Source organism: Micromonospora sp. LOL_014 (genome assembly GCF_048060245.1).
GTDB lineage: Bacteria > Actinomycetota > Actinomycetes > Mycobacteriales > Micromonosporaceae > Micromonospora_E.
The window spans coordinates 1-57,671 of record NZ_JBHMIP010000031.1 but is presented as its reverse complement, the minus strand read 5'-3'; the positions used below and the strand labels follow the sequence as shown (position 1 = coordinate 57,671).

At 70.2% G+C, this 57,671-nt stretch carries 49 protein-coding genes and 1 pseudogene (1 of these 50 running past the window's edge); 30 read left to right on the top strand and 20 right to left on the bottom strand.

All coding sequences use genetic code 11. The features are described from left to right. The 8 genes in view from ACFHW1_RS24020 to ACFHW1_RS23985 are tightly spaced (at most 44 nt apart) and all read left to right on the top strand, a layout consistent with a single transcriptional unit that may run on beyond the window. On the top strand, positions 1-558 hold the end of the coding sequence (locus tag ACFHW1_RS24020) for an MFS transporter (protein WP_416552399.1). It extends 927 nt beyond the left edge of the window; only the last 558 of its 1,485 coding nucleotides appear in the window; the start codon falls outside the window, past its left edge; the stop codon is at positions 556-558. Then, on the top strand, positions 555-1,343 hold the full coding sequence (locus tag ACFHW1_RS24015; RefSeq protein WP_416552401.1) for a hypothetical protein: 789 nt from the start codon (positions 555-557) through the stop codon (positions 1,341-1,343). Before ACFHW1_RS24020 ends, ACFHW1_RS24015 begins: the two co-directional genes overlap by 4 nt. A 44-nt stretch (positions 1,344-1,387) precedes the next feature. Further along, complete coding sequence (locus ACFHW1_RS24010; protein WP_416552403.1) at positions 1,388-2,842, top strand: AMP-binding protein; 1,455 nt, start codon at positions 1,388-1,390, stop codon at positions 2,840-2,842. Between the two features lie 2 nt (positions 2,843-2,844). Further along, the gene (locus ACFHW1_RS24005; RefSeq protein ID WP_416552744.1) at positions 2,845-3,981 is read left to right on the top strand and encodes an acyl-CoA dehydrogenase family protein; all 1,137 of its coding nucleotides are present in this window, start codon (positions 2,845-2,847) and stop codon (positions 3,979-3,981) included. 11 nt (positions 3,982-3,992) lie between these two features. Beyond that, positions 3,993-4,691 carry a transglutaminase-like domain-containing protein gene (locus ACFHW1_RS24000; protein WP_416552405.1) on the top strand — a complete coding sequence of 233 codons (699 nt, stop codon included), beginning with the start codon at positions 3,993-3,995 and terminating at the stop codon, positions 4,689-4,691. Then, complete coding sequence (locus tag ACFHW1_RS23995; RefSeq protein ID WP_281551195.1) at positions 4,688-5,530, top strand: glycosyltransferase; 843 nt, start codon at positions 4,688-4,690, stop codon at positions 5,528-5,530. Before ACFHW1_RS24000 ends, ACFHW1_RS23995 begins: the two co-directional genes overlap by 4 nt. After that, on the top strand, positions 5,527-7,014 hold the full coding sequence (locus ACFHW1_RS23990) for a glycosyltransferase family 4 protein (protein WP_281551194.1): 1,488 nt from the start codon (positions 5,527-5,529) through the stop codon (positions 7,012-7,014). Before ACFHW1_RS23995 ends, ACFHW1_RS23990 begins: the two co-directional genes overlap by 4 nt. A 17-nt stretch (positions 7,015-7,031) precedes the next feature. Continuing rightward, positions 7,032-8,345, top strand: a complete 1,314-nt coding sequence (locus ACFHW1_RS23985) for a glycosyltransferase 87 family protein (RefSeq protein WP_416552407.1) — start codon at positions 7,032-7,034, stop codon at positions 8,343-8,345. A gap of 146 nt (positions 8,346-8,491) precedes the next feature. On the opposite strand, the gene ACFHW1_RS23980 is transcribed toward ACFHW1_RS23985, so the two are convergent. The 8 genes from ACFHW1_RS23980 to ACFHW1_RS23945 form a co-directional block, all read right to left on the bottom strand. Further along, positions 8,492-9,538, bottom strand: coding sequence for a LacI family DNA-binding transcriptional regulator (locus ACFHW1_RS23980; RefSeq protein ID WP_281551192.1), 1,047 nt, complete (start codon positions 9,536-9,538; stop codon positions 8,492-8,494). A gap of 54 nt (positions 9,539-9,592) precedes the next feature. Beyond that, the gene (locus ACFHW1_RS23975) at positions 9,593-9,784 is read right to left on the bottom strand and encodes a hypothetical protein (protein ID WP_281551191.1); all 192 of its coding nucleotides are present in this window, start codon (positions 9,782-9,784) and stop codon (positions 9,593-9,595) included. A 66-nt stretch (positions 9,785-9,850) separates the two neighbouring features. Beyond that, a complete protein-coding gene (locus tag ACFHW1_RS23970) occupies positions 9,851-10,744 on the bottom strand; it encodes a TIGR03619 family F420-dependent LLM class oxidoreductase (protein ID WP_416552410.1) in 894 nt (297 codons plus the stop codon). Further along, a complete protein-coding gene (locus ACFHW1_RS23965) occupies positions 10,744-11,658 on the bottom strand; it encodes a deaminase (RefSeq protein WP_416552412.1) in 915 nt (304 codons plus the stop codon). The genes ACFHW1_RS23970 and ACFHW1_RS23965 overlap by 1 nt, the downstream gene beginning before the upstream one ends. Before the next feature lie 167 nt (positions 11,659-11,825). After that, positions 11,826-13,007, bottom strand: a complete 1,182-nt coding sequence (gene mmsB / locus ACFHW1_RS23960; protein ID WP_282231965.1) for a multiple monosaccharide ABC transporter permease — start codon at positions 13,005-13,007, stop codon at positions 11,826-11,828. Next, a complete protein-coding gene (mmsA, locus tag ACFHW1_RS23955; protein ID WP_416552416.1) occupies positions 13,004-14,554 on the bottom strand; it encodes a multiple monosaccharide ABC transporter ATP-binding protein in 1,551 nt (516 codons plus the stop codon). Before mmsA ends, mmsB begins: the two co-directional genes overlap by 4 nt. 10 nt (positions 14,555-14,564) lie before the next feature. Then, a complete protein-coding gene (gene chvE / locus ACFHW1_RS23950; RefSeq protein ID WP_416616133.1) occupies positions 14,565-15,686 on the bottom strand; it encodes a multiple monosaccharide ABC transporter substrate-binding protein in 1,122 nt (373 codons plus the stop codon). A 385-nt stretch (positions 15,687-16,071) separates the two neighbouring features. Then, a complete protein-coding gene (locus tag ACFHW1_RS23945) occupies positions 16,072-17,055 on the bottom strand; it encodes a LacI family DNA-binding transcriptional regulator (RefSeq protein WP_416552748.1) in 984 nt (327 codons plus the stop codon). A gap of 642 nt (positions 17,056-17,697) precedes the next feature. On the opposite strand from ACFHW1_RS23945, the gene ACFHW1_RS23940 reads away from it, so the two are divergent. The 7 genes from ACFHW1_RS23940 (at position 17,698) to araA (ending at position 26,538) form a co-directional block, all read left to right on the top strand. Continuing rightward, on the top strand, positions 17,698-18,675 hold the full coding sequence (locus tag ACFHW1_RS23940) for an ABC transporter substrate-binding protein (RefSeq protein ID WP_416552418.1): 978 nt from the start codon (positions 17,698-17,700) through the stop codon (positions 18,673-18,675). 136 nt (positions 18,676-18,811) lie between these two features. Then, positions 18,812-20,338 carry a sugar ABC transporter ATP-binding protein gene (locus ACFHW1_RS23935; protein ID WP_416552420.1) on the top strand — a complete coding sequence of 509 codons (1,527 nt, stop codon included), beginning with the start codon at positions 18,812-18,814 and terminating at the stop codon, positions 20,336-20,338. Beyond that, positions 20,335-21,483 (top strand): ABC transporter permease, encoded by a 1,149-nt coding sequence (locus ACFHW1_RS23930; protein WP_416552422.1) that lies wholly within the window; start codon positions 20,335-20,337, stop codon positions 21,481-21,483. Before ACFHW1_RS23935 ends, ACFHW1_RS23930 begins: the two co-directional genes overlap by 4 nt. Beyond that, positions 21,480-22,502 (top strand): galactofuranose ABC transporter, permease protein YjfF, encoded by a 1,023-nt coding sequence (gene yjfF / locus ACFHW1_RS23925; protein WP_416552424.1) that lies wholly within the window; start codon positions 21,480-21,482, stop codon positions 22,500-22,502. Before ACFHW1_RS23930 ends, yjfF begins: the two co-directional genes overlap by 4 nt. A 43-nt stretch (positions 22,503-22,545) precedes the next feature. Further along, the gene (gene araB, locus ACFHW1_RS23920; RefSeq protein ID WP_416552426.1) at positions 22,546-24,228 is read left to right on the top strand and encodes a ribulokinase; all 1,683 of its coding nucleotides are present in this window, start codon (positions 22,546-22,548) and stop codon (positions 24,226-24,228) included. Further along, positions 24,228-24,965: an L-ribulose-5-phosphate 4-epimerase gene (locus ACFHW1_RS23915; protein ID WP_416569304.1), complete on the top strand. Its 738-nt coding sequence runs from the start codon at positions 24,228-24,230 to the stop codon at positions 24,963-24,965. The genes araB and ACFHW1_RS23915 overlap by 1 nt, the downstream gene beginning before the upstream one ends. A 76-nt stretch (positions 24,966-25,041) precedes the next feature. Further along, positions 25,042-26,538, top strand: a complete 1,497-nt coding sequence (gene araA / locus ACFHW1_RS23910; RefSeq protein WP_416552430.1) for an L-arabinose isomerase — start codon at positions 25,042-25,044, stop codon at positions 26,536-26,538. 573 nt (positions 26,539-27,111) lie between these two features. Here araA and ACFHW1_RS23905 read toward each other — a convergent pair. Beyond that, positions 27,112-27,540: a DivIVA domain-containing protein gene (locus ACFHW1_RS23905; protein WP_416569302.1), complete on the bottom strand. Its 429-nt coding sequence runs from the start codon at positions 27,538-27,540 to the stop codon at positions 27,112-27,114. A 341-nt stretch (positions 27,541-27,881) separates the two neighbouring features. Between ACFHW1_RS23905 and ACFHW1_RS23900 the strand changes: the two genes are divergently transcribed. Beyond that, the gene (locus tag ACFHW1_RS23900) at positions 27,882-28,154 is read left to right on the top strand and encodes a winged helix-turn-helix domain-containing protein (RefSeq protein WP_281551180.1); all 273 of its coding nucleotides are present in this window, start codon (positions 27,882-27,884) and stop codon (positions 28,152-28,154) included. 1,083 nt (positions 28,155-29,237) lie between these two features. Beyond that, the gene (locus ACFHW1_RS23895) at positions 29,238-29,540 is read left to right on the top strand and encodes a hypothetical protein (RefSeq protein ID WP_281551179.1); all 303 of its coding nucleotides are present in this window, start codon (positions 29,238-29,240) and stop codon (positions 29,538-29,540) included. Positions 29,541-29,626: 86 nt separating this feature from the next. On the opposite strand, the gene ACFHW1_RS23890 is transcribed toward ACFHW1_RS23895, so the two are convergent. Both ACFHW1_RS23890 and ACFHW1_RS23885 read right to left on the bottom strand, forming a co-directional pair. Continuing rightward, entirely contained in the window at positions 29,627-30,889 is a 1,263-nt protein-coding gene (locus tag ACFHW1_RS23890; RefSeq protein WP_416616126.1) for an APC family permease, read from the bottom strand. Next, a complete protein-coding gene (locus tag ACFHW1_RS23885) occupies positions 30,886-31,725 on the bottom strand; it encodes an SURF1 family protein (RefSeq protein ID WP_416567865.1) in 840 nt (279 codons plus the stop codon). Before ACFHW1_RS23885 ends, ACFHW1_RS23890 begins: the two co-directional genes overlap by 4 nt. Positions 31,726-31,852: 127 nt before the next feature. Here ACFHW1_RS23885 and ACFHW1_RS23880 point away from each other — a divergent pair, with 127 nt between their 5' ends. Continuing rightward, positions 31,853-33,415, top strand: a complete 1,563-nt coding sequence (locus ACFHW1_RS23880) for a cobyrinate a,c-diamide synthase (RefSeq protein ID WP_416567866.1) — start codon at positions 31,853-31,855, stop codon at positions 33,413-33,415. Here the strand turns inward: ACFHW1_RS23880 and ACFHW1_RS23875 are convergent. Further along, a complete protein-coding gene (locus ACFHW1_RS23875; RefSeq protein ID WP_416552750.1) occupies positions 33,395-35,458 on the bottom strand; it encodes a transglycosylase domain-containing protein in 2,064 nt (687 codons plus the stop codon). The two genes, ACFHW1_RS23880 and ACFHW1_RS23875, sit on opposite strands and share 21 nt — an antisense overlap. Before the next feature lie 182 nt (positions 35,459-35,640). Here ACFHW1_RS23875 and cobC point away from each other — a divergent pair. The 3 genes and pseudogenes from cobC to cobA all read left to right on the top strand — a co-directional run. Further along, positions 35,641-36,732, top strand: a pseudogene (gene cobC / locus ACFHW1_RS23870) (Rv2231c family pyridoxal phosphate-dependent protein CobC); the annotation flags it as partial. A 71-nt stretch (positions 36,733-36,803) separates the two neighbouring features. After that, entirely contained in the window at positions 36,804-37,853 is a 1,050-nt protein-coding gene (gene cobT / locus ACFHW1_RS23865) for a nicotinate-nucleotide--dimethylbenzimidazole phosphoribosyltransferase (RefSeq protein WP_416552752.1), read from the top strand. After that, positions 37,850-39,109 carry a uroporphyrinogen-III C-methyltransferase gene (cobA, locus tag ACFHW1_RS23860; RefSeq protein ID WP_416552440.1) on the top strand — a complete coding sequence of 420 codons (1,260 nt, stop codon included), beginning with the start codon at positions 37,850-37,852 and terminating at the stop codon, positions 39,107-39,109. The genes cobT and cobA overlap by 4 nt, the downstream gene beginning before the upstream one ends. 44 nt (positions 39,110-39,153) lie before the next feature. On the opposite strand, the gene otsB is transcribed toward cobA, so the two are convergent. Continuing rightward, the gene (gene otsB, locus ACFHW1_RS23855; protein WP_416616124.1) at positions 39,154-41,763 is read right to left on the bottom strand and encodes a trehalose-phosphatase; all 2,610 of its coding nucleotides are present in this window, start codon (positions 41,761-41,763) and stop codon (positions 39,154-39,156) included. Then, the gene (locus tag ACFHW1_RS23850) at positions 41,764-43,161 is read right to left on the bottom strand and encodes an alpha,alpha-trehalose-phosphate synthase (UDP-forming) (RefSeq protein WP_416552444.1); all 1,398 of its coding nucleotides are present in this window, start codon (positions 43,159-43,161) and stop codon (positions 41,764-41,766) included. Between the two features lie 360 nt (positions 43,162-43,521). Here ACFHW1_RS23850 and ettA point away from each other — a divergent pair, with 360 nt between their 5' ends. The 4 genes from ettA to ACFHW1_RS23830 all read left to right on the top strand — a co-directional run bounded on the left by ettA (position 43,522) and on the right by ACFHW1_RS23830 (position 47,232). Next, positions 43,522-45,198 carry an energy-dependent translational throttle protein EttA gene (gene ettA / locus ACFHW1_RS23845; RefSeq protein WP_416552446.1) on the top strand — a complete coding sequence of 559 codons (1,677 nt, stop codon included), beginning with the start codon at positions 43,522-43,524 and terminating at the stop codon, positions 45,196-45,198. Positions 45,199-45,280: 82 nt separating this feature from the next. Then, positions 45,281-45,700 (top strand): acyl-CoA thioesterase, encoded by a 420-nt coding sequence (locus tag ACFHW1_RS23840; RefSeq protein WP_416591792.1) that lies wholly within the window; start codon positions 45,281-45,283, stop codon positions 45,698-45,700. Further along, positions 45,700-46,470 (top strand): hypothetical protein, encoded by a 771-nt coding sequence (locus tag ACFHW1_RS23835; protein ID WP_416552448.1) that lies wholly within the window; start codon positions 45,700-45,702, stop codon positions 46,468-46,470. Before ACFHW1_RS23840 ends, ACFHW1_RS23835 begins: the two co-directional genes overlap by 1 nt. A gap of 129 nt (positions 46,471-46,599) precedes the next feature. After that, positions 46,600-47,232: a YbjN domain-containing protein gene (locus ACFHW1_RS23830; RefSeq protein WP_416552450.1), complete on the top strand. Its 633-nt coding sequence runs from the start codon at positions 46,600-46,602 to the stop codon at positions 47,230-47,232. Positions 47,233-47,239: 7 nt separating this feature from the next. Here the strand turns inward: ACFHW1_RS23830 and ACFHW1_RS23825 are convergent, their stop codons facing one another. From ACFHW1_RS23825 to ACFHW1_RS23815, 3 genes are all read right to left on the bottom strand, one after another. Beyond that, positions 47,240-47,770, bottom strand: a complete 531-nt coding sequence (locus ACFHW1_RS23825) for a globin (protein WP_416552452.1) — start codon at positions 47,768-47,770, stop codon at positions 47,240-47,242. 19 nt (positions 47,771-47,789) lie between these two features. Further along, entirely contained in the window at positions 47,790-49,238 is a 1,449-nt protein-coding gene (locus ACFHW1_RS23820) for an MFS transporter (RefSeq protein ID WP_416552453.1), read from the bottom strand. A gap of 266 nt (positions 49,239-49,504) precedes the next feature. After that, positions 49,505-50,605 carry a mechanosensitive ion channel family protein gene (locus ACFHW1_RS23815; protein ID WP_416552455.1) on the bottom strand — a complete coding sequence of 367 codons (1,101 nt, stop codon included), beginning with the start codon at positions 50,603-50,605 and terminating at the stop codon, positions 49,505-49,507. Between the two features lie 267 nt (positions 50,606-50,872). On the opposite strand from ACFHW1_RS23815, the gene ACFHW1_RS23810 reads away from it, so the two are divergent. Next, positions 50,873-51,409 carry an HNH endonuclease gene (locus tag ACFHW1_RS23810; protein ID WP_416552457.1) on the top strand — a complete coding sequence of 179 codons (537 nt, stop codon included), beginning with the start codon at positions 50,873-50,875 and terminating at the stop codon, positions 51,407-51,409. 56 nt (positions 51,410-51,465) lie between these two features. Here ACFHW1_RS23810 and ACFHW1_RS23805 read toward each other — a convergent pair whose 3' ends face one another. Together ACFHW1_RS23805 and ACFHW1_RS23800 are read right to left on the bottom strand one after the other, a co-directional pair. Beyond that, positions 51,466-52,368, bottom strand: a complete 903-nt coding sequence (locus ACFHW1_RS23805; RefSeq protein WP_416552459.1) for a class F sortase — start codon at positions 52,366-52,368, stop codon at positions 51,466-51,468. Between the two features lie 174 nt (positions 52,369-52,542). Beyond that, entirely contained in the window at positions 52,543-53,061 is a 519-nt protein-coding gene (locus ACFHW1_RS23800; RefSeq protein ID WP_416552461.1) for a hypothetical protein, read from the bottom strand. A gap of 214 nt (positions 53,062-53,275) precedes the next feature. Here ACFHW1_RS23800 and ACFHW1_RS23795 point away from each other — a divergent pair, with 214 nt between their 5' ends. The 3 genes from ACFHW1_RS23795 to ACFHW1_RS23785 are packed head-to-tail and all read left to right on the top strand — an operon-like array spanning position 53,276 to position 55,513. After that, a complete protein-coding gene (locus ACFHW1_RS23795; protein ID WP_416552463.1) occupies positions 53,276-54,784 on the top strand; it encodes an amidase in 1,509 nt (502 codons plus the stop codon). Positions 54,785-54,834: 50 nt separating this feature from the next. Then, positions 54,835-55,107 (top strand): hypothetical protein, encoded by a 273-nt coding sequence (locus ACFHW1_RS23790; protein ID WP_416552756.1) that lies wholly within the window; start codon positions 54,835-54,837, stop codon positions 55,105-55,107. Further along, positions 55,094-55,513: a DUF5130 family protein gene (locus tag ACFHW1_RS23785; RefSeq protein ID WP_416552465.1), complete on the top strand. Its 420-nt coding sequence runs from the start codon at positions 55,094-55,096 to the stop codon at positions 55,511-55,513. Before ACFHW1_RS23790 ends, ACFHW1_RS23785 begins: the two co-directional genes overlap by 14 nt. A 40-nt stretch (positions 55,514-55,553) precedes the next feature. Here the strand turns inward: ACFHW1_RS23785 and ACFHW1_RS23780 are convergent, their stop codons facing one another. Continuing rightward, the gene (locus tag ACFHW1_RS23780; protein ID WP_416552467.1) at positions 55,554-56,588 is read right to left on the bottom strand and encodes an NAD(P)-dependent alcohol dehydrogenase; all 1,035 of its coding nucleotides are present in this window, start codon (positions 56,586-56,588) and stop codon (positions 55,554-55,556) included. Positions 56,589-57,374: 786 nt separating this feature from the next. Between ACFHW1_RS23780 and ACFHW1_RS23775 the strand changes: the two genes are divergently transcribed. Further along, on the top strand, positions 57,375-57,653 hold the full coding sequence (locus tag ACFHW1_RS23775; protein ID WP_416616122.1) for a hypothetical protein: 279 nt from the start codon (positions 57,375-57,377) through the stop codon (positions 57,651-57,653). Positions 57,654-57,671: the final 18 nt, after the last annotated feature.

Below are 57,671 nucleotides of genomic sequence, written 5' to 3'. Positions count from 1 at the left end.
GGAGCGACCGCCCTGTACATGGCCAGCGTCGGCAACCAGTTCTTCGTCGTCACGCTGCTGCTGCAGCAGCTACGTGGTTACGGGCCGATCGCCGCCGGGCTGGCGTTCCTGCCGATGGCTGTGGCGATCGCCGTTGCCAACTCGGTGGCACCCCGTCTGGTCAACGCGATCGGTGCCCGGCGCACTCTCGCTCTGGCATTCGCAACCAACACGGTCGGGCTGCTCCTGATGGCCGCCCAAGTGCACGGCGACAGCTACCTGGTGCACCTGCTGCCTGGCCTGCTGATCACCGGGTTCGGACACGGCATCACCTACGTTTCGATGTTCATCGCGGGCACCGCCGACGTCGAAGACCGTAACCAGGGCGTCGGTAGCGCCCTGATGACGACGTCCCAGTACATGAGCGGCGCGCTCGGGGTGGCTGTGCTGGTCCTGGTACTCGGGGCCGATCCCGGCCCGGACGGTTTCGGCTGGGCGCTGGTCACCACGGCGATAGCAGCCGCCGGGGGCGCGGTGCTGGCCTGGTTCGGCCTGGCCCGACGAAGGACCCGGCGATGAAGGGCATTAGCTGGCTGGCGCAGCTTGGGGTGCTGGTGGTGCACAACGATCCGGTGGTGGAGGCGGAGCTGTGGACGATGGCTCCCGCCGGAGTAACCATCCACGCCGCTCGGTTCGAGAGCCCGACGAGCACCGGAGCCGAGTACACGACCGAATCGTGGCAGCGGATGATCCGGCAACCGGACGTCCAGCGGGGCCTGCACCAACTTGGACAGATGGACCTGTCCGCCATCTGCCTCTGCTTCGGGTCAGCGAGCTTCTTCGGCGGCCTCGCGTTCGACACCGGATTCACCGAGGCCGCTGCCGGGCTCACCAACGGTACCCCGGTGTACACGGCCGGCCAGGCAATGCGGGCCGCGCTGGCCGCCGCGGGCATCCGGCGGCCCGCCGTCATGGCGCCGCCCTGGTTCACGGCACCGACCTTCAGCGCCACCCGGGCGTACCTCGATGCCGCCGGATTCGAAGTGGCGAGCCTTGTCCAGTACCAACTACCACCAGGTTGGGAGCAGGTGGACCGGCACCGGACGTTCGACCATGGCGCCCGGTGGCAGATCGACCCCGACGAGGTGTGCCGCCAGGTGGCGGCGAACTTTCCGCCGCGAGCGGACGGGGTGCTCATCCCGGGCAGCGGCTTCCGCTGCTGGGAAGCCGTCGAGCAGCTCGAACGCGAACTTGGGGTGCCTGTCGTGACCGCCAACCAGGCCTGTCTCTGGCAGCTGATCGAGCGCACCGGGCTCGGCCTGCCTGTCTCCGGAGGCGGCCGACTCCTCGCTGCCCAGCCGTGACCAGCATCTGCTGGGACCAACCGAATACCCCTCAGGAGGACCCGATGCCGACCCGAGCGTTCCTCGACGCGTTCGCCGAACAGGTGCGCGTCAGACCCCATGCGACGGCGCTGCGATGGGGCGAGCAGACCATCGACTACGCCACGCTCAACCGGTCCACGACCGCCGCGATGTCCACCCTCGCCCAGCTCGACCTGACACCGGACGTGCCGGTGTGTGTGCCTGCGGAGAAGTCACCCGGCACCATCGCATTGCTCATCGCCTGTGTGGCGGCCGGCCGCCGGGTGCTCCTGCCGTCCGCCACACTCGGTGCCGACACCCTGGCCCGGCTCTGCGCCGAGGTGGGCTGCGGGTATCTGCTCACCGTCGGCGAGCAACTCTCGGTGCGGCCCACCGGCACGGCCGGACGACCAATGCCCGGTCCGGGCCTGCTACTGACGACATCGGGTTCGACGGGTACCCCCAAAGTGGTCGTCCTGTCCGAGGCCGGCGTGGACAGCTTTCTCACCTGGGCCGCCCAGACCTTTCACATCGAGCCGGGCAACCGGGTGCTCAACTACGCGCCGCTCAATTTCGATCTGTGTCTGCTCGACGTATGGGCGGCACTGGCCGCCGGCGCGAGCGTGGAGCTGGTGACGGCGGACCGGGCTGCTGACTCCGGGTATCTGTCCGCCTTGTGCGCCGAAGGTCAACCGACCCACATCCAGGCGGTGCCGTTCTTCTTTCGCCTCGTCACCGAGAGCGGCCAACAGTTTCCCAGCGTGCGTCAGGTCCTGCTGACCGGTGATGTGACCCCGCTTGACCTGCTGGACCGTACCGCCGTCGCCTTTCCCAACGCTCGGTTGTGGAACGTCTACGGTTGCACCGAGACCAACGACAGCTTCGTCTACGAGGTCGATCCGGTCGAGGCCCGGGCCAGTGGTGCGCTTCCGATCGGCCGACCCGCAGCCGGTGTGGAAGTGGCAGTAGTCGATGCGGCCGGTGAGCCGCTGACCGGAGCCGCAACCGGCGAGCTGGTAGTGCGTACGCCGTTTCGGGCGGCCGGATACCTGGACGAGGGGCTGACCGGCGAGCGCTGGCACGACGGTTGGTTCCGCACCGGTGACCTGGTACGTCGGGAACAGAATGGGCTGACCTTTCTCGCCGGGCGCAACGATCACCAGGTCAAGGTCCGGGGCGTGCGTACCAACCTGCAGGAGGTCGAGCAGGTGGTACTCGCCCATCCGGATGTGCTCGAGGCCGCCGTAGTGGCGGTTCCTGACGACCAGGCTGGCAGCGTTCTGCACGCCGTCGTCCGGCGAGTCCCCGGGGCGCAGGTGACCGGCCTGCAACTACGGCTCCACTGCGCGGCGGCGTTGCCGCGGACCGCGATCCCCGGCGGGTTTCAGGTCGGCGACGACGCGCTTCCCCGTACCTCCACCGGAAAGGTCGACCGGAGCGTACTACGCCCGCTGCGCAGACCTGTCCCGGTGGGAACCCCGCTCGGATCGGAGTCGTGACGATGGACTGGTCGATGGATCAACATTCGCTACGGGCCGTCGCCGAGGAGATCGGCGCCGTCGCGGGGGCGGACCACCTGGCACGTGATGCCAGTGGCGAGTTCTGCGAGGACGGCTGGAAGCGGCTGCGGGCAACCGGACTGCTCGGCCTACCGTTCGACAAACGGTGGGGCGGGCTGGGCCACGACCTGCTCACCACCATGTACGTCCTGGAAGGCCTCGGCTACGCCTGCCGCGACGGCGGGTTCAGCTTCTCGGTCTCTACACACATCGTCAGCACCGGTGTCCCACTTCAACGGTTCGGCAGCGACGTGCTCAAGGACCGTTACCTGCCGGGGATCTGTGACGGCAGCATCGTCGGTGCACATGCGCTGACCGAACCTGAAGGGGGCTCGGACGTCATGGCGATGCGAACTTCCGCGGTCCGTGACGGGGACGAGTACGTGCTCAACGGCAACAAGGCGTTCGTGACCAATGGCCCTGTCGCCGACGTGGTGGTCGTCTACGTACGTACCGGTAAACCCGGCAGTCCTGCGGCCTTGACCGCGCTGCTTGTCGAACGTGGCACACCGGGCTTCACCGTCGGTGAACCGATCGCCAAGATGGGCCTGCGCACCTCGCCGTTTTCCGAGCTCACCTTCCACGACTGCCGGGTGCCGGTGACGAACGTCCTGGGGACACCGGGCGCGGGTTTCCTGGTCATGGACCACGTCATGAAGTGGGAAATCCTCTGCTCCTTCAGCGTCAGCGTGGGAGAGATGCGGCACCGGTTCGAGCGCTGCGTGGATCGCGCGCGGACCAGGACCCAGTTCGGCCAGAGCATCGGCTCCTACCAGGCTGTCTCAAACAAGATCGTAGAGATGAAGATCGGACTTGAGAATTCGCGGAGGTGGCTTTACGAAACTGGCACGAAGGTGGCCCGGGGAGAGAGTGTCACGGTCGATCTCGCTATCAGCAAGTTGATCGCGAGTGAGAGCAATCTGAACTCGGCGCTCGCCGCCGTCCAGTTGTTCGGCGGCTATGGCTACACGGCCGACTATGGACTGGAGCAGGATCTCCGGAACGCCGTCGCCGGGACCATCTACTCCGGTACCTCTGACATTCAGCGACAGCGCATCGCCAGAATACTCGGATTGTGAAGGACTTAACCATGACTGCTCAGCTGACCTATCCGTCCCTGTTGGATGCTACCGAGTTCCTCGACTACGAGGATGATCTGGTGCGGCAGTTCGTGCGTCGTGCGTTGCTCGACGGCGGTGACGCGATGCCCGAGATGGAACGGGCGCGGGCCCTCTACTACGCGGTGCGCGACGGCATCCACTACGAGGTCTACGGTGCGGACCTCTCCCGTAACGGTCTTCGGGCCAGTTCGACCATCCGACGGGGCATGGGGTTCTGTGTCCATAAGTCGATCGTGTATGCGGCGGTGATGCGATCCGTCGGCGTTCCGAGTCGGATCTACTACGGAGACGTCCGAAACCATCTTGCGTCGCCCAGGCTCGAAGAGCTGATGGGTGGCAAGGTTTTCACGTTCCACAGCCTGACCACCGTGTTCCTGGAAGGTAAATGGGTCCGCGTGACGCCGGTTTTCAACAAAATGCTCTGCCGGCTCTACGGAATCCGTCCCCTCGAATTCGACGGCCGCGCCGACAGCATGTACCACCCGTACGACAACGAGGGGCGGCTACATATGGAATTCCTCAAGTCGCATGGCGAATTCGACGATGTTCCCTACGACATGGTCGTGGGTGGTATCCGCGAAGCGCACCCCCGGCTGTTCGCCAGCCAGCACACCACCGCGCGTGGCTCGCTGGTGTCCGACGCGACATCACCGGGAGGTGCGGGATGACGCCGCGGGCCTCGGGCGGTCCCGGCACCGCCACCCTTGTCGCTACCGGCACCGCCGGCCGGGACAGCGACTGGCTGGCGCAACCGTCCGTGCCGTACGCGCGCAGCGCGGTCGACCTGGAGCTGGTCGTACCGGCGTTCAACGAGGCCGCCCGGCTACCCGCCACCCTGGCGGTGGTCTCCGGCTTCCTGGCGGACTGTCCGTGGCGGAGCCGGATCGTGGTGGTCGACAACGGCAGTACCGACGACACGGCCGCGGTGGCGGTCGGAAGTGCCGAACCGGTAGCCACCGCGACGGTGGCACGTGACCCCGTGGAGGTCGTCGTGGCCGGGTGCTCCCGGCCGGGTAAGGGCTCCGCAGTGCGCCGGGGTATCGAGAGCAGTCGTTCTCGCTACGTCGGCTTCATCGACGCGGACCTGTCGACGCCGATCGAGACGTTGCATCGGGCGATGGCGGAGCTGGACGCGGGAGCTACGGCTGCGATCGCTTCCCGACACGCACCTGGTGCTCAGCTCGTCCGGCCGCAGCCGCTCGGCCGCCGGCTCGGGGGAGCGGCGTTCCGAGCCCTGGCCCGACGGCTCGTGCCGGGCGTCCACGACACTCAGTGTGGGTTCAAGATCTTCGACCGGATTGCGGTGCAGCACGCGTTGCGGCGCTGTCGGGTCAACGGCTTCGCCTTCGACGTGGAGCTCCTACGTCAGATTCGGCGGGGCGGGGGTCGGATCGCTGAGATCGCGGTGGCATGGACCGACGACCAGCGCTCCACCTTCCGCCCGCTGCACGACGGTCCGGCTGCCTTCGCCGACCTGCTGCGGCTGTACCGGCTGGAGCTGCGATGAACAAGGGGAGCTTCACCCTGGCGGATCGGCAGCTGTTGGTGGTGAGCGACCGTGACGTGCGCCATCCCGATGCCGGTGGACAGGAACGGTACCTGCACCAGGTCGCCCGGCGTTGGGCTGGCTGGGGAGCCTCCGTCAGCTGGGCCGTGGAGCGTGCGCCAGGTCTGCCCGACGTAGAACCGATCGACGGCGTGATGGTGGTCCGGAGCGGGATCAGGTCATGGCGGCAGCCGTCCGTGTTGACGCAGTTGGTTCGCCGGGCACATGCGGTGGTCGACGCCACCGGATACCCACGGGGGAGCGTGCTGGCCGGCGGCCGAGCACCCGTAGTGGCCGTGGTGACGGACCCGCCGCCAGGCCCGGACGACACCCGACCGAGCTCTCTGTCGGCGCTACGCCGCCTCTCGTGGTATCCGGCCACGCGTGCGCCGCGCGGTGCCGACGCGATCGTCACGCTGTCTCCTGCGGCCCGGCACGCGGTGCGCCGGCACGCCCGGGCCCGTGGACCGATCTTCGTGGTGCCGCCCGGTACCGACCCTGGCGCCACCTCCGGTGCACGGTCGGCCGATCCGCTGATCGTGATCGACACGCGCCTGGCCTCGGACCGACGGATCGATGTGTTTCTGCGGGCGCTGGCGGCGGTTGCCGGCCAACTGACCGGCTTGACGGTGGAGGTCCTCGGGACCGGACCGGAGCTACCCCGACTACGGCGGATGATCGCCGACGGAGCTCTGAAGCGGGTGGTCTCGCTCCCCGGCCGGCTACCGCAGTCGGAACGAGACCGCAGGCTCGCCCGCGCCTGGCTCACCGTGTCGACGGCGACCGCCGAGCTTGCTGGATTCGAGCCGCTGCGCGCCGCCGCACTCGGGGTGCCGTGCCTCGTCCTGGACACACCTGGGGCGGACAACTTCGTGCTCGGCGGCCGGACCGGGTACGTCGTGGCTGATCAGGAGCAGCTGGGCGCGGAGATCGTGCGCGGCGTGCGGCTCCTTTCCGACCAGCGGTACGCCGATCTGACGGCGCGGTGCTGTCGGGTGTGGGCGGGCCTGTTCGGCTGGGACCGTACTGCTCAACTCCTCGCGCGGGTGGTCGAACACCAGATCGTTATGGCCGACGCCGGGCGGTACGGGCCGGCCCAACGTCGATCCGCCCGCTCGGACATCACCACCCGGGTACGCCTGCCGGCCGGTGTGCCGGCACCGACCGCCGGACTTCGGGTCACCGACGAGGTGGTGGTCTGCGATGGCGTGGTGGAGCTGCTGCTCAACGGTTGCGACGAGGTCGACGCCGTCGCGGTGCTGAGGCGCCTCGGCGTCACCGGGGCCAGTGTTCGCCTCGCCGGTCGCCACGACCTGCTGATCGGTCCGCGTCCACTGCCGCCTGCGCTGGCGGGCCACCAGAGCGACCGAGGCGACATGTGGCGACGGCTCGACCTGGTGCCGTTCTACGACGAGTTCGATGTCTACCGCCGCCAGCCGGCGTAGGAATGGAGATGATCATGATGAGTGCAACTGTGGATCCCCACCCGGGTCCGGCCATTCGTCCGACCGACTCGCGGTCGACGGCGCGCCCGGCCGTCATCACTGCGGCGGCGGTGCTGGTGACTGCGTTCGGGCTGGCCCTGCTGGCCTCGTACGTCTTCACCCGGGACCCGTACTGGGCACTGCGCTGGACGGTCGACCTCAAGGTCTACCTTGCCAGCGGTCTCGCGGTGCGTGAAGGCACCTCGCTGTACGACGTGGTCATCATGTCGCCGCTGTACGGTCCCATGCCGTACCTGTATCCACCGTTGACCGCGGTGCTGTTCTTCGTGCCCTTGTCCTACCTGCCGATCGGGGCGGCGAGCCTGGTGTGGAACACCGCGTCGTTGGTTGCCCTCGGCGCGGTCGTCTGGATGACGCTGAAGGTGACCGGGGTCCGGGACGCACGGGTGCGCGGGGTGCTCACCGTGGTCGTGCTGATCCTCGCCGCGTGGTTGCTGCCGGTCCGGATTCAGCTGATCGCCGGTCAGATCAACATGTTCCTGCTGCTCCTGGTGCTGCTGGACTTCCGGGGCGGTGGCGGTCGCTGGCGTGGTGTGGGCATCGGCATCGCCGCCGGCCTGAAGGTGACCCCGCTGATCTTCATCGGCTACCTCGTCGTCACCCGGCAGTGGCGGGCCGCCGGCACCGCCTTGGGGGCCTTCCTCGGCACGGTGGTGGCCGGTTTCGCTGTGCTGCCAAGGGACTCGCTGACCTACTGGAGCGGGTTGGTGCTGCACTCGTCGCGTGCCGGTGGTGTCTTCGACACTCCGAACCAGTCGTTGTCCGGGGCGTTGGCCCGGGTACTCGAGGGAGAGCAGTTCGCTCGGTGGTGGCTGGTGATCCTGGCCGGCGTGGCGGTCTTCGGGCTCGCGGTGGCCAGGTACGTCTACCTGCGTGGTTCGGACTTCCTGGGATTCTCGGCTGCGGCGGTCACCGGCCTGCTGGTGTCGCCGGTGAGCTGGGAACACCACTGGGTGTACGTGATCCCGTTGCTCATCTGGCTGGCCTGCCGCGCTTACCAGACCCGTTCGGCATGGCTCGCCGTCGCGACCGGGGTGTTGGTGCTGGTGTTCACCATCCGGGTGTTCAGCCTGTTGGGCATTCCGGAATCGCCTCCGTCACCGATGGAGCTGGCCGTCTGGCAGAAGGTGGTTGCCGCGATGTTCCCACTGACCGGACTTGCCCTGCTGATACTCGGTCCCATGTGGGTACGTCGCGACTTCCCATCGGAGCCGGCGGCGCGACCCGTCGAGCCGCCGCTTCGTGAACTGGTATCGGCATCGGCCAGATGACGGACGGACCAAGGCGGTCGTACCGGGACGGCGAGGTTGCCGTCCCGGTACGGCGTTCGGCAATGCATGGCCCGGCACGATGTTCGCGCGCCTGCCGGCCCGGCGTCATGGGTGCCCGCGGCTTGTGGCCCTGGCGGGTGCCGGACTCACCGGACGGGCGCGGTACTGCCTCTGACTACCAGTTCGGTGGGGAGCAGGATGTGTCGCGGGTCGGCTGCCGCGCCGGTCCGGGCCTGCTCGACGGCTACCCGCAGCGCCTCCGCCGCCGCCCGCCCCTTCAGCACGACGTCCTGGCGCACCGTGGTGAGGGTCGGCCGGATCTGGGTGGCCAGGGGATTGTCGTCGAAGCCGACTACCGAGACGTCACCGGGAACACGCATGCCCAGCGCGGTCGCTTCCTGGATGACCCCGTAGGCGATGGCGTCGGAGAAGCACAGGACGGCGGTGGGCGGGTCGTCGCGGTCCAACAACAGCCGTGCGGCTGCGCGGACGGCGTCGATCCCGCCGCTGGGCTCACGAGCCACGACCGGGCGGATCGCGGCGGCGTCCAGGGCGTCGAACCATCCCAGCATCCGTTGTCGGGAGGGGTAACCATCTGCCAGCGAAAGGGGATCCTCGATGAGTCCGTGCTCGCCGTGCGCCCCGGACAGCAGAAAGCCGACCCGGCGATGGCCCAGGTCGACGATGTGTTGCGCGGCGGCGCGGGCACCTGCCCGGTCGTCCACGTTGACGCAGGTCACGGTCGCGACAGGCTTCTGGTCCACGAAAACCAGGGGAAGTCGCCGGCGGGACAGCCAGTCGACCGCGGGTGAGGTCGGATCACACGCGTAGACCAACGCGCCGTCGATGGCGACGTCACGGGCCGGGATGATCCCGCCGCTGCTGGCTGAACTCAGCAGGGTGAGCGCGAGGCCGGTGGGGGCCAGCTCCTCGGCGATCGCGCCGAGGAAGCTGGTCGCCACCAGATCGGTGAATGCGAATCGGAGGGATTCGGTGAGAACAATACCCACCGCGCCGGTTGTGCCTTTGGCCAGTGCGCGTGCGGCAGGATCGGGGCCGACATAGCCAAGTTCCTGAGCGGCGGCAAGAATGCGCTCTCGCAGGGTACTGGAGAGTTGGTCCGGGCGGGAGAAAGCGTTTGAGACGGTCATGCGGCTGACGCCTACCCGGTCCGCGATGGTCTGCAACGTCACTCGTGGGGCCATGCCCACCGCCTCTCGTCCACCTACTGAGGTGAGGCGAGGTTATCAGGCAGGGCTGCGCTCGGCCGGGGCGATCGCCTGGGCCGCCCGCTGCAGGCCCTTGGCCAGTGCAAGCCGGACGAGCCGGGTGCGCTGGGGGCGTTCGACGTGCGGCACGACGGGCGCGTCCGGGCGGGCGCTGTTGACGTTGCGGGAAACCTCGTTGATTGCTCCGACGAAGCCAGATGCCATTTCCATGATGATCACCCCTCGGCTGACCGGTTAACCTCTATACCGGTACAGTACGCGAGTCTTCTATACCGGTCAAGGGACTTCTTGTCGATACGCCTGAACGATCTCGACCAGCTGTCGTTGCTCGGCCGCGAAGTCCCGTCTCGTCGGGACGTCCGGGTTCGGGTCGAGGATGATCTCGGCCGCTCCGCACTCGGTGAGCGCCCTGACGTCCCCGACGATCTGGGCGAGGGTGCCCACGCCGAGCGGACGATCCGGGCCCGCGGACCGGGCCTGCAGCCGGGCCTTGATCCGGGGGACCAGAGCCGGAACCGGTCGACCCGCCTCGGCGGCCGCCGCCGTCAGCGCCGGCAAACCTCTGTTCCTGAGCCAGTCCAGAGTCGGATTGATCGGGTGCCAGGCCGTGCCGAACCGGGCGGCCCGGCGGATCGCGGCCCGGCCGGCGCCACCGACCCAGACCGGCATCCCGCCTCCAAGTGGGGCCGGCCCCGTCGCGACATCGGAAAATCCGTGTTCGCTGGAGCTGACCGTGTCGGCCGCCCAGGCTCTCGTGATCACCCCGAGGTGGGAGTCGGCGGTGCGGCCCCGTTGCCGCACGTCGAGCCCGAGCGCCGCGAACTCGGTGGCCGCCCATCCCGAGCCTACGCCGAGGACGAACCGGCCCTGGCTGAGCAACTGCAACATGGCACTCATCCGGGCGGTCAGCAACGGATGACGGTACGGCAGCACCGCCACCGAGGTACCAAGTCGGATCCTCTCGGTCTGCGGGAACAACCAGGACAGCAGCACGAAGGGGTCGTAGAACGGCGCAGGATACACCGAGGTCACCTCGGCGGTGGGCGCCACATGGTCCGACACGACCAGGGTGGACAGGCCGTTGTGCTCGGCGAACCGGGCCCAGTCGAGGAACGCCTCCGGGACCGCCTCGGGCCCGAAGTTCGGCACGTTGATTCCCAGCCTGGCCATCACGCCGCCTGGGCGAGATAGGCGTGGAAGGGCGCGGAGAGCTGCTCGGCCGACAACCCGGTGTCCGCGCGCCGGGCGATGCCCGGCAGTACCGCCGACACGGCGTCGATCAACCGACCGGTCGTCTGGGGGTCGGGGTTCATCGCCGGCGGAACGGACTCCTTGCCCGCGGCGAAGACGATCTCACCGACCCCGGCTGCGGCCGCCACCGTCCGGCAGATCGCGCACGGTTCACAGCTTGAGTAGACGACGGCGCCGCGCAGATCGGCCGACCCGGTGCGCCGTGCCGCGTCTCGGATGGCGGTCACCTCCGCGTGCGCCGCCGGATCCAGGTCGGTCAGCGCTGTGTTGACGCCAGCACCGATCACCTTCCCGTCCAGCGCCACCACGGCGGCGAACGGCAACTGGCCGGCCGAGCCGTGCATCCGGGCCGCCTCGACGGTCCTTGCCAGGAGTCCGGGCTCGCCACCGATCGACGGCAGCGCCGTACCGATCAGCTGCCCGAGCGGCAGGGCCGAGTCTTGAAACAAGGTCACCTGCACGCCCGCCGGCCCGTCGAGCCGGGCGTTCAGGGAACCCCACGGCGTGCGTCGGGGCGCGGCGATCAGCCGTGCGCCCGGTGTGTCGCCGAGGACGTCGACCGCCGCAACCGCGTCGTCGACCTGGAACGCGAGTCGTACCGGAGTGCTCGGAGTACCGTCGGTCTCGACCTCGGCGATGAATGCGGCCTGAGCCTCGTTGGCTAGCTCCAGGGTGGCCTGGCCGGCGGCCAGGATGGCCACCCGCGCGCCTTTCGGGCCGGCCATTGCGGCCAGCTCGGTGAGCCCCAGCGAGTCCCGGTAGTAGCGGAGCGCGTCGTCCACATCCGGTACGACCAGGACGACCCGTAGCTGCGAAACGTTCAGTTCTGCCATATCGGCACCCTAGAAGCTGACTCGCCACTGTAGGGGTGCCAACACGCGGAGCGACGTTTGTGTCCGCGGCGGACCGGACATCAGGATGCCCGGTCCGGCCGGGGCGCTGCACGATGCCAGACGGACGCGTCGGGTGCCGACCGGTCGGAGTCGCCCGAGCGGCGGGGTCAGCGGGAGGCGACGCCGGCGCGGCGCTTGCTCCACACATCGAAGGCGACCGCGGCCAGCAGCACCGCACCCTTGACCAGCATGACGTTCTCACTGGGGGCGCCGATCAGCGACATCCCGTTGTTGATCACGCCCATGATCAGACCGCCGGTGACCGCGCCGACCACCTTGCCGACCCCGCCCTGCACGGCCGCCCCGCCGATGAAGGCGGCGGCGATCGCGTCCAGCTCGAAGGTGTTGCCGGCGGTCGGTCCGGCCAGGTTGAGCCGGCCGGCGAAGATGATCCCGGCCAGCGCGGAGAGCACCCCCATGTTCACGAAGATCCAGAACACGACCGACTTGACCTTGACCCCGGACAGCACTGCGGCCTGCAGATTGCCGCCGACCGCGTAGATCTGCCGACCGAACACCGACCGCTTGGTCAGCAGCGAGTAGCCGAGCACCAGCGCCGCCAGCAGCACCAGCACCCACGGCAGATTCTTGAACCGGGCCAGCTGCACGATCACGAACAGCACCGCCGCCGAGGCGCCCACGATCTTGAACAGGAAGACCGGCATCGGGTCCACCGCCTGGTCGTAGCCGAGCCGGGCCACCCGGGCCCGCCACTGGCTGACCGCGATACCGCCGACCGCGACCAGACCGACCAGCAGGCTGACCAGATCGGCGCCGCCGAGCGGGCCCAACCCGATGTTGCCCAGATAGCCCTCGGTGAAGCCGTTGGCGAGGGTACGCACCGGATCCGGGAACGGCCCGATGCCCTGGTTGCCGAGCACACTCAGGGTGAGTGCCCGGAACAGCAGCATCCCGGCCAGGGTGACAATGAACGCCGGGATGCCGAAGTACGCGATCCAGAAGCCCTGCCAGGCGCCGATCGCGGCGCCGGCGATCAGGGTGATCAGCAGGGCCACCGGCCAGGGCAGGTCGTGCTCGACCATCAGTACGGCGGCGATCGCCCCGGTCGCGCCGACCACCGAGCCGACCGACAGGTCGATGTGCCCGGCGATGATGACCAGGATCATGCCGATCGCCAGGATCAGCACGTACGAATTCTGCACGATGATGTTGGACAGGTTCTGCGGCTGCAGCAGCGCCCCGTCGGTCAGCACCGCGAACAGCACGACGATCAGCCCGAACGCGATGTAGATGCCGCTCTCGCGGACGTTGATCCGGGCGACGCTCACCGGTCGGCCCCCGATCCCTGCTCCTGTCCCTGCACCATGTGCTGCATGAGTCGCTCCTGGGTGGCGTCGGCCCGCCGCACCTCGCCGGTGATCCGGCCGGCCGACAACGTGTAGATCCGGTCGCACAGCCCGATCAGTTCGGGCAGTTCAGAGGAGATGACCAGGACCGCCGTACCGTTGTCGGCGATCTGGTTGATGATCGAGTAGATCTCGTACTTGGCGCCGACGTCGATGCCCCGGGTCGGCTCGTCCAGGATCAGCACGTCCGGCTCAGTGAAGATCCATTTGGACAGCACGACCTTCTGCTGGTTGCCGCCGCTGAGCTTGCCGACGATGCTCGCCACGCTCGGCGCCTTGATGTTCATGCTGCGGCGGAACTCCTGCGCCGTACGGTGCTCGGCGCCCTCGTCGACCCAGCCGCGGCGGGCCAGCCGGGTCAGCCCGGCCGCCGACACGTTGCGCTGGATGTCCTCAATCAGGTTCAGCCCGTACCGCTTGCGGTCCTCCGTGGCGTACGCGATGCCGTGGTCGATCGCCTCGCGGACCGAGCGCAGCTGGATCTGCCGGCCGTCCTTGTAGACCCGGCCGCTGATGTCCCGGCCGTACGCCTGGCCGAAGACGCTCATCGCGAGCTCGGTGCGGCCGGCTCCCATCAGCCCGGCCAGCCCGACGACCTCCCCACGGTTCAGGGTGAGGTTGGCGTCGGCGACGACCACCCGGTCGCCGTCCGGGGAGCGCACCGTCCACTCCTCGATCCGCAGCGCCTCGGCGCCGATCCTTGGGGTGCGCGGCGGGAACCGGTGCTCCATCGACCGGCCCACCATGCCGGAGATCAGCCGGTCCTCGGTGACCTCGTCGTTCGCCAGGTCGAGCGTCTCAATCAGTTCGCCGTCGCGCAGGATGCTGATCGTGTCGGCGATGGCGAGGATCTCGTTCAGCTTATGCGAGATGATCACACAGGTGATGCCGGTGTCCCGCAGCCCGCGGAGCAGGTCGAGCAGGTGTGCGGAGTCCTCGTCGTTGAGCGCGGCGGTGGGCTCGTCCAGGATCAGCAGCTTCACCTGCTTGGACAGCGCCTTGGCGATCTCGACCAGCTGCTGCTTGCCCACCCCGATCTCGGTGACCAGGGTGGTCGGATTCTCCGTCAACCCGACCCGGCGCAGCAGCTCGGCTGCCTGGTGGTTGGTGTGGTTCCAGTCGATGAGGCCACGGCGGGTCTGTTCGTTGCCGAGGAAGATGTTCTCGGCGATCGTCAGTTGCGGGCAGAGCGCTAGCTCCTGGTGGATGATCACGATGCCCCGGTGCTCGCTGTCCCGGATCCCGGCGAACCGGGCCGGCTGGCCGTCGAAGGTGGTCTCTCCGGCGTACGACCCGTGCGGGTAGACGCCGGAGAGCACCTTCATCAGGGTCGACTTGCCGGCGCCGTTTTCGCCGCAGATGGCGTGGATCTCGCCCCGGCGTACGGTCAGATTGACGTCGTGCAGGGCACGCACGCCGGGGAACGTCTTGGTGATACCCCGCATCTGCAGGATGGCGTCGGTCGGCATGATCGTTGACTCAGCCCAGCTGCTCGGCCGAGTAGTAGCCGCTGTCGATCAGCACTTCGTAGTTGCTCTTGTCGATGATCACCGGCTCGAGCAGGTAGGACGGGACGACCTTCTCCCCGTTGTCGTAGTCGGTGGTGTTGTTGACCTCCGGTGAGTCGCCGCTGAGGACGGCGTGCGCCATCTCGACGGTCTTCGTCGCCAGCTCGCGGGTGTCCTTGAAGATCGTCGAGTACTGCTCGTCGGCCAGGATCGACTTGACCGAGACCTGCTCGGCGTCCTGTCCGGTCACCACCGGGTAGGGCTGCCCGGCGGTGCCGTACCCGCTGCTCTTGAGCGCGGACAGGATGCCGATGGAGAGCCCGTCGTACGGCGAGAGCACCCCGTCGACGGTGACGCCGCCCTGGTAGGTGCGGGTGAGCAGATCCTCCATCCGCCGCTGCGCGGTCTCCGGGTCCCAGCGCAGGATCGCGACCGTGTCGAAGTCGGTCTGGCCGCTGCGGACCACCAGCCTGCCCGAGTCGATGTGCGGCTGCAGCACAGACATCGCGCCCTCGAAGAAGAAGGTGGCGTTGTTGTCGTCCGGCGATCCGGCGAACAGTTCGATGTTGAACGGTCCGTCGGCGTCACCGGCGGAGCCGTCCGCGTTGAGCATGCCGAGTCCGACCAGCAAGGACGTGGCCTGCTGGACGCCGACCTCGAAGTTGTCGAAGGTGGCGTAGTAGTCGACGTTGGGGCTGTTGCGGATCAGCCGGTCGTATGCGATGACCGGAATGCCCTGGTCGGCGGCCTGCTGCAGCTGAGTGGTCAGCGCCGTGCCGTCGATCGAGGCGACGATCAGCAGCCGGGCACCCCGGGTAATCTGGTTCTCGATCTGGTTGACCTGGGTGGGAATGTCGTTCTCCGCGTACTGCAGGTCGACCTCGTAGCCGAGCTCCTCCAGCGCGGCCTGGACGTTGTCGCCGTCGCTGATCCAGCGTTCGGAGGACCTGGTGGGCATGGTGACGCCGACCAGGGCACCTGCGTTGTCGCCGTCGGCGGTCTCCTGGTCGATGGTCTTCTCGCTGGAGCCGCAGGCGGCCAGGCTGGTCGCCAGGGTGGCGGCTGCGCCGATCGTGGCCAGCCGTCGGATCATGGTGCTGGTGCGCAATTGCACGGACGTCTCCATCTTCTAGGATGGGCTGCGGTTGTGGCACCGCAGGCGGGAGGTTGTGGTGCCGCGGGCGATGGGGTGCCGGGACGCTGGGCGGTGCACCGGGCACGGCGGGCGGCCGCTGGCCATGCGACCCCGTCACGCTGTCGGGTTGCTGCAGCTATCGGTGGCACTGTGAGTCGCAGTGTTATCGCTCACAAGATCGCTGTCAAGAGCCCTTACGCGATCCTGAGGAAACCGACGCGAAACCATCGACCGACTTCGCCGGCGGCTCCACCGGGGCCACCCCGACTCTGCTGTCGGATGATGTTTCCGCAGCTCACGGACTTGACGTGAGTGTGCCGCGAGCTCGGCTCGGCGGGCCGGTTCAGCCGGGTGCGGCGACGCTGCGCCGGTGCACCAGGGCCGGCTCGATGGTGTGCCGCTCGTCGCTGCGTGCGCCCGACTCAATTTGCCGCAGCAGTAGCGCCAGGCTCGCCTTGGCCACCGCGTCGAAATCCGGCCGGACAGTGGTCAGCGGTGGGGTGAAGTAGGCGGCCTCCGGCACGTCGTCGAAGCCAACGATGCTGACCTCGTCCGGCACCCGCCGACCCCGCTCGCTCAGCGCCCGCAGGATGCCCAGCGCGAGATGGTCGTTGGCGGCGAAGATGGCGGTGACGTCGCGCATCCGGGCAAGCATCTGTCCGGCCCGGTAGCCGGACGCTGCACTCCAGTCGGCCGGCACCAGCGGCGGCACCTCGGCGCCGGCATCCCGAAGGGTCTGCTCCCAGCCGTGGATCCGTCCGGCGCTGTCGAACCAGTCGCCTGGGCCGGAGACATGCCAGACGGTGGGGTGACCCGCGTCCAGCAGACACTGGGTGGCGGCCCGGGCTCCGGCCGCCTGGTCGACGGTGATCAGCGCGGTGTTGCGCTGCGGATCACCGTCGATGGTGACCAGCGGCACCCCGGCCGGCACTTGTTCCACGGCTTCGCCAGCAGAGACCACTGGTGCGATCACTACCAGGCCGGCGACCCGCTGGTCGAGGTGGCGGTCGACGACGCCGGCGATGGACTGCCGGTCCAGGCTGCGGACGCTGCCAACGTTGACCGCGAACCCGGCGGCCCCGGCGGCCTGCTCGAATGCGGCAAGTAGGGACGCTGGACCGTAGAGCGTCGAGTTCTGCGCCACCACTCCGATCACCTGTGACTTGCCGGTGACCAAGGCACGAGCCGCCCGGTTCGGCCGGTAGCCCAGCTCGGCGATGGCGGCCCGGACTCGCAGCCGGGTCTGCTCACGCACGTTGGGGTGGCCGTTGAGCACCCGGGACACCGTTTGGTGGCTTACCCCGGCCAGCCTGGCCACATCCGTCATCGCCGGTTCCCGGACGCTTCTGCTACTCACCGCTGCCCACCTCAAGTCCGGCCGGGACGTGCCGGCACTGCCGATGATCTTCAGACCCGGCATGGTGCCAGGGCCGCGGAGCTGGACCGGCCGGGTGGGCCGGGCTTGTCCTTCGGTGCCCCTGCCAGTTCCGTCAACAGCGAGGTTAGCGGTCACCTACCGCGACCCGCCATGGGCTGGCAGTGAGCCGAGGGGACAACCTGGTCCCATCGATCCGGCAGCGGTGCCCCACTGCGGCGGGCACCCGACCGGATACTGTCGCTGCGACTGTTGTCGATGTTATCGCTCATCCGACCGCCCAACTCAACTCGGTGCTGCCGAGGGCGGTTGTCGCAACGGAGCGGTAACGGCCGCGATCCACCCCCTTGACGTGCTTGATGAGAACGGTAACACTCCTGAAACGCGGCGGTTGGGCTCCAGTCGTCGATGGCATCCCCACCAGTCTGGCCACCTGGGAAGGGTGTCGATGGGTCGGAAGCTCGGCGCATGCCGGGGGTTTGGCCAGGACGTAAAGTTAACGCTAACAATCGGTCCATCGCATACGTGGGCCGTTCTTGACCGCGGGTCGTCCGGCCAACCGGCGGACGACATCAGCCTCAGCGGGAGGTAGGCATGTTCAGACGTTTATCCGCCGTCATGATCGCGGCGATGATGGTGGCGACCACCGCCGCCTGTGGTGACTCGGGTACGGAGGGAGGCGGCAGCAGTGACGACCAGATCGTCCTCGGCTTCTCCCAGGTCGGCGCCGAGAGTGGCTGGCGTACCGCGAACACCAAGTCGGTCCAGGAGTCCGCGGCCGAGGCCGGGGTCGAGCTGAAGTTCGCCGACGCCCAGCAGAAGCAGGAGAACCAGATCAAGGCGATTCGCAACTTCATCGCCCAGCGGGTCGATGTGATCGCCTTCTCTCCGGTCGTGGAGTCCGGGTGGGACACCGTGCTCAAGGAGGCCAAGGACGCCGGGATCCCGGTGATCCTGACCGACCGCGCGGTGGACTCGCAGGACGAGACGCTCTACGAGACCTTCATCGGCTCCGACTTCGTCCTCGAGGGCCGGCTCTCCGGCGAGTGGCTGGTCGAGGAGTTCGCCGACGAGTCGGGCCCGGTCCGGATCGTCGAGCTGCAGGGCACCACCGGCTCGGCCCCGGCCAATGACCGCAAGCAGGGCTTCGGCGAGGCGATCGCCGCCGACCCGAAGTTCGAGATCATCGCGTCGCAGACCGGTGAGTTCACCCGGGCCAAGGGCAAGGAGGTCATGGAGGCCTTCCTCCAGGCCCACGACGACATCGACGTGCTCTTCGCGCACAACGACGACATGGGGCTCGGCGCGATCGAGGCGATCGAGGCCGCCGGTCTGGTGCCCGGCCAGGACATCACGATCATCACGATCGACGCGGTCCGCGACGGCATGCAGGCGCTCGCCGACGGCAAGATCAACTTTATCGCGGAGTGCAGCCCGCTGCTCGGGCCACAGCTGATGGAGCTGGTCGAGCAGGTGCACGCCGGTGAGTCGGTGCCCAGGCGGGTGGTCACCGAGGAGACCACCTTCACCCAGGAAGAGGCCAAGGAAGCACTGCCCACCCGGCAGTACTGAGCCGGACCGTCGTCCCGCCCGGCCACCGCGCCGGGCGGGACGACGAGGCAGGTGCCGGCCGCCGGCCCGGTCGGCCCCGCAAAGCGCCGACCGGGCCGGCGGTGGCCGGCCGCAGCGACAGCAGTGAGAGGTACGGATGACCGACGCGGCGCCGATCCTGGAGATGACCGGGATCGGCAAGACCTTCCCCGGCGTCGTCGCGCTCGACGACGTCGACTTCCGGATGTTCCCCGGCGAGGTGCACGCCCTGATGGGCGAGAACGGCGCTGGCAAGTCCACCCTGATCAAGGTTCTCACCGGGGTCTACGGAATCGACCGCGGTGAGATCCGTCTCGGCGGCCGGCAGGCCCGGTTCGCCGGCCCGCTACAGGCCCAGCAGTCCGGTGTCAGCACCGTCTACCAGGAGGTGAACCTCTGCCCCAACCTGTCGGTGGCAGAAAACATCTTCATCGGCCGGGAACCGCGCCGGTTCGGCGCGATCAGGTGGGCCACGATGCGGCGACGCTCGGCCGAGCTGCTGCACCGGCTGCACCTCGACATCGACGTGACGGCGCCGCTGTCCAGCCACTCGCTCGCCGTACAGCAGATGGTCGCCATCGCCCGTGCGGTGGACATCTCGGCCAAGGTGCTCATCCTCGACGAGCCGACCTCCAGCCTGGACGCCTCCGAGGTGGAACAGTTGTTCGCGGTGATTCGCCAGCTCAAGGAGTCCGGCGTGGCGATCCTGTTCGTCTCGCACTTCCTCGACCAGGTCTACGAGATCGCCGACCGGATGACCGTGCTGCGCAACGGCCGGTTGATTGGTGAGTGGCCGGTCGAACAGCTGAGCCAGCTGGAGCTGGTGGCCAGAATGATCGGCAAGGACCTCAGCGTCCTGGAGCAGCTCGACGGCGAGTCCAAGCCGGACCTGGCCACCCTGGAGGGTGGCCAGCCGGTGCTGGAGGCCACCGGACTCGGCCGGTCCGGGGCGATCGCCCCGTTCGACCTGACCATCCACGCCGGCGAGGTGGTCGGCTTCGCCGGGCTGCTCGGCTCGGGCCGCACCGAGGCGGCCCGACTGCTGTTCGGCGCCGACCGCGCGGAGCGGGGCCGGGTGAGCATCGCCGGCAAGCCGACCGCGCTGCGCGGCCCGCGCGCCGGGATGGCCAACGGCATCGCCTTCTGCTCCGAGAACCGGCGGGCCGAGGGCGTCGTCGAGGACCTGACCGTACGGGAGAATCTGGTCCTCGCCATGCAGGCCGCCCGGGGGTGGGCCCGACCGATCCCGCGTCGCCGCCAGGACGAGCTGGTCGCCAAGTACATCGCCGCGCTGCAGATCCGCCCGGCCGACCCGGAGCTGCCGATCCGCAACCTGTCCGGCGGCAACCAGCAGAAGGTGCTGCTGGCCCGCTGGCTGATCACCGAGCCCAAGCTGCTCATCGTCGACGAACCGACCCGGGGGATCGACGTCGGTGCCAAGGCGGAGATCCAGCGCCTGGTGGTCGAGCTGGCCGGCGGCGGCATGGCGGTGCTGTTCATCAGCGCCGAGCTGGAGGAGGTCCTCCGGCTCAGCCACAAGATCGCGGTACTGCGGGACCGGCAGATGATCGACCAGCTCGCCAACGGCGCGGGCGTCGACGTGGACCGGATCATGCGGACCATCGCCGGGGAGGCGGCAGCATGAGCGACACGCATCGACGACTGACCGGCCTGGTCCGGCAGCGGCTGTTCTGGCCGGTGCTGATCCTGGTGGTGCTGCTGGTCAGCAACCTGTTCTTCACTCCGAGCTTCTTCTCCATCACGGTTCGCGACGGGCACCTGTACGGGTCGTTGATCGACATCCTGCGGGCCAGCACCCCGCTGGTCCTGGTCGCCGTCGGGATGACCGTGGTCATCGCCACCGGCGGCATCGACCTGTCCGTCGGCTCGGTGATGGCCATCTCCGGCGCGCTCGCCTGCCTGCACATCAGCGGTCTGGCCGACCAGAACAGCGTCACCGGCGTGCTGTTCGCCGTCCTCCTCGCGCTCGGGCTGTCGGTGCTGCTCGGCCTCTGGAACGGCACCCTGGTCGCCGCGATCGGCATCCAGCCGATCATCGCCACCCTGATCCTCATGGTGGCCGGCCGAGGGCTGGCCCAGCTGATCACCGACGGGCAGATCATCAACGTCAACTCGTCGCCGTACAAGGTGATCGGTGCCGGCTACGCGCTCACCCTGCCGGTATCGGTGCTCATCGTCGTCGCGGTGGTCACCGCCGCGGCGCTGCTGATCCGGCGCAGCGCGCTCGGCATGCTGGTCGAGTCGGTCGGCGGCAACCCGACCGCCAGCCGACTGGCCGGCATCCGCGCCCGGCAACTCGTCATCCTGGCGTACGTCTTCGCCGGACTCTGCGCCGGCATTGCCGGGATCATCTTCAGCTCGAACGTCTCCAGCGCCGACGGCAACAACGCCGGCAACCTGATCGAGCTCGACGCGATCCTCGCCGTCGTCATCGGCGGTACCGCGCTCACCGGCGGCCGGTTCTCCCTCGCCGGCAGCGTCCTCGGCGCGGTGATCATCAAGGCGCTGGACATCACCATCTACACCATCGGCATCCCCAGCGAGGCGACGCTGCTGTTCAAGGCGGTCGTGGTCATCGTGCTGTGCCTGGCCCAGTCGTCGGCGTTCCGCGCCCGGATCTCCGGCCTCGGTCGCGGCGGCGCAGGACGGGGCGGGCCGCCCCGGCCACCCGGATCCCCACCCGGGCAGCGGCGTGGCGAATCCACCGGCGACGGACAGCCACGGCAGGTCGAACCGGCGGGACAGACAGCGGCGGAGGCAACGGCATGATCGACGTCAGCGACCCCCGGCAGGCGACGGCCACCGCGCCGACGCCGACCGCTCGCACCCGGCGCTACTGGCCGCAGCAACGGCACCTGCCGGTCGCGGCCACCCTCACCCTACTGGCCACCATGTACGGGCTCGGCGCGCTCAACTACACCGGGTTCGCCCAGCCGCAGATCCTGCTGAACGTCTTCGTCGACAACGCCTTCCTGCTGGTCGTCGCGGTCGGGATGACCTTCGTGATCCTCACCGGCGGCATCGACCTGTCGGTCGGCGCGGTGGTCGCCCTGACCACCGTCTGCGCCGCCGTGCTGCTGCGCGAGGGCTGGCCGGCCGGTGTGGTGCTGCCGTTGGTCCTGCTCATCGGCACCACGCTCGGGCTGCTGATGGGCCTGATCATCCACTTCTTCGAAATCCAGCCGTTCATCGTGACCCTCGCCGGGATGTTCTTCGCCCGTGGGCTCTGCCACCTGATCACCAGCGACTCGATCCCGATCACCGACGCGTTCTGGACCGCGGCGGCGCAACAGCGGATCCGTTTCGGCGACGGCTACTTCATCTCGATCAGCGTGGTCATCGCGCTCCTCGTGGCGCTGACTGCGGCGTACGTCCTGGCGTACACGCCCTTCGGGCGCAAGGTGTACGCCATCGGCGGTAACCCCCAGTCGGCGTTGCTGATGGGCCTGCCGGTCGGGCGTACCCGGATCGCCGTCTACACCATCAGCGGGTTCTGCGCGGCGCTCGGCGGGGTGCTGCTCAGCTTCTACATGCTCTCCGGCTACAGCCTGCACGCCCAGGGAATGGAACTCGACGCGATCGCCGCGGTGGTGATCGGCGGCACGCTGCTGACCGGCGGATCGGGGTACCTGCTCGGCACCGTCCTCGGCGTCGGGGTGCTCGGTCTCATCCAGACGATCATCGCCTTCCAGGCGAATCTGAGTTCCTGGTGGACGAAGATCGTCATCGGGGTGCTGCTGTTCGCCTTCATCATCCTGCAACGCCTGGTCACCCGGCGGGGCAGATGACTCACCATAGTGGCCAGGCCAGAATCCACCACAGGGAGAACGGGTGAACACCGACCAGTACACCATCGGCATCGACTTCGGCACCCTGTCCGGGCGGGCCGTCGTGGTCCGGGTCGCCGACGGCGCCGAGACAGGCTCGGCGGTGCACGAGTACCGCAACGCCGTCATCGACCGGGCCCTGCCCACCAGCGGCAAACCGCTGCCGCCTGACTGGGCGTTGCAGGATCCGGAGGACTACCGGGACGTGCTGCGCCACGCCGTGCCGGCGGCACTCGCCGACGCCGGCGTGGCCTCGGCGCAGGTGATCGGCATCGCCACCGACTTCACCGCGTGCACCGTGCTGCCGACCCTGGCCGACGGCACCCCGCTGTGCCAGCTGCCCGAGCTGGCCGACCGGCCGCACGCCTGGCCGAAGCTGTGGAAGCACCACTCGGCGCAGCCGCAGGCCGACCGGATCAACGCCCTCGCCCACCAGCGCGGCGAGCCGTGGATCGGCCGGTACGGCGGCAAGATCTCCGCCGAGTGGCAGTTCGCCAAGGCGCTGCAGGTGCTGGAGGAGGACCCGGAGGTCTACTCCCGTACCGAGCGATGGATCGAAGCCGCCGACTGGATCATCTGGCAGCTGTGCGGCGCCGAGACCCGTAACGCCTGCACCGCCGGCTACAAGGGCATCCACCAGGACGGCCGGTACCCGGACCCGGCGTACCTGGCCGCGCTGCACCCCGACTTCGCCGACTTCGCGGCCACCCGGCTGGAGCATCCGATCCTGCCGCTGGGCGCCCGGGCCGGCGGGCTGACCGCCGAGGCCGCCGGCTGGACCGGGCTGCCGGCCGGCATCGCGGTCGCCGTCGGCAACGTCGACGCGCACGTCACCCCGCCGGCGGCCGGCGCGGTCGCCCCCGGGCAGCTGCTCGCCGTGATGGGCACCTCCACCTGCCACGTGATGAACGGCACCGACCTGGTCGAGGTCCCGGGCATCTGCGGCGTCGTCGACGGCGGCATCACCGCGGGGGCGTACGGCTACGAGGCCGGCCAGTCCGGCGTCGGCGACATCTTCGCCTGGTTCGTCGACAACGGCGTACCACCAACGGTGCACGACGAGGCGGCGCGTCTCGGGCTCAGCGTGCACGACCTGCTCACCCGGCAGGCCGCCGAGCAGCCGGTCGGCGGGCACGGGCTGGTCGCCCTGGACTGGCACAGCGGCAACCGGTCGGTCCTGGTCGACCACCACCTGTCCGGGCTGATCGTCGGGCTGACCCTGGCCACCCGCCCGGACGAGATTTACCGGGCGCTGATCGAGTCGACCGCGTTCGGCACCCGGACGATCGTGGAGACGTTCGAGCGCGCCGGGCTGCCGGTGACCGAGTTCGTCGTCGCCGGCGGGTTGAAACGAAACAAGCTGATCATGCAGATCTACGCCGACGTGCTGCGCCGGCCGGTCAGCGTGGCCACCTCCGACCAGGCGCCGGCGCTCGGCTCGGCGATCCACGCGGCGGTCGCCGCCGGGGCGTACCCGGACGTGGTCACCGCCGCCGGGGCGATGGGCGCGGTGGAGACCGCCGTCTACCGCCCCGACCCCGACCGGGCCGCCGGCTACGACCGGCTGTACGCCGAGTACCAGCTGCTGCACGACCACTTCGGCACCGGTGCCGACAAGGCGATGCACCGGCTGCGGGACATCCGCAACGCCGCGCTCGCCCGCTCCGACCGGGAGGTTTCCGCCTGATGAGCACCACCGCCCGCGCAACGACCGCCGGTTCCGCAACGACCGCCGGCTCCGCAACCGACGTCGCGGCCGCCGACGTCGCGGCCGAGGTCACCCGGCTGCGTGCCGAGGTGTGCCGGCTGCACGAGCACCTGACCCGCTGGGGGCTGGTCACCTGGACCAGCGGCAACGTCTCGGCCCGGGTACCCGGCGCCGACCTGCTGGTGATCAAGCCGTCCGGGGTCAGCTACGACGAACTCACCCCGGCGCACATGGTCGTCACCGATCTCGACGGCACGCTGGTCGAGGGCGACTACGCGCCGTCGAGCGACACCGAGGCACACGCGTACGTCTACCGGCACATGCCGTCCGTCGGCGGGGTGGTGCACACGCACAGCCCGTACGCCACCGCCTGGTCGGCACGCGGCGAACCGATCCCGTGCGCGGTGACCGCGATGGCCGACGAGTTCGGCGGCGAGATCCCGGTCGGGCCGTTCGCGTTGATCGGCTCCGACGCGATCGGCCGGGGCATCGTTGCGACGCTCACCGACCACCGGTCACCGGCGGTGCTGATGCGCCAGCACGGCCCGTTCACCATCGGCGCGACCGCGAAGGCAGCGGTGAAGGCGGCGGTGATGTGTGAGGACGTGGCCCGCACCATCCACCTGGCCCGCCAGCTCGGTCCGGTCGAGCCGCTGCCGCAGGCAGCGGTCGACGCGCTGTACGAGCGTTACCAGAACGTGTACGGCCAGCGGTGAACCGCAGCCGGCAGAGATTGTCCAGATGGGACCGAGAAGTGTGGCATAGGGGGGATCCGTGGTGATGGAGGCATCGATGCGGTCGGCGCAGGTGTGGTTCCTGACCGGCAGCCAAGGGCTGTACGGTCCGGAGACGTTGCAGCAGGTGGCTGAGCAGTCCCAGGAGATCGCCCGGCGGTTGGACGCCGCCGACGGGCTGCCGGTCAAGATCGTCTGGCGGCCGGTGCTGACCAGCCCGGAGGATATCCTGCGGGTCTGCCTCGCCGCCAACGCCGAACCCGGCGTGGTCGGGGTGGTCGCCTGGATGCACACGTTCTCCCCGGCAAAGATGTGGATCTCCGGCCTGGACGCGCTGCGCAAGCCGCTGCTGCACCTGCACACCCAGGCGAACGTGACGCTGCCGTGGGCCGAGATCGACATGGATTTCATGAACCTGAACCAGGCCGCGCACGGCGACCGCGAGTTCGGCTACGTGCAGACCCGGCTCGGGGTGGCCCGCAAGACCGTCGCCGGCCACGTCAGCGACCCCCGGGTCGTCGGCCGGATCGCCGGCTGGGCGCGGGCCGCGATCGGCCACACCGAGCTGCGGTCGCTGAAACTCGCCCGGTTCGGCGACAACATGCGCAACGTCGCGGTCACCGAAGGTGACAAGGTGGAGGCGCAGGTCCGGTTCGGCGTCTCGGTCAACACGTACGGGGTGAACGAACTCGTCGAGGCGGTCGACGCGGTACCGGACCCCGACGTCAAGGTGCTGGTCGACGAGTACGAGCAGCGGTACCGGGTGGACCCGGCGCTGCGGGCCGGCGGCGACCGGCACGACTCGCTGCGCTACGCCGCACGCATCGAACTGGGTCTGCGCGGCTTCCTGACCGAGGGCGGCTTCCGGGCCTTCACCACCAACTTCGAGGACCTGGGCGGGCTGCGGCAGCTGCCCGGTCTTGCGGTGCAGCGGCTGATGGCCGACGGCTACGGCTTCGGCGGTGAAGGCGACTGGAAGACCGCCGTACTGGTACGCACCCTCAAGGCGATGTCCGTCGGCACCTCCGGTGGTACGTCGTTCATGGAGGACTACACCTACGACCTGACCCTTGGCCAGGAGCTCATCCTCGGCGCGCACATGCTGGAGGTCTGCCCGAGCATCGCCGCCGACACCCCGTCGTGTGAGATCCACCCGCTGAGCATCGGCGGCCGGGAGGACCCGGTCCGGTTGGTCTTCGACGCCGCACCCGGCCGGGCCGTCGTGCTCGGCATGGTCGACCTGGGCGAACGGTTCCGCCTGGTGGCCAACGAGATAGAGGTCGTGCCGCCGGCACAGCCGTTGCCGAAGTTGCCGGTGGCCCGGGCGGTGTGGCGCCCCGAGCCGGACCTGCCGACGTCGGCCGAGGCGTGGCTGACCGCCGGCGGCCCGCACCACACCGTCCTCTCCCAGGCCGTCGGGGTGGACGAGTTGCACGATCTGGCCGAGATGACCGGCACTGAACTGGCGGTCATCGACGCCGACACGACGGTCCGGCGGTTCGCCGCCGAGCTGCGCTGGAGCCAGGCGTACCACCGGCTCGCCCGCGGCTTCTGACCTGCTGGTCCCGCTGCCCGGGTGCTGGCGCCCCGGGCAGCGGGGCGGGTGGCTGCCCGGATCAGTGGCGATCGGCGTCGGGCACGTCGTGCGGCTCCAGGGCAGGTCGTCGAGGGGCTCCAAGCTGTCCAGGGCTGGAAGCTGGACCGCCGGGCTTTAGACGACCCGTAGCGTTAGTGGACCCTCGGGACACAACGATAGAGACCTCAGCACCGAGTGCTTCGGACGTACAGACACAGTGCGTCCGGGGTGTCAACCTGTCCGTGTTCGATCTGAGAGATCCGCGCCTGGCTTACCCGAGGGCTGCGTCAACCCCAGCCTGGGCAAGCCCAGCCGGACTTGCGCATCTCGGCCAGCTCATGCCTACGGATGTGGCCGAGGTTCTCAGCGCGAATCGTGGCTCGCCCCTCCTCTTCCGTGCGGTCGACCAGGTACTGCTCGTAGCGACCTTCGGCAATCGGGATCTTCGCCTGGTGACAGCGGTTCCGAAACGGGATCCGTGACAGGGGCAGTCCCCGGTCTGCTTGGCATCGTCGAACGCCGCCAGGTGACGGGGTGCGGGGGGCGGGTCGGTCACGACTGCCTCGCGTACCGGGCGGGGGTACCGCCGCCGGTCCAGGCGTGCAGGTTCATGGTGGTCTGCGCGGCGCGGGCCTGGCTGGTCTGCCAGCGGCGGAGCGCGTCCTTGATGCGGTCGTTCTGCTCGTAGGTGCGGTCGAGTTCGGCGTAGACGATGCCGAGGTCGTGGGCGATCCGTTCGAGGAAGGCGGCGACTTCGCCGGGGTCCAGGCCCCGGCCGCCGCCGCGCCGCGGGATTGTCGGGAAGCGGTGGGCGCGGATCTGCCAAGGGCGGATCGGCCGGTACGCGGTGGGTCGCTGGTTGCGGCTGCGACCATCGGGTACGTGGTAGACGCCGCTGCCCGCCGGCCAGTCACGCGGTGGGGTGGTGGCCATCTTGCGGCGTTGCCAGCGCAGTCGCCAGCGTCGCCAAAGCTCTCGCATCACGTGTTCCTCCCCATTGTTCACTCCTGGTGCCGATCAGGCGGTGTCGTGGATGGGTCTGGACGGGGGGCGGCCCTGCCGCTTGCCGATCCCGGCGGGGCCACCCGCACCCTAATCGCCGCAGCCCTCCTTGGCAGTACGGCGACCAGGGCAAACCTTCGGGGCCGGGACGCCCAACGGCGTGACTCGCTACACGCCCCGACCGGAGGTGAGCGCCCCAAGCTGCCGTGCAAGGAGTGCTCGCGGGAAAACATAGGCGTCTAAGCCGCCTATGTCAATGAATCCTTGTCGCGGTCACGTGTCTCGTGATCGAATCGGGTTGCCGTGCAAGGAGACTCCAAATGCCTACGCAGCCCGACTATGTCCGCATTTCGGACGCCTACGCCGCAGCGATCGTCAGCGGCCGGCTCAAGCCAGGGGAGAAGCTGCCCTCGATCGCCGAGATGAGCAAGCGCTACACGGTCGGTGCCACGACCATCAAGATGGTCCTCGTGCGGCTGGAAGCGCGCCGGCTGGTCCGCCGCCACCAGGGCAAAGGCACCTTCGTCGAGCCCAGCGACCGATGGCTACTGCCCGACGGTGACGATGATGACGAGCCAGATTTCGAGATCTGAGGGTTGCGGCGTAGTGGCAGGTCACCTGGCTTCCTGGCATCCAATCGTCACTAACCAGCCCACCCCAGCGGCTGGTAGTCGGGCAAGTGACAAGGAGTGTCGGGAGGGCGGACTTTCGTGGCGGGTCAGCCTCGTGGCTGTCGCTGGCGGCCGCACCGACTGGGGTCTGCCGCTGCGGCTCATGGCTACTTCGTGGATCGGCCAACTAGGACCGCCTAGTCGCGAACCACAGGAGACTGTCGGATACTTGACAGATCGCGATTTTCAACCTATTATGTGACTAATATTCGCCTATGCCCAGGGCTAACGCTAATCGATCTTGAACTGGGAATTGATGATCAGAAGAGGGTTAGCTTCGTTACTGTGTGCAGTTGTCGCCGCACTTGTCGTGTTGTTGAGTTCCGGTGCGGCAACCGCAGTGGAGCGAGTGGATCCAGTCGCCGTAGTAGACAAGGTCTACGCGTCAGTCGATCCAGAGGTCGAATATGAAGAGTTGTCTGTCAGGGGAGCGGGCAGCATTCGATAGCCGCATGCTTGTGAAAACGGTCCAGTTTAGGACCACTGCTTTGGCTCCGGTCGACCGGGAAATTCTTCAACAAATGAGGCATGAGAATCCCGCGATCTCCGCATGTTGGCTTGGCCAAGCTACCGGAAGTTCTACGTCGTTGGCAGGAAATACCCTCTACACCTTCTGGGTGGTTGGTACCTGGTGTAACTCGGGCAGTACTGTTACCAGCGCGACCTACGACTATGCCGATGGGGAGACTAAGTCGATAGGCTGGCGTCATGCTGGCGTTCAATCTCACGGTAGCGGCATCGTTAGCAACACTGCTCGAATTTGGGCTAAGCAACGGTTTATTTGGGAGTCGGCGGCTGGGACGTGCAGACGGTCGACGAGTGCCTTCGCCTGAACGGTATGGCGAATGGTGGTAGCTCGGGCAATTTCACCTGCTCAATCTTCTGATCGAGCTATGCCGGTGCGAGGGCCACCGCAATTGCGATGGGTTCTCGCGCCGGCCCCTCGCCGACGTGTGGACGTGAGGGGGATCTTGTACGATCTGTCAACAGTGCAGGAGGAATGCCATGTCAACCCAGCAAGAGTCACTCAGTCCGGAGCAAACGAACTCCAAAATTGGTCTTGTGGCGGTCCTGTCCGTCCTTGGCCTGGCGACGTTGATCGTGAACTTCCTGCTGGCCGGTGCAGTAGGGGCTGCCGGTGCGGTTGCTTCAATCTGGGGACTGCGTACCGATCGGCGGCACCGAACCGCGTATCAGGTTCTGCTCGGCATCTCTCTGCTCACCGTGGCATTTTCGCTACTGATGAGCGCTTTCTTGCTCTCGGTGGACCGTCCGGAACCAAGCGTCACGGTCGTCCCGAAACCATGACCATGGCCTCAATCTCTCGACTGGATAGAGCCTGATCCGGGTAAGCCAGGTCGCCTAACCCGCGACGTCCACGCGCAGGTTGTCGGTCAGCCTCGGGCGCGGACGCCGCAGCCGGCCCACCAGACGCCGACGCCGACAGCGAACACCATCAGCCCGGTGAGCACTGCCGTGCCGGGCAGGGTGGCGGCCAGCAGCAGGCAGCCGGCGATCCCGACGACCGGTACGGCCTTCGGCAGCGCGCCCTCGTCGCGGCGCAGGGTCAACGCGGCGGCGTTGGCCACCGCGTAGTAGACCAGTACCCCGAACGACGAGAAGCCGATCGCCTCGCGCAGGTCGGCGACGCAGACCAGGGCGACCACCGCGACCCCGACCGCGATCTCCGCCCGGTGCGGCACCTGACGGCGCGGATGTACGGCGTCCAGCCCGGCCGGCAGATGCCGGCCCCGGGACATCGCGAACACGGTCCGGGACACCCCGAGGATCAATGCCAGCAGCGCCCCGAGCGCCGCCGTGGCCGCGCCGACGCGTACCACCGGGGTCAACCAGCCGGCACCGGCCTGCGACACGGCGGCGGCCAGCGGTGCCGGCGCGTCGGCCAGCCCGGCCGGGCCCAGGGCCCGCAGCGCCGCGACCGCAGCCAGCGCGTAGACCGCCAGGGTGATGCCCAGTGCGATCGGGATCGCCCGCGGGATGGTGCGCCGCGGGTCGCGGACCTCCTCGCCGAGGGTGGCGATCCGGGCGTAGCCGGCGAAGGCGAAGAAGAGCAGCCCGGCGCCCTGCAGCACCCCCCAGCCGTCGACGGGTACGCCGCCTGCCCCGCCGACGACCGGCCCGGTGCCGCCGATCAGCCCGGCCACGACCACCGCCGCCAGCACCACCAGCACGACACCGACGATGATCCGGGTGGCCAGCGCCGACCGGTGCACGCCGAACAGGTTCAGCGCGGTGAGCGCGACCACCGCCGCGACCGCGACCGGCCGGGCGTATCCCGGGGCCAGGTAGCTGCCGACGGTGAGCGCCATCGCCGCACACGAGGCGGTCTTGCCGACCACGAACCCCCAGCCGGCGAGGTGGCCCCAGAAGTCGCCGAGCCGGCGTCGGCCGTACACGTAGGTGCCGCCGGACTCCGGGTAGCGGGCGGCCAGCCGCGCCGACGACATCGCGTTGCAGTAGGCCACCACGGCGGCGACGCCGAGCGCGGCGAGCAGCCAGCCGCCGGCGGCGGCCGCCGCCGGGGCGAACGCGGCGAACACCCCGGCGCCGATCATCGCACCGAGACCGACGACCACCGCGTCGCCGGTGCCCAGCCGGCGGGCCAGACCGCCGGGCGACGGGTCGGTCGGGCTCACCGTACGGCAGGCGAACGCCGGTCGACCGGGTCGGCATCGCCTCCGGTGGCATCGGCCCGGTCACCGTCACCGGCCGGCCGCCGCCGGTTGTGTGCCTCGCGCCGGGCCAGCCAGCCGAAGCCGACCAGGGTCATCGCCGCGAAGATCCACCACTGGGCCACGTAGCCGCCGTTCTGCCAGCTGTTCTCGTGCCGGATCGGTACGGCGACGAAGACCGGGTCGGCCGGCGGGTCCTGCTCCTGCAGCAGCACGTAGCCGCCGTAGATCGGATAGGGCAACTCTGTGGCGAGCACCGGGGTGGCGATCCGCCGGGTCTGCAGCGTGCCGTCCTGGCGGGTCACCGAGCCGGACATCGGCTCCGGCTGGCGCAGCAGCCCGGTCACGGTCACCTCGCCGGTCGGTGCCGGCGGCACCGGCGGCGCGACGGCGAGCCCGCTGTCGTCCGGCGGGATCCACCCCCGGTCGACCAGCACCGCGGAACCGTCCGCCAGCACCAGCGGGGTGAGCACCTCGTAGCCGACCCGGCTGTTCACCGTACGGCTGCGGACCAGCACGTCGTTGCCGCTGTCGTAGCGTCCGACGGCGGTCACCCTGGTCCAGGTCGCCGACTCCGGTGGCGCGTCGCCGGCCTGGCCGGGTGCCGGGCCGGGGCGGCCGGCGGCCCGGGTCAGCTCGACCGGGGTCTGCTGCCCGGCGGTGTCGATCCGGTCGTTGACCGCACTGCGTTGGTGGTAGCGGTCGAGCTGCCAGTTTCCCAGCTGAACCATCACCGCCGCGGCGGCCAGGGCCACCACGAGGTAGCCCAGCCACCGGGGCGTCAGCAGGAACCGGTACACATGGCGGAGACTACCGGGTATCGTCTTGCGGCTGTTCCACCGATGCCGCCGGTGGCGGTCCGGCCGACCCCACCTGGCGTCCGTCGCCCGGAACCGCCCGCCACCCGTACGTACAGAGGAGTCGCAGATGCCGTCCCTGCCCCGCCTGGTGGTGAGCGCCCCCGCGTCCGGCCACGGCAAGTCGTCGGTGGCGATCGGCCTGCTGGCCGCGCTGCGGCACCGAGGGCTGAGCACTGCCGGGCTGAAGGTCGGGCCGGAACACACCGACGCCGCGTATCTGGGTGCCGCCGCCGGGCGGCCGGGCCGCAACCTGGACCCGATGCTGGTGGGCTCCGGGCGGATCGGTCCGCTGCTGGTGCACGGTGCGGCCGGAGCCGACATCGCCGTGGTCACCGGGACGATGGGGCTGTTCGACGGTCTCGGCAGCCGGCCGGACAGCCCGTCCACGGCGACCGTCGCCACCGCCGTGCGCGCCCCGGTGCTGCTGGCGGTGGACGCGGCGACGATGGGCCAGTCGGTGGGTGCGCTGGTGCACGGCTTCCGGGCGTACGACGAACTGCTCTGGCTTGGCGGGGTGATCCTCAACCGGGTCAGCTCGGCGCGGCACGAACAGGTGCTCCGTACCGCCTTGGACGAGATCGGCGTGCCGGTGCTCGGCGCGCTGCACCGGGGCGAACTGCCGGCGGGGGTCCCGCGCCCGGCCGGGGTGGTGCCGGTCGCGCATCACAACATCGACACGGTACGGCTGATCCGCCGGCTGGGTGAGGCGGTGGACGCGGCCGTCGACCTGGACCTGGTGCTGGCGATGGCCCGGTCAGCGCCGCCGCTGCCGGTGCCGGAGTGGACCGCCGGCGACGCGTTGGCCGCCGAGGCCGAGGCGGCCGGGGTGCCGCCGGCGCCGCCGCCGGCCCGGCGTCCGGTGATCGCGGTCGCCGGCACGGCTGAGCTGATCTACGGCTACGCGGAGACGGTCGAACTGCTCACCGCCGCCGGTGCCGCGGTGGTGCCGGTGGATCCGCTGCGGGACGAGTCGTTGCCGGAGGCGACGGCGGCGCTGGTGCTGCCCGGCGGGCTGCCGGAGACCTACCTGCCGGAGTTGTCGGCGAACCGTGCGTTGACCCTCGCGGTGGCCGACCTGGCCCGGTCCGGTCGGCCGGTGCTGGCCGAGGGGACCGGGCTGCTCTGGCTGGTCCGGGAGTGTGACGGGCGGCCGATGGGTGAGGTGTTCGACGCGGCGGCGTCGACCACCGACCGGATGATCGTCGGCTACCGGGAGGCGACGTCGCGGGCGGCCACCCCGGTCGCGCCGCTCGGTGGTCGACTGATCGGCTACAAGCAGCACCAGACGGTGGTTTCCCCGCGTGCCGGCCACACCCCCGCGTGGACGTGGGGCAACGGAGTGCCGGAGGGCTTCGTCTGGCGTCGGGTGCACGCCTCCCAGTTGACGCTGCACTGGGCGGGGGCACCGGAGATCGCCCGGCGACTGGTGGTCGCCGCCGCCGACGGCCGGCCGGGGGCGGGCGACGGCCGGGTCGGCCCGCCGCCCGGTGAGCCCGGCCCGCCGGTGCCGCCGCACCCGGCCGCACCGCACCCGGCCGCACCGCACCCGCCCGGGCCGCGGCCGCCGTCGGTCGGCGACGACGAGGACACCGAGCCGGTGCTGGTGGCCTCAGCCGACGATCTCGGCTGACGGCGGGGTGAACTGGCGTGGCGGCTTGCCCTTGAGGGCATTCTTCAACGTACCGGCGGCCGAGTCCACCGGCTTCTGCGACTGCCAGTCGCCGACCGCGTTGAACGGGTTGTCCGGGTCGGCGATGAAGCTGGCCACCGCGAGTTCCGGGGTGTATCCGGTGAACCAGGCGGACCGGGTGCTGTCGGTGGTACCGGTCTTGCCGGCAACCGGTCGCCCGACCGCCTTGGCGACCCCTTCGGCGGTGGCCCAGCCGCCACAGCCGCCAGCGGCCGGGCGGTCACCGACCGGGCAGCGGGCGGCGTCGGTGGCGGCTCGGGCCACGTCCGGCGAGAAGGCCGCCCGGCAGCGCGGGGCTGCCACCTCGACGTCGACCCCGGTCAACGCCCGGTAGGTGACCGGGGTGCCGTCCGGGTTCTCCACCGCCAACACCGGGGAGTCCTCGCAGTGGCTGCCGTCGGCGGCGATGGTGGCGTACGCGTTCGCCATTTCCAGCGGGGTCACGTCGGATACGCCGAGGGTGAAGGCACCCCACTTGCTGGCGTACTCGGGTGAGGCGTTGCGCCGGTCGACGTCGGTGCGCCAACGCAGCCCGAGCCGCTCGGCCATCTGCACCGCCTTCTCCGCGCCGACCTGCTGCAGCAGCCAGACGAAGTAGGTGTTGACCGACTTACCGAACCCGGACCACATGTAGTGGAAGCCGGCCATTGACCCGTCGGCGTTGCTCGGGCACCACCGTCCGCCGCAGCTGCTGCTGCCCTGGCCGCCGTCGTAGATGGAGTTGATCCGGTGCGGCGCGTTGAATCCGGAGCGCAACGGCATGCCGGCGTCCAGCGCGGCCAGCATGGTGAACATCTTGAAGGTCGAGCCGGCCTGGTACCCGGGCAGGTCGCCGCCGCCGAGCAGCGGTGTCACCGTGTTCGGGTAGTTGCCTTTGACCTTCTCCCGCAGGTTGGGGTTGGAGTGCTGGCCGTTGTCGGTCTGGTCGAGCGAGTAGACCCGGTTGACCGCCATCGCCTTGACCTGTCCGGTGCCGGGTTCGACCGCCACCAGGCCGTGCGCGAACGGACTGCCGATCGACTCCCGGGAAGTGACCTGTTCCTGGGCGACCTTCTGAATGCCGGGGTCGAGGCTGGTGACGATCCGGTACCCGCCGGTACGCAGGTTTGCCAGCCGCTCGGACGGGCTGTCGCCGAACGCCTTCTGACTCATCCACCAGGACTTGAGGTAGTCGCAGAAGAAGCCCCAGTCGTTGTGCTCCTGCGGCACCGACACGCACTCGTTCGGCGGGGTGCTCAGGTTGAGCCGGATCGGTTCGGCCTTGGCCTGCTCGGCCGCGACCGGGGAGAGGTAGCCCAGGTCGGCCATTCGGTCGATGACGTAGTTGCGCCGCTCGGTGGCTGCGGCCTGGTCCGATGTCGCCGGGTCGTACTCCGACGGTGCTTTGACCAGTCCGGCGATCAGCGCGGCCTCGCTGGCGGTCAGCGCCTTCGGGTGCTTGGAGAAGAAGATCTCTGCGGCGGCGTAGATGCCGTACGCCCGGTGACCAAAGTAGGCGGCGTTGAGGTACCGCTCCAGGATCTCCGGTTTGGACATCTGCTTCTCGAGCTCCATGGCGATCCGGATCTCCCGGATCTTGCGGCCGGGGGTCTGCGCCGTGGCCGCCTGCAGCTCCAGCGGGTTCTGGGCGGTCTGCTGCAGGGCGAGCCGGACGTACTGCATGGTCAGTGTGGAGCCGCCCTGGGACACCCCGCCGGCCTGCTGGTTGGCGACGAACGCCCGGGCGACGCCCTTCGGGTCGACGCCGGAGTGCTGGTAGAACCGGTTGTCCTCGGAGGCGACGATGGCCTGCTGGATGAACGGCGACATCTCGGTCAGCGGTACGTACCTGCGGTGCTCCTCGTAGAACATCGTCACCAGGGTCTTGCCGTCGGCGGCGTAGACGTACGACGTCTGGGCGGGCTGGGCGTCGCGCAGCTCGCTGGGAATCTGGTCGATCGCCCTGGTGCTGGCGATGACGCCGAGACCGGCGACGGCGGCCATCGGGTACGCGGCGGCGGCGACCACGACACCGGCGATCAGACCGGCCCGGAGCAGTTGGACGAGGCGGCCACTGCGAGCTGGGTGGCGGGTGCGTTTCCTCACGGCCCAAAGCTAAGCCGAACATCCATATAAAGTGACCAAAAGGATTAAAATCATAAGACGAATCGTGTCACAAGCGTCACCCTTCGTCGATTTCGTCTCGCCCGCCCGGCATGATCGCCACCATGCAGGAGTACGATCTCGGGCACCACGGCGACGTCGAGGCCACCCCCGGCCTGATCGACCTGGCGGTCAACGTCCGGGTCGGCGAACCGCCGCGCTGGCTGACCGAACCGGTCTCTGCCAGCCTGCGCGATCTCGCCCGCTACCCCGACCAGCGGGCCGCTGTCACGGCCGTCGCCGACCGGCATTGCCGGCCCGCCAGCGAGGTGCTGCTCACCGCCGGTGCCGCCCAGGGCTTCGTCCTGATCGCCCAGGCGCTGCGTGACGCCCGCCACCCGGTGGTGGTGCACCCGCAGTTCACCGAGCCGGAAGCCGCCCTGCGTAACGCCGGGCACCGGGTCGACCGGGTGTTGTTGTCCGCCGACACCGGGTTCACCCTTGACCCCGGCCTCGTTCCGGCCGACGCGGACCTGGTGCTCATCGGCAACCCGACCAACCCGACGTCGGTGCTGCACCCCGCCGAGACGGTCGCCGCGCTCACCCGACCGGGCCGGGTCGTCGTCGTCGACGAGGCGTTCGCCGACACCACCTGCGCCGCCGGCGTACCGGGCGAACCGCAGTCGCTGGCCGACCGGCGGGACCTGCCCGGACTCGTCGTGGTGCGCAGCCTGACCAAGACCTGGGGACTGGCCGGGTTGCGGATCGGCTACCTGCTCGGCCCGGAGCCGCTGCTGCGCCGGCTCGCCACCGCAGCGCCGCTGTGGCCGGTCGCCACTCCGGCGCTGGTCGCCGCCGAGGTGTGCGCCAGCCGCCGGGCGGTAGGCGCCGAACGCCGGTTCGCCGCCGCGCTCGCCACCGAGCGTGCCCACCTGGTCCGACGGCTCGCCGAACTGCCCGGGGTCACCGTGGCCGGCACCCCGGCCAGCGCGTTCGTCCTGATCCACGTCGCCGGTGCGCAGCGGGTGCGGCACCGGCTGCGTGCGCAGGGCTACGCGGTACGCCGCGGCGACACGTTCCCCGGGCTGGGTGTCGACTGGCTGCGGATCGCGGTACGGGACACTGCCACCACCGACGCCTTCGTCTCCGTGTTGTCGACCACCCTGGAGGACTGATGCCCGATGGTCGTGGAGTACCGATGCCCGACGGTCCTGGCGGACTTGTGCCCGATCACCCGACCGGCTCGCTGATCGAGGCGACCCTGGCGCGGATCCAGCCCCCCGACGGCGACGCGATGACTCAGGCCCGGGCACTGCACGCCCGGCTGACCAAGCCGGCCGGCTCGCTCGGCGCGCTGGAGGAGCTGTCGGTGCGGCTCGCCGGCCTCGCCGCGGCCTGCCCGCCACCGCTGCCCGAGCCCGGCGCGGTGGCCGTCTTCGCCGCCGACCACGGGGTGCACCGGCAGCGGGTCACCCCCTGGCCGCAGGAGGTCACCGCGCAGATGGTGGCCAACTTTCTGGCCGGCGGCGCGGTGGTGAACGCCTTCGCCCGGCAGATGGGGGCCAGCGTCACCGTGGTCGACGTGGGCGTGGCCGCGCCGCTGGAGCCCGCCGACGGGCTGGTGTCGGCCCGGGTACGCCCCGGCACCGCCGACCTGTCCAGCGGGCCGGCGATGACCGTCGACGAGGCCCGTACCGCCGTCGAGGTGGGTATCCGGGTCGCCGGCGACCTGCACGACGGTGGCGCCGCCAGCCTGCTCACCGGGGACATGGGGATCGCCAACACCACCGCGGCGGCGGCCCTGATCGCCGGCTTCACCGGTGCGGCGGCGGCTGACGTCACCGGCCGGGGCACCGGGGTCGACGAGCCGACGTACCAGCGGAAAATGTCCGTGGTGGAGGCGGCGCTGCGCCGGCACCGGCCGGACCCGGCCGACCCGGTCGGCGTGCTGGCCGCGCTCGGCGGGCTGGAACACGCAGCGCTCTGCGGCTTCCTGCTCGGCGCCGCCGCCCGGCGGATCCCGGTGATCCTGGACGGGGTCAGCGCGGTGGCCGCCGCGCTGGCCGCGGCGGCCCTGGCCCCGCACGCCACCGCCGCGATGGTGGCCGGGCACCGTTCGGTGGAGCCGGGGGCTACCGTTGGGCTGCGCCAGCTCGGCCTGCACCCCCTGGTCGACCTGGAGCTGCGCCTCGGAGAGGGCACCGGCGCCCTGCTCGCCTGGCCGATGATGGCCAGCGCGGTCCGGGTCCTGCACGAGGTGGCCACCTTCGACGCGGCGGGAGTTTCCGAGAAGTGAATCTCTACCCACTGGGGCTGCGGCTTCACGGCCGACGGGTGCTGGTGGTCGGCGGCGGCGCGGTCGCCACCCGGCGGGTGCCGGCGTTGCTGGACGCCGGAGCCGACGTGCTCGTCGTGTCACCCGAGCTGACCCCGGCTTTGCACGGCCTGGTCACCGCCGGGCGGCTGGGCTGGCGGCAGCGGCGGTTCCAGCCCGGTGACCTCGACGGGGTCTGGCTGGTCCAGGTCGCCGTCGACGACCCGGCGGCGGCGGCCGAAGTCAGCGCCGCCGCCGAGCCCCGGCGGGTGTTCTGCGTACGGGCCGACGACCGGACCGAGGCGACCGCCTGGACCCCGGCGGTGACCCGGCACGGCCCGGTGACCGTGGCGGTGCTCGGCGGCGGGGACCCGCAGCGGGCGGTCCGGGTCCGGGACGCGATCAACCAGCGGCTGTCCGACGGCACCATCCCGGTCGCCGACACCGCCGGGACGGCGTCGGCCACCGCCGGCCCCGCACCGACCGGCCGGGTGGTTCTGGTCGGTGCCGGCCCCGGCGACCCGGAACTGATCACCGTGAAGGGCCGCCGCGCGCTCGCCGAAGCCGACGTGGTGGTCGCCGACCGGCTGGTGCCCGGGCTGCTGCTGGACGAGCTGCCCGCCCGGGTCGAGCTGGTCGACGCCGCGAAGATCCCGTACGGCCCGGCTGCCGCCCAGGAGGAGATCAACCGGATCCTGGTGGACCGGGCCCGGGCCGGATCCGTCGTGGTCCGCCTCAAGGGCGGTGACCCGTACGTCTTCGGCCGGGGCGGTGAGGAGCTGCTGGCCTGCGTCGAGGCGGGCGTGCCGGTGTCGGTGGTGCCCGGCGTGAGCAGTTCGGTCGCGGCACCCGCCGCCGCCGGTATCCCGGTCACCCACCGGGGGGTGGCCCACGAGTTCTCCGTGGTCTCCGGCCACCTGCCGCCGGGGCACCGGCTGTCGCTCGTCGACTGGCCGGCGCTCGCCCGGCTGCGCGGCACCCTGGTGGTGCTGATGGGGCTGAAGAACCTGCCGGCGATCGCCGAGACGCTGCTCGCCAACGGCCGTGGCGCGGACACCCCGGCGGCGGTGGTGCAGGAGGCGACCACCGGCGCCCAGCGGGCGCTGACGTCGACCCTGGGTGCCGTGGCCGGCGAGGCCGCCGCCGCCGGGCTGCGGCCGCCGGCCGTGGTTGTCTTCGGCGACGTGGTCGGCACGCTGGACGTGCCGACCGATCGAGCCGACCGGACCGAGGACTGAGCGGTCTGGCGCGCCGGGGGAGCGGCGCGCCGGACCGACCCGGTTCAGAGCTTGAGCATGTCGTCCAGCAGCAGGGCGCACCGGATCAGCCCCAGATGGCTGTACGCCTGGGGATGGTTGCCCAGCCCGCGTTCGGCGAGCGGATCGTACTGCTCGGGCAGCAGGCCGGTCGGGCCGGCGGTGTCGATCATCTGCTCGAACAGCTCCTCGGCGTCACCGCGCCGCCCGGTGCGCAGGTACGCCTCGATCAGCCAGGCGGTGCAGATGTGGAATCCGCCCTCCCGGCCGGGCAACCCGTCGTCCCACCGGTAGCGGTAGACCACCGGGCCGCTGCGCAGGTCCGCCTCCACCTTGAGCACGGTGGCGAGGAACCGCGGGTCGTCGTCGGGCAGCAGCCCGGACAGCCCGATCCACAACGAGGAGGCGTCCATCTCCTCGTCGCCGTAGGCGACCGTGTATGCGCCAGCCTTGGCGTGCCAGCCGTGTTCCAGCACGTTGCGGCCGATCCGGTCGCGCAGCTCGACCCAGTCCGGCCGTTCGCCGCCGCCGTGCCGGCCCGCCATCCGCAGCGCCCGGTCCACCGTCATCCAGCACATGACCTTGGAGAAGACATGGTGCCGGGGAGCGAGCCGGGCCTCCCACAGGCCGTGGTCCGGCTCGTGCCAGCGGCGTTCGACCGCCTGCACCATCGCCTCCAGCACCCGCCACTCGTCGTCGTGCACGGCACCGCGGGCGTCGGCGACCACCGCGAGCAGGTCGGCGATCGGCCCGAACACGTCGAGCTGCAGCTGGTGGTTGGCCAGGTTGCCGACCCGCACCGGGCGGGAGCCGGCGTAGCCGGGGAGGGTGTCGATGACCGCCTCAGCGCCCAGTTCCAGACCCTCCACCGTGTAGAGCGGGTGCAACCGCTCCGGGTGGCCGCCGGTGCGCTCGACGCAGCCGTCCACCCAGCGCAGGAACGCCTCGGCCTCGGCCAGCGAGCCGAGGTCGACCAACGCCCGGGCGCTCATCGCCGCGTCCCGCAGCCAGCAGTACCGGTAGTCCCAGTTGCGTACCCCGCCGAGCTCTTCGGGCAGCGAGGTGGTCGCGGCGGCGAGGATCGAGCCGGTCGCCTCGTGGCACAGTCCCCGCAGGGTGAGCGCGCTGCGGGCGACCAGCTCCCGGCCGGTGTTCGGCAGCTGCAGCTGCCGGACCCACTCCCGCCACGGCTGTTCCGCGGTGGACTGGCGCTGCTGCACGGTGACGGTGTGGTGTTCCAGGCTGTGCGAGCCGAACCGCAGCTCCATGGTGAGCATGCCGTCGAGCGCGGCCAGGTCGACCAGGGCGCGGCCGGTTTCCCGACCGCCGTCGTCGATGACCTTCCACACCACCCCGGGGGAGTAGAGCGCCACCGGCTCGTTGGAGCCGAGCACCAGCAGCCCGTCACCGAGCGGCTGCAACTGCACGGCCACCTGGCCGAACTCTGGGCGCGGTGCGAACTCCAGCTGTGCCTGCCCGGTGCCGGTGAGCACCCGGACCAGGGTGGAGTCGGCGCCCGGTAGCACCGTGTCGCCGGCGGAGGACTCGGCCGGCGGGCGGTCCAGCCAGTCGGTGACGGTCAGCCCCGACCAGCGGGTCTCCACGGTCATCGTGCCGGGCCGGTAGCGCTGCCCCAGCGGGAACCCGCCGCGGGCCGGTGCGACGGCGAAGTGCCCGGCCGGTGCGCCGCCGAGCAGATCGGCGAAGATCGCCGACGAGTCCGGCTTGGGATGGCACAGCCAGGTCACCTTGGCGTCCGGGGTGAGCAGTGCGATGGTCCGACCGTTGGCCAGCATCGAGTGGCGCTCGATCGGCACCGCGTGCTCGCCGTAGAGCCAGTTGCGCCGGGTCTCCAACAGCACGCCGAGCACCCGCGCGGCGTCGATCGGTTCGGCGACCCGGAACGCTGCCCGGGTGTCGCCGTCGCCGATCTTGATGCCGACGTCCGGGCCGTGCAGGTTGGCGAAGGCGCTCTCGTCGGTGATCGAGTCGCCGATGAACAGCACGCCGCTGGCCGACGTCTGGGTGCGGATCTGGTCCAGGGCGGTGCCCTTGTCGGTGGCGACCACTGACAGTTCGACGACTTCCTTGCCCTGGGTGACGGTGACGTCGGGCCAGGCGGCCGGTCCAGTGTTGACCGCCGCGACGACCGCTTCGGCGACTGCCGGATCGGCGCCCCGGGTGTGCACCGCGACGCTGGCCGGTTTGACCTCCAGCCGTACCCCGGGCTGGTCCTTGATCAGCTGCCGTAGCTTCCGCTTGAGCTGGGAGTGCACCTGCAGTTGCTCAGGGGCCAGCCGTTCGACGAAGCCGATGTCGAACTCGGACCCGTGGCTGCCGACCAGATGGACCTCGCTGGGCAGCCGGGAGAGCGCGGCGAGATCGCGCAGCGCCCGGCTGGAGACCACCGCGACGGTGGTCTGTGGAAGCGCGGCCAGCGCCCGCACCGCCGCGACCGACTCCGGTAGCGGTACGGCCCTGGTCGGGTCCTCGACGATCGGTGCGAGGGTGCCGTCGTAGTCGCAGGCCACCAGCAGTATCGGCATCCGGGCGATCCGCCCGATCGCCGCGCGCAGCTCGGGATCGATCTGATCCGCGGCCGCGCGTACGTCCCCGTCAAGGACGGACGTTCTCATTCATTCCTCCGTCTCGGGCACACCGAGTTCTGTGAGGAAGGAGCGGGCCCAGTGGCCGACGTCATGGGTCCGCAGATGGCGCTGCATGATCCGCATCCGCCGCCGGGCCTCGGAACTGTCGACGTGCACCGCCCGCAACAGGGCATCCTTGACGCCGTCCGGGTCGTGCGGGTTGCACAGGAACGCTTGACGCAGCTCCGTTGCCGCGCCGGCGAACTCACTGAGCACGAGGGCACCGCCGGTGTCGGCGCGGGCCGCGACGTACTCCTTGGCCACCAGGTTCATTCCGTCTCGCAGTGGTGTCACCATCATCACATCGGCCGCGCGGTAGAGCGCGGCGAGTTCACTGCGACTGTACGACTGGTGCAGGTAGTGCACGGCGGGCACACCAACCCGGCCGAATTCACCATTAATCCGGCCAACTTCGCGCTCAACCTTGACCCGAAGTGCCTGGTAGTGCTCGACCCGCTCGCGACTGGGGGTGGCAACCTGCACCATAACCGCATCCGGAACTGTCAGCTTTCCGTCAGCAAGAAGTTCCCGGAACGCTTTCAGCCTGAGTTCGATCCCCTTGGTGTAGTCGAGCCGGTCCACCCCGAGGATCACCGTCTTCGGATCCCCCAGCTCGGCGCGGATTTGCTTGGCCCGCGCCTCCACCGACGCGTCGTGGGCCATCCGCTCCATCTCCGGAACGTCGATCGAGATCGGGAAGGCACCCGCCTTGACCTTACGGCCGTCGACCTGGATCATCTGGCCCTCGTACCGCAGCCCGAGCAGGTGGCGGGCCAGCCGGACGAAGTTCTGCGCGGCCAGCCGCTGCTGGAAGCCGACCAGGTCGGCACCGAGCAACCCGCGCAGGATCTCGGCGCGCTGCGGCATCTGCATGAACAGCTCGATCGGCGGGAACGGGATGTGCAGGAAGAAGCCGATCCGCAGGTCCGGGCGGATCTCCCGGAGCATGGCCGGCACCAGCTGCAGCTGGTAGTCCTGCACCCACACCGTCGCGCCCTCGTCGGCGACCTCCGCTGCCGCCTCGGCGAACCGGGCGTTGACCACCCGGTAGGCCTCCCGCCAGCGGCGCTTGAACGCCGGCGTCTCGACCGCGTCGTGGTACAGCGGCCAGATGGTGGCGTTGGACTGACCTTCGTAGTAGCGTTCCAGCTCTTCGGCGCTCAGCGGGACGGGGTGCAACCGGATGCCTTCGAGGTCGAAGGGCTCCGGTGCCGCACCGGCGCCACCGGCCCAGCCGACCCAGGTGCCCTGGTGCGCGGCGAGCACCGGGTGCAGGGCGGTCACCAGACCGCCGGGGCTGCGCCGCCACTGGCGACCTTCCGGCGTGGTCACCTCGTCCACCGGCAGGCGGTTGGCGACCACTACGAACGAGCTCCGAACCGTCACGTTCCGTACACCTCCGGTGATTACGGGACCGCCATGAGCGTACTGTGCGGGCCAGGCGGGCGGACTCCCGTCCCCCTCTTGGTGCCCAGCTGATCAGGACATCGAAACCCGGCCGGGCGCGATGAGGCAGGTAACACCGGCGCGAAGATCCCGGCCGTCCGGTGGGGTGAGGTGCGGCTGGGGCGTCGGACCTGTCAGGATTGACAACGGCGTACGCACCGATCGGACCGTCGTACCGAGCACGACCGCGTACCGCGTACCACCCGCAGCCGCTCCGGTCGGTGCCGGCGGCCGGTGCGCGGAGGTCGTGACCTGCCCGTACCGACGGGTCCCACGAGAGTTCTGGAGGTAGGCCGCACCGTGGCCCAGTTCATCTACGTCCTGGAGAAGGCGCGCAAGGCGCACGGCGACAAGGTCGTGCTGGACAACGTGACGCTCAACTTCCTGCCGGGCGCCAAGATCGGTGTGGTCGGCCCGAACGGCGCCGGTAAGTCCAGCCTGCTCAAGATCATGGCGGGCTTGGACCGGCCGAGCAACGGCGACGCCCGGCTGATGCCCGGCTACACCGTCGGCATGCTCGCCCAGGAACCACCGCTCAACGACGCGAAGACGGTGCTCGGCAACATCGAGGAGGCGGTCGCCGAGACCAAGGCGAAGCTGGAGCGGTTCAACAAGATCGCCGAGCAGATGGCCACCGACTACTCCGACGAGCTGATGACCAAGATGGGTCAGCTGCAGGAGGAGCTGGACCACGCCGACGCCTGGGACATCGACTCCAAACTCGAACTCGCGATGGACGCGCTGCGCTGTCCGCCGCCGGACGCCGAGGTGACCCAGCTCTCCGGCGGTGAACGCCGCCGCGTTGCGCTGTGCAAACTGTTGCTGGAGGCGCCGGACCTGCTGCTGCTCGACGAGCCCACCAACCACCTGGACGCGGAGAGCGTGCACTGGCTGGAGCAGCACCTGGCCAAGTACGCCGGCACCGTGATGGCGATCACCCACGACCGCTACTTCCTGGACAACGTCGCCAACTGGATCCTCGAGCTGGACCGTGGCCGGACCTATCCGTACGAGGGTAACTACTCCACGTACCTGGAAAAGAAGGCCGCCCGGCTGGCGGTCGAGGGTCGTCGCGACGCCAAGCTGAAGAAGCGCCTCGGCGAGGAACTGGAATGGGTCCGGTCCAACGCCAAGGCGCGCCAGACCAAGTCCCGGGCCCGGCTGGACCGCTACGAGGAGATGGCCAGCGAAGCGGAGAAGACCCGCAAGCTGGACTTCGAGGAGATCCAGATCCCGCCGGGGCCGCGGCTGGGCAACACCGTCATCGAGGCGGTGAACCTGAAAAAGGGCTTCGGCGACCGGGTCCTGATCGACGACCTGAGCTTCTCGCTGCCGCGCAACGGCATCGTCGGCATCATCGGTCCGAACGGCGTCGGTAAGACCACCCTGTTCAAGACGATCGTCGGGCTGGAGCAGCCGGACAGCGGCCAGGTCCGGGTCGGCGAGACGGTGCAGCTGTCGTACGTCGACCAGAACCGCTCCGGCCTGGACAGCAGCAAGACGGTCTGGGAGGTGGTCTCCGACGGGCTGGACCACCTGATGGTTGGCAAGGTCGAGATGCCGTCCCGGGCGTACGTGGCCGCGTTCGGCTTCAAGGGCCCCGACCAGCAGAAGCCGACCAAGGTGCTGTCCGGTGGTGAACGTAACCGGCTCAACCTGGCGCTAACCCTGAAGATCGGCGGCAACGTCATCCTGCTCGACGAGCCGACCAACGACCTCGACGTGGAGACGCTGTCCAGCCTGGAGAACGCGTTGCTGGAGTTCCCCGGCTGCGCCGTGGTCATCTCCCACGACCGGATGTTCCTGGACCGGGTCGCCACGCACATCCTGGCCTGGGAGGGCGACGACACCAACCCGGCGAAGTGGTTCTGGTTCGAGGGCAACTTCGAGGCGTACGAGAAGAACAAGATCGACCGGCTCGGCGCGGAAGCGGCCCGGCCGCACCGGGTGACCTACCGCAAGCTGACCCGTGACTGATGCGGCACTGGCCGGGGGCTCGTCGACGACCGGCGAGGTCCCGGCCGCCGGCGGTGGTCAGCGCTACACGTTCCACGCCGCGCTGCGCTGGTCCGACCTCGACGCGTACGGGCACGTCAACAACGCCCGATTCCTGACGCTGTACGAGGAGGCCCGGGTCGCGTTGATGTTCTCCGGCGGGCGGGCCTGGGGCGTCGGTTCGTTCGCCGACGGGGTGCTGATCCACCGGCACGAGGTCGACTACCTGCGCCCGGTCGACTACCGGATGGGCCGGTCGACTGCCGACCAGGCACCGGCCGTCCGGATCGAACTCTGGATCGAACAGGTCCGGCCGTCGCGGTTCACGGTCGCCTACGAGATGTTCGTCGGCGACCTGCTGGTCAGCCGGGCCCGTTCGGTGCTGGTGCCGTTCGACCTGGATCAGGGGCGGCCGCGCCGGCTGACCGAGGCGGAGCGGGCCTTCCTGCTGCCGTACGTCCGACCGGCCGCCGCCGAGGCATGATGGCCGGCCGTACACCCCGGGCTGACCCGGCGTCGGGGGGTCACCGGCTGACCGGGCTGACCGACGCCGGCGCGTTCCTGGCCCGGCTGGTCCGGCTGGACCCCGACGCACCGGTGCGGCTGCGGTCGGCCGGCCGGGACCGCACCGAGCTCTGGGCCCGCCTGCCGTGGGCGGTCCTGGTGCAGCGGACCGTGGCGGGGCCCGGCCCGGGGGACGCCACGGTGTCCGCGGCAGAGCTGCTGGCCCGGCTGACGGCGGTCTCCACCGCGTTGCCGCCGCGCCGGGACAGCGTGTGGCGGTGGCCGTTGCCGCCCGGGCCGGCGCGGGCCGTCGAGGTGGTGCCGGCGGCCGATCTGCGCCGGGTCGCGGTGGCGGCGGCCGGCACCCTGCGGGCAGCCGAGACGCAGGGCGTCGGTGGCCGGGCGGTGGGCCAGCGGGCGGTACGGGACGCCCTGCTCGACCACGTGGCCGTAGTGGTGACCGACGACGGTCCGACCGGCGGGCGGATCGAGATCCGCCAAGGGCTGGTGCAGGCGGTGGCCCGGATGGGCTTCCTCGGCACGACCGAGGGGCCGGTCGGTCGGCCGGAGCCGGTCGACTGTCGGGACCGGACTGACCTGCCGGGCCGCCCTGCGGATCCACCTCAATCGGTGGTACGGGTCAGGACAGTAGGTAATTGGGTAGCGCTTGACGCGCCGTTCGGGGTTGCCTGGACGAAAAAAGTTAACGATCTTGCGCTCACGCCTACGATCACTCAGCCGAAAGTATGATGCTCCCTCATCCCTCTGGTTCAGGGGGTCCGTTGGGGGGGTGCTTAGGAACGGCTATCCGGGTACCGTCGGGCCTCGGATCCGACGCAACGTAGGCACCCGGATCCGCTGGGGAGTGAGGTGCGGATAATGCCATGGTGGTCGTGGCGCTCCGGTCACGTAGATGGCGGCGAGCCGGATGCCCGAAGCAGGACCGGAGTGGACAGCGGTGTCCGGCTTGGCCCGCCTGCGCCACGAACGCCGGAGCAGACGCCCCGGTCGTCGACCGAACTCGGGCCGACCAGGCCTGTGGGGCCGTCCTGCCCGATGCCGTCGGCGGCTGCGGGCAAGGAGCTCTCGCCGCAGGTGGTGCCGGTGACCCTCCGTCGCATCGGCACCGCACTGGACATGTTGGACATTCGGTATCTCGCGGACGGTGACGGCAGCCTGCTGGCGATGTGGGAGCGGCACGCTGTCCTGTTCACCCTCGAAGGGCCGGAGGACGAGATCCTGGTGGTCCGCGCCCGACCGCACTCCACCGTGCCGCCCGACTGGGCCGACCGTGCCTACCGGGTGGTCAACGAGTGGAACCACACCAGACGGTTCTGCAAGGCGTACGTCGGCGACCCTACCGACCGGGGCCAGTTGCCCATCTACGCCGAGCTGCAGGTCCCGCTCGCCGCCGGAGCCAACGACGCGCTGCTGGTCGAGCTGCTGGACTGCGGAGCGGCCGTGGCGACCGGTTTCGTCGACTGGCTGCACGACGAGGGCGCCCTGCTCTGACGGCCGGTCAGCCGCTGGCCAGGTCGCGCCGGGGCGGATCGGACGGGTCCATCTCGTTCACCATGAAGTAGGCGGCACGCTCCAGGTAGTCCCAGAGCATCCCGGCGAGCTCCGGATGCAGATCCAGCCGGTCGACCGCCCGGCGCATGTGGGTCAACCAGGCGTCCCGCTCCGCCGGACCGATCCGGAACGGTGCGTGCCGCATCCGCAGCCGGGGGTGCCCACGCTGCTCGGAGTACGTGCCGGGGCCGCCCCAGTACTGCATCAGGAACAGTGTCAGTCGCTCCGCAGCCGGCCCCAGATCCTGCTCCGGGTACATCGGGCGGAGCAGCGGATCGGTGGCGACGCCGGCATAGAACTCGTCAACGAGCCGGCGGAAGGCGGGTTCGCCGCCGATGGCGGCGAAGAAGGTCGGGGCGGGACCGCCGGCTGCGGGCGCCGCGCCGGCCGAGTCGTTGGCAGGATCTGACGCTGTCACCACTCCATCCTGCCAGCCGGTCCGCGCCCGGCGGTCCCCGGTGCGGCATGGTGCGGGCATGGTGGGCGCCAGCGCGGGCTCAGGCGCTGCCGACCTCGTCGGCCTGCTGCGTGTCACGGGCCTGCGGTACGGGGTTGCCGTTGCTGGCCGCCGCGCCAGTGGAAGAGCCGGCGGAAGTGCCCGGTGTCTCCGTTGTGGCGGCGGTCCCTGTGCCGGCTGTGCTGGAACCACCGCCGGTCGCGACACCGGGAGCGGCTGCGACGGCGGCGATCGCCGCGTCGAAGCGCTCCTCGGCCGGCCACCGCAGCAGCGCCAGGGAGATCACCACCGCACCGGTCATGCTCCACACCCCGACCACCGTCGGGATGTCGAACCGGTCGGCGAGCAGGCCGGTGGCCAGCACCGCGGCTCCCTGGCCGACCTGGATGCCGGTTGCGATCACGCCGAACGCGCGGGCCCGGTAACCGTGCGGCAACGCCTGGACGAACAGCCCGTTGGTCACCGGCAGCAGACCGGCCACCGCGAAGCCGCAGACCCCGGCGAGCACCGCCACCACCGGCGGAGACGGGTCGAGCAGAGTGGGGACCAGCGCCAGCGGGGCGATCACCGCGAATGGCCGGATCAGTCTGCGTCGGCGGCCCGGACGGACCAGCCGGCCGATCAGCAGCCCGCCGACGATGTAGCCGGTCGGACTCGCCGCCATGATCATCGCCTGGGCGAGACCCCGCTCGGAGTCGGTCACTCCCGGCTCGGCCGCCCAAGCGGCGGCCAACCCCTCTGGCACGATGGCGAACAGCGGGACCGTCCAGACCAGGATCGCGATGGCCCGCAGCACGTCGGTACGCCACACCAGTTGGAAGCCCTCGGCGGTCTCGCGGAGCAGGTGTTGGCGGCGGTCCGGGGTGGTGGCCGCCGGCCGGGCCCGGACCCCGAGCCGGATCACCAGGGCCGAGACGGCGAAGGTGGTCGCGTTCAACAGCAACGCCGCCCGTGGGTTGACGGAGGCGATTGCCGCGCCGGCGATGTAGCCGCCGACCTGGGCGAGCTGGCCGGTGCTGGCGATCAGCGACAGCCCCACGATCAGCCGGTCACCGGTCAGCACGGTGGGCATCAGCGCGGACCGGGCGGCCTGGTTCGGCGGATTCGCCAGGGTGGTGCAGAACAGCAGACTGATCATCGCCCAGACCGGCAGACCGGGGGTGGCGACCACGGCGATCAGGGCCATCCGGATCAGATCGGTGGTGATCATTACCCGGTGGTACGGGTGCCGCTCGGCGACCGTGGTGAGCAGCGGGCCGCCGATCAACCAGGGCAGGAAGCTGACCGCGAAGGCGGCGGCCGACAGGGCCACCGACTCCGTCTCCCGGTAGACCAGGACGGTGACCGCTGCCTTCGCGATGTAGTCGCCGATCCAGGACAGCGCCACCGAGACGAAAAGAAAGCGGAACTCACCCGCCGCGAACACCTCACGGAAGGTCGCCGGACTCCCGGCGGTTTGTGCCTCGTCGGACACGGACGGCGCCTCCATCGTTCTCGGCGGCACCCGCTCGTGGCGGGTGCTACCGGGGAACGTCCCGGACGTACGGCTGAGCGAAGTGGTGGTGACACTCCGATGACACTCGTCCCGGATCATGCCCGATCGGGTGACATCTGGCTAGTGTGAACGGCTGGTTTGTCGTCACTCCGACTAAACATTCGGATGACAACCAGACCGCCATACGGTGCATAGTCCCTGCTAGTCGGCCGAGGTGTACACGTCGTCCCGGTACTCGGACACGCCGTCCCGGTGATCGGTCAAGTCGTTCCGCCCTGGCCGGGCTCCTCCTGCCCACCTCCCGACCCGCGGGTGACGAACATCCGCCCGGCTACGATCTGTGCCGAGATCCCGGAGGTGTGCAGTGCTGCGGCCAGTTGACGGCGCAACTCGCGGCCCACCACGAACTGCCCCTCGGAGGTGGTCTTGGCGACGGTACGGATCACCGCGCCGTCGACCGTGACCTGCTCGACGCCGAGCACGTCCGGCGGCTCCACGAAGTGACCGGCCATCTCCTCGTCGGCGGCCACCCCCAGGGCAGCGGTACGCAGCACCGCAGTGGCCTGCTCGGTGTCGGCGAAGCCGACCGGCATGTCGACCACCACCATGGCCCAGCCCTGGCTCTTGTTGCCGACCCGGATGATTTCCCCGTTGCGGATGTACCAGAGCACGCCCCGGGCGTCCCGGACCGTGGTGATCCGCAGACCCACCGCCTCGACCACGCCGGTGGCCTCGCCCAGGTCGACGAGGTCGCCGACGCCGTACTGATCCTCCAGCAGCATGAACAGCCCGGCGAGCAAGTCCTTAACCAGGGTCTGCGCCCCGAAACCCAGCGCGATGCCGGCGATGCCGGCGCTGGCCAGCAGCGGTGCCAGGTTGAAGCTCAGTTCGCCAAGCACCAGCAGTACGGCGATCCCGAATACGGTCGCGCTCACCGTGCTGCGCAGCACCGAGCCGATCGCCTCGGCGCGTTGCCGCCGCCGTTCCGGCATCACCACCGTCCCAGCCGGCGGTGTCCGTTCCCGCAACGGCCGCAGGATGGTCGGCCCGGCGACCGTCGAGGTGCTGGTCACCAACCGGCGGATGGCCCGATGCAGCAGGTACCGCAGCACCACCGCCACCACGACGATCAGCACGATCCGCAGGGGTTTGACCAGTAGCCAGAAGCTTCCCTCCGCCAGCCACGGCAGCCCGGTCCAATCGAGCACCTGGCTGCAGACCGGGTCGTCGTCGGGGCACACCGGGCTCACCGAGGGCTGCGGCTCCGGTTGAGCCCACTGGTACGGCGGGTCGGTCGCCGCTGCCCCGGTCGCCGGGTCGGGAGGCTCGGGGTCAGCGCGGGCGGGCAATCGTGCGGTCACCGTCAATTCGTACCGTACCGCCCTGCCCGGTCGGCGGCCGACCTACACCGTCGGCCTGACCAGGCGAAACAGGTCAGCGACCAGCCCTCGGCCGAACGCCCGAGGGGTCAGGCCCGAATAGTACGTGCATTTGGGTCATCTATCGGGGACTATTGGCGCACGGGCGCTGGCGATTCGCCAGCGCCGGTCGCGGTCCGACCGTCGGTCCGCGTCGAGTCGTAGTCGGCACTAGGAGCGGGCGGGAACACGACCGAGAGGGTGAGCGGGATGCCTGACATACGACCCGCGGTGGGCTCCGGTTCGTTGGTGCTCAACGCGACGTATGAGCCGCTGTGTGTCGTATCCGTACGCCGGGCCGCGATCCTGGTCCTGTCCGCCAAGGCGGTCTGCGTCGCCGACGGCGAGGGCATGCTGCACAGTGCCCGGCACTGTCTGCCGGTGCCGTCGGTGGTGCGGCTCACCCGCTACGTGCGGGTGCCCTACCGGACGCACGTCGGCCTTTCCCGCCGGGCGATCTTCGCCCGCGACGGCTGGCGGTGCGCGTACTGTCGGGGCCCGGCGGAGACCATCGACCACGTCTTTCCCCGCAGCCGTGGTGGCCGGCACATCTGGGAGAACGTCGTCGCCGCGTGCGCCCGCTGCAACCACAGCAAGGGCGACCGGACCCCGGCCGAGCTGGGCTGGCGGCTGCCATCCCCGCCGGCCGCCCCGAGGGGCACCGCCTGGCGGGTGCTCGGGCACCGTGCGCCGGATCCGCGCTGGGCCGACTGGCTCGACCTGTCCGAGTCCGAAGCCGCCGCCTGAGCCGGCTGGGCGCTGTCTTGAGCAGGCCGGTCCGCCGCCCGAGCCGGCTGCGGAGGTCAGCCGTGCTGGGCGCCGATCAGTGACGCGAAGACGACGACGTTGTCCGCGTACCCGGTGGAACCCCCGACCCACTGGCCACCGCAGGTGATCAGCCGCAGCCCGGGGTGACTGAAGTCGTCGTACACCCGATCCACCGGCAGGGACGACTTGTCGAACTGCTCTACCGAGGTGACCTCGAACAGCGCCACCGACCGGTCCATCCGGCGGACCTGGATCTGCGCGCCCGAGTGCAGCGTGGCGGCCCGGTGGAACACCGACGGACCGGTACTGGTGTCGACGTGGCCGACGATGACCGCCGGGCCGTTCTCGCCCGGCGTCGGGCTGGCCACGTACCACCCGGCCTCGTTGTGCCGGTTCAGTTCCGGAACCGCGATCGTGCCGTCCTCGGCCAACCCGACGTCGTGCACCGCGGCCTGCAGGTTCAACGCCGGGATGGCGAGGCTGACCGGGTCGCTGGCACCCAACGGCGGGTGCGTCTCGGGCGTCGCGCGGTGCGCTCCGGGCAGCCACTGCCCGAGCGGGGTGCCGGTCACCCGTTCGAAGCCGAACCCGGCGACGAAGACGCCCGCCACGATCAGCACCAGCGCGACCGGACTCCACCGTGACGGCGCGTCCGGACGCCCCCGGTAGCCACCCACCGCCACCCGCTGGGCGGCAGCCGTCTCGGCCCGGCGTCGACCCGGGCGCAGCGACCCGAACCCGGGCCAGCCCCGCCGTTGCCGGGGTGGGCCGTGCGGTGCACGACGGTTGGCGGCGGGCCCGTTGACGCCACGGTGACCGGCGACACCCGGCACCGCGGCCACCCCGCGCAGCGGGGCACGGGCCACCCCGCGGGCCGTGCCGGGGATCGCCGGGTACGCTGCTGCGTCCGTCGGCTCATCCGCCGGCGGATCCCCCACTTCGTCCGTCGGCCAATCTGGCGGTGTCGGCCTCGGCTGACCGTAGGTCGAAACCCGGGGTGCCACCGTGTGCGCCGTGGTACCCGCCGCCGTTACCTGGGTCAGGAACGGAAGCACCCAGCCGCCCGGGCGGCCGCCAGCCGGGGTAGGACGGACCATCTGGCCGCCCGCTGGTCACGCGCCGGAGTCGGCGCGTCGACGGCGCATCGCGAACAGCCCGATCCCGGCGCCCAGCCCGATCGCGACGATACCGCCGACCAGCAGGGCCGAGCCGCCGGAGCCGGTGCTGGCCGACGCGGTGCCGCCGCCTCCGGCGTCCGGGCCTCTGGTCGGGTGCGCCGTGCCGGTCACGGTCAGGGTGGTTGTCGCCGTGTTTCCGTTCTGACACTGCAGGTCCACCGGGTAGCGCCCGGGCCGCTTGCTGCCGGGCACCGTCACTTGAGCGGTCAGCAGATCCTGGTCCGGCATCACGATCACCCGCCCGAACGCGTCCGACTCGACTGTTGCCTGGCTGGTGTTGTCGTCCCCGCAGCTGGCCCGGATGGTCACCCGGCCACCGGCGTTCACGGTGCTCGGATCGGCCTCCACGTAGGTGCTGCCCGCGTACGCCGGCGACGCGTCGACCCCGGCCGCCACCGTGCCGATCAGCACGGCGGCGGCGAGCCCGGCCAGCGTGCGGACCGGATGGCTCACTCCTGGCATGATCTCCCCCCGACTACGCTCCGGCCGGCCGGCGATGCCGGCTGTGTCGGCGGCGACCGGTGTGCCGTGCCGACGGCCGGAGCCCGCTCGCCCGACTTCCCGTCCCGACGCCGGCTATGCCTCCCCCTCCCGGGTGAACCAGCGCCCGGTCAGGTCACCCGTACCTGGCCGCTGCGGCCGGCTAGTGACCTGCCAAAATCGGTCAATGTCGCAGATCCATGATCTGACCGCGTTGGAGCAGGCCGCCGCGATCCGCCGGGGCGAGCTGAGCGGCAGCGAGATCATTGAGTACTACCTGGCGCGGATCGAAGCCCTCTCGGACACCGTCGGGGCGTTCGTCACGGTCACCGCCGACCACGCCCGGGAACAGGCCCACGCCCTCGACCGGGTCCCGCCGGGCACCCGGACCCGGCAGCACCCCGGCCCGCTGTACGGCGTACCGGTGGCTATCAAGGACCTCACCCTCACCGCCGGGGTCCGCACCACCTTCGGCTCGGCGGCGTTCGCCGACTACGTGCCGAGCGTCGACGCGGACGTGGTCCGCCTGCTGCGTGCCGCCGGCACCGTCAGCCTCGGCAAGACCACCGCCGCCGAGCTGGGCTGTTCGCTCTACACCGAGGGGGAGGTGGCACCGCCGGCGCGTAACCCGTGGGACCTGGCCAGCACCGCCGGCGGCTCCAGCGGGGGAGCGGCGGCGGCGGTGGCCGCCGGGCTGGTGCCGTTCGCGCAGGGCTCCGACGGCGGCGGTTCGTGCCGGATCCCGGCCGCCCTCTGCGGCCTGGTCGGCTACAAACCGACCCGGGGGGTCGTCTCCGGCGGCCCGCTCGGCGCCGGCGGGTTCGGCCTGCCCAGCCACGGACCGATCGCCCGGACCATCGCCGACGCGGCCGCGATGCTCGACGCGATGGCGGTGCCGGTGCCCGGCGAGCCGTACCTGGCGCCGCCCCCGCCGCCCGGCGGCTACCTGGCGGCGGCCCGTCGAGCGGACCCCGGCCGGCTGCGGATCGGCCGGTTCACCACCCCGATGCTCGCCGACGAGCCGGTGCACCCGGACTGCCGGGCGGCGGTGGACACGGCGGCCGCGCTGCTCGCCGACGCCGGCCACGAGGTGGTCGACGTCCCGGCGCCACTCGGCCCGGACCTGTGGCCACTGTTCGAGACCGTCTGGTACGTGCTCGCGCTGGCCCCGGTGCCGCCGGAACGGGAGGCGCGGCTGCTGCCGTTGACCCGGCTGCTGCGTCGCCGGGGCAACGCGGTCAGCGCCGCGACGCTGGTCGCCACCCTGGCCGAGCTGCAGGTCCAGGTGCGCCGGGCGATGCACGCGGTGGTCGGGCTGGACCTGCTGCTGTGCCCGACGCTGAGTGCCCCGCAGGCACCGGTCGGCTGGTTCACCGAAACGGGTGACCCGGCCGAGGACTTCGACCGGCAGCGGCGCTTCTCGCCGTACTGTGCGGTGTTCAACGTCACTGGGCAACCGTCGGTGTCCGTCCCGGCGGCGCAGAGTGCGGCCGGGCAGCCGGTGGGAATCCTGCTGACCGGCCGCAGTGGCGCGGACGCCACCGTGCTGGCCACGGCCGCTCAGTTGGAGGAGCGGACCGGCTGGCCCGGTCGGCACCCGGAGATCTGGCGGGCCAGGCCCTCCGCTACCGTGAAGGCGTCTGAGCCGGAACGGGCTGGCGGTGTGGCCAGGTCCACCACTCCAGACATCCGCTGAGTCCCTTGAACCGATGCCGGGGGGCGTTGAGATTGTCTGTTACCAACACGGTGCTCTTCTTCGTCGTGATCCCGGCGGTCATCGTGCTCGTGGTGGCCGGTCTGGCGATGATCGGCGGGCGTGGCGGCGCGGATCGCCGCTACCGGCCCGGCCGGCAGTTCGACTTCAGCCCGGTCTGGTTCGTCTCGTCCGGCGACCGGTCCACCGGGACCCCGGCGGCGGCGCTGCCGGCCGGCACCGAGCCGGCGGCGATCGAGTCGGCCAACCCCGGCGGCGGGCAGCCCCGCCCGGGCGCGACGGGAGGCGCAAGTGACCGTTGGTGAGCAGGCCCACGAGCAGTCCAGCGAGTCCACCCGGACGAGCGCGACCCTGCCGGGACCGTTCGGCACCCGACAGTTGCTCCGGCTCGACGAGGCATTGCGGCTGGCCGACTCGGCCACCGGTCTCGCGTTCAGCATCTACGTCGGTGAGCTGGAGGAGCCGACCCGGGAGTACGCGGTGACGCTGCACCGGCAGCTGGCTGACCCGGACGACGCTGTGCTCATCGCCGTGTCGCCGAACCAGCGGGTGCTGGAGGTCGTGACCGGTGCCGAGGCCCGTAAGCGGATCCCGGACCGGGACGCGAAGCTCGCCGCGCTGTCCATGGTGGCCTCATTCGGCGGCGGTGACCTGGCCGGCGGCCTGGTCAGCGGGATCGACCAGCTGGCCTCCCGGGCCGGCCGCGCCTGACAGATCCAGCCTTACGGGACCTCCCAGTCACCCTCGCCGGTCAGGGGACCAGCACGGCACGGCCGTGGATCTTCCCGTCCCGCAACTGCTGGTACGCCTGCACCGCCTCGGTCAGCGGGAAGGTCTGCACCTCGGCGCGGAGCAGGCCCTGGCGGCCGAGCGCGATCACCTCGGTCAGGTCGGCGCGGGTGCCCCAGAACGGGATGACCGCGCTGGTCTCCATCGGCACCGGCGGCGGGCCTTCGACGGTCGCCTCGATCCGCAGCGTACCGCCGCCGAGGCCGACCATCGTCAGATGACCGCCGGTCGACACCACCTGTCGGGCGGTGTCCAGGGTGGCGTCCACGCAGACGAAGTCGAGCACCACGTCGGCGCCGTCCGGGGCCGGGCCGGTGAGCTCGCGGATCTGGTCGACCGCTGTCGGGCCGGCCTGCACGGTGTGGTGTGCGCCCATCCGTTTGGCCAGCCGCAGCGCGGCGTCGCTGGTGTCCACCGCGATGATCGTGACGGCGGTGGTCACCGCCAGGATCTGCACCGCCATGTGGCCGAGGCCGCCGACCCCGATCACCACCGCGTGGGTGCCGGGCCGCAGCGCGTCCCGGCCGAGGGAGATCGCGTGGTACGGGGTGAGCCCGGCGTCGGTCAGCGGTGCCGCCTGCACCGGGTCCAGCCCGCCGAGCGGCAGCAGCCGGTCCGCCGGCACCACCACGTGGTCGGCGAGCCCACCGTCGCGGCTGATGCCGACCCCGCCGACCGGTACGGTGCGGCACTGGTTCTCCAGCCCGCGCAGGCAGGCCCGGCAGCGACCACAGCCGATGATCCCGTACACCGCCGCAGTGTCCCCTTCGGCCCATCCGGTCACCCCCGGACCGAGCTGGGCGACCCGGCCGGCGATCTCGTGGCCGATGGTCATCGGGGTCGGGAAGACCCCGGCGGGGGAGTCGAGGATGTGCAGGTCCGAGTGGCAGGCGCCGACCGCCGCCGTGGCCAGCAGGATTTCGCCCGGGCCGGGCTTCGGTGTCGGCACGTCGACGAGTTCGAGGGTGCCGGGCGCGGTGAGTTGGATGGCACGCATACCCACAGCGTCGGCCCGGCCCGCGCACTGCGTCCGCCGAACCGCCCCGGGTCACCCGCCGAGGCTGAGCCGCCCCCGTCCCGCCTGCAGGCAGCTGCGGTTTGGGTCGGTAGAAGTTCTCGGAGGTGCTGGGAGCGCTGGGAGCTTCAAGATCACCTAACGGCCCCACCCGCCTTACTCGTCGTAAATCGGGCTGCCGCCGGTGCAGCCCAGTTCGCCGGACTACTCACTGACTGCGCAAGGCCGGTGGGCAGAGATGTTCACCAGGATGTTGACGTGGGTGCAGCTGCAACCTGCAGTAGCTGCAGGCGATGCCGGAGGATAGGTATTCGATGGGTACAGGAATAAGTGAGGGCGAAGGGAATTGTCAGCGGAGGCAGCGCTAGTGGTAACAAGATGGTCTTTCAGGATTGGCACGATGTAATCCGTCTCTTTGGCGCATATCCAAGAACGCCGTGATTCCTTGGAACTTCCACGTCGGGTCACGCATCCTAATGTATACTGAATCCTAGTTGCTCGGAAAGGTGTCATATGGTAGCCGGAGGGCGAATGAGGCTCGCAGCGACAGTAGGTCTATCTGCGGCAGGGCTGGTGGCCGTCGCCACCTTCTGGGCGCAAGACGGGGGCGATGCGGCAGAACTCCCTCCGCCTGTCACTGCGGGTCCAGCCCACTGCCCTCCGACCAGAGACGTTTCCTGGAGGCCCGCGCTGTCATCGACTAGGGGTGGGGATTTACTTCCGCTCGCGCCTAGGAGAGCTTTGCTTTGTGTCTATCCTGCTCCGGGCGTGGACGCGGTCTCTCAGTTGTCGGAGACTCATGTGATCGAGGGAGCGGCCGCACGAGAGGCTGTTGCCTATCTCAATAGCCTGCCATCCGATACTGGTGATGAGGTCTTTTGCTTTGGGGCGGAAACAGCCATGTACACGACGGTTTTCGATTATGCCGAAGGTCACGCAAGCGTGTCGATCGGTTGCGGCGTCGAGTACGCCGGGGGGGTGCGCCCGGAAGTGAATATCAAGAAGCTGGGCGGAGTCAAACGGTCATGGCGACACCCGGTAAAATGATCTTGGGTGTCGAGTGAT

Bases quoted from the DNA above. Each gene is read 5' to 3' on its own strand.
- ACFHW1_RS24010 (WP_416552403.1), top strand. From the start codon at position 1,388: ATGCCGACCCGAGCGTTCCTCGACGCGTTCGCCGAACAGGTGCGCGTC.
- araA (WP_416552430.1), top strand. From the start codon at position 25,042: ATGCGGTCGGCGCAGGTGTGGTTCCTGACCGGCAGCCAAGGGCTGTAC.
- ACFHW1_RS23905 (WP_416569302.1), bottom strand. From the start codon at position 27,540: ATGCGAGAGCTTTGGCGACGCTGGCGACTGCGCTGGCAACGCCGCAAG.
- ACFHW1_RS23875 (WP_416552750.1), bottom strand. From the start codon at position 35,458: ATGGCCGCCGTCGCCGGTCTCGGCGTCATCGCCAGCACCAGGGCGATC.
- ACFHW1_RS23985 (WP_416552407.1), top strand. From the start codon at position 7,032: ATGAGTGCAACTGTGGATCCCCACCCGGGTCCGGCCATTCGTCCGACC.
- ACFHW1_RS24005 (WP_416552744.1), top strand. From the start codon at position 2,845: ATGGACTGGTCGATGGATCAACATTCGCTACGGGCCGTCGCCGAGGAG.
- chvE (WP_416616133.1), bottom strand. From the start codon at position 15,686: ATGATCCGACGGCTGGCCACGATCGGCGCAGCCGCCACCCTGGCGACC.
- ACFHW1_RS23915 (WP_416569304.1), top strand. From the start codon at position 24,228: ATGAGCACCACCGCCCGCGCAACGACCGCCGGTTCCGCAACGACCGCC.
- ACFHW1_RS24015 (WP_416552401.1), top strand. From the start codon at position 555: ATGAAGGGCATTAGCTGGCTGGCGCAGCTTGGGGTGCTGGTGGTGCAC.
- ACFHW1_RS23940 (WP_416552418.1), top strand. From the start codon at position 17,698: ATGTTCAGACGTTTATCCGCCGTCATGATCGCGGCGATGATGGTGGCG.
- ACFHW1_RS23990 (WP_281551194.1), top strand. From the start codon at position 5,527: ATGAACAAGGGGAGCTTCACCCTGGCGGATCGGCAGCTGTTGGTGGTG.
- ACFHW1_RS23880 (WP_416567866.1), top strand. From the start codon at position 31,853: ATGCCGTCCCTGCCCCGCCTGGTGGTGAGCGCCCCCGCGTCCGGCCAC.
- ACFHW1_RS23945 (WP_416552748.1), bottom strand. From the start codon at position 17,055: ATGACGGATGTGGCCAGGCTGGCCGGGGTAAGCCACCAAACGGTGTCC.
- mmsA (WP_416552416.1), bottom strand. From the start codon at position 14,554: ATGCCGACCGACGCCATCCTGCAGATGCGGGGTATCACCAAGACGTTC.
- yjfF (WP_416552424.1), top strand. From the start codon at position 21,480: ATGATCGACGTCAGCGACCCCCGGCAGGCGACGGCCACCGCGCCGACG.
- ACFHW1_RS23970 (WP_416552410.1), bottom strand. From the start codon at position 10,744: ATGGCCAGGCTGGGAATCAACGTGCCGAACTTCGGGCCCGAGGCGGTC.
- ACFHW1_RS23965 (WP_416552412.1), bottom strand. From the start codon at position 11,658: ATGGCAGAACTGAACGTTTCGCAGCTACGGGTCGTCCTGGTCGTACCG.
- ACFHW1_RS23810 (WP_416552457.1), top strand. From the start codon at position 50,873: ATGCCTGACATACGACCCGCGGTGGGCTCCGGTTCGTTGGTGCTCAAC.
- ACFHW1_RS23820 (WP_416552453.1), bottom strand. From the start codon at position 49,238: ATGGAGGCGCCGTCCGTGTCCGACGAGGCACAAACCGCCGGGAGTCCG.
- ACFHW1_RS23975 (WP_281551191.1), bottom strand. From the start codon at position 9,784: ATGGAAATGGCATCTGGCTTCGTCGGAGCAATCAACGAGGTTTCCCGC.
- ACFHW1_RS23935 (WP_416552420.1), top strand. From the start codon at position 18,812: ATGACCGACGCGGCGCCGATCCTGGAGATGACCGGGATCGGCAAGACC.
- ACFHW1_RS23780 (WP_416552467.1), bottom strand. From the start codon at position 56,588: ATGCGTGCCATCCAACTCACCGCGCCCGGCACCCTCGAACTCGTCGAC.
- otsB (WP_416616124.1), bottom strand. From the start codon at position 41,763: ATGAGAACGTCCGTCCTTGACGGGGACGTACGCGCGGCCGCGGATCAG.
- ACFHW1_RS23900 (WP_281551180.1), top strand. From the start codon at position 27,882: ATGCCTACGCAGCCCGACTATGTCCGCATTTCGGACGCCTACGCCGCA.
- ACFHW1_RS23835 (WP_416552448.1), top strand. From the start codon at position 45,700: ATGGCCGGCCGTACACCCCGGGCTGACCCGGCGTCGGGGGGTCACCGG.
- ACFHW1_RS24000 (WP_416552405.1), top strand. From the start codon at position 3,993: ATGACTGCTCAGCTGACCTATCCGTCCCTGTTGGATGCTACCGAGTTC.
- ACFHW1_RS23995 (WP_281551195.1), top strand. From the start codon at position 4,688: ATGACGCCGCGGGCCTCGGGCGGTCCCGGCACCGCCACCCTTGTCGCT.
- ACFHW1_RS23895 (WP_281551179.1), top strand. From the start codon at position 29,238: ATGTCAACCCAGCAAGAGTCACTCAGTCCGGAGCAAACGAACTCCAAA.
- ACFHW1_RS23825 (WP_416552452.1), bottom strand. From the start codon at position 47,770: ATGCCCGCACCATGCCGCACCGGGGACCGCCGGGCGCGGACCGGCTGG.
- ACFHW1_RS23930 (WP_416552422.1), top strand. From the start codon at position 20,335: ATGAGCGACACGCATCGACGACTGACCGGCCTGGTCCGGCAGCGGCTG.
- ACFHW1_RS23795 (WP_416552463.1), top strand. From the start codon at position 53,276: ATGTCGCAGATCCATGATCTGACCGCGTTGGAGCAGGCCGCCGCGATC.
- ACFHW1_RS23830 (WP_416552450.1), top strand. From the start codon at position 46,600: ATGCCATGGTGGTCGTGGCGCTCCGGTCACGTAGATGGCGGCGAGCCG.